58 protein-coding genes (1 of these 58 running past the window's edge) are annotated in these 55,016 nt (G+C 64.7%); 21 read left to right on the top strand and 37 right to left on the bottom strand.

Translation table 11 applies throughout. From position 1 onward, the window contains the following. From HS053_RS07405 to HS053_RS07395, 3 genes are all read left to right on the top strand, one after another. Window positions 1–296: the final stretch of an ATP-dependent Clp protease proteolytic subunit gene (locus tag HS053_RS07405; RefSeq protein WP_174210593.1), read on the top strand. The gene continues 334 nt to the left of window position 1, outside the view; the window shows 296 of its 630 coding nt (coding positions 335–630); its start codon lies off the left edge, out of view; the stop codon is at window positions 294–296. A 119-nt stretch (window positions 297–415) separates the two neighbouring features. Continuing rightward, window positions 416–1,684 carry an ATP-dependent Clp protease ATP-binding subunit ClpX gene (clpX, locus tag HS053_RS07400; RefSeq protein ID WP_174210592.1) on the top strand — a complete coding sequence of 423 codons (1,269 nt, stop codon included), beginning with the start codon at window positions 416–418 and terminating at the stop codon, window positions 1,682–1,684. A 108-nt stretch (window positions 1,685–1,792) separates the two neighbouring features. Next, window positions 1,793–3,529, top strand: coding sequence for a hypothetical protein (locus HS053_RS07395; protein ID WP_174210591.1), 1,737 nt, complete (start codon window positions 1,793–1,795; stop codon window positions 3,527–3,529). Here HS053_RS07395 and HS053_RS07390 read toward each other — a convergent pair. Next, entirely contained in the window at window positions 3,496–3,786 is a 291-nt protein-coding gene (locus HS053_RS07390) for a DUF2218 domain-containing protein (protein WP_174210590.1), read from the bottom strand. The two genes, HS053_RS07395 and HS053_RS07390, sit on opposite strands and share 34 nt — an antisense overlap. Before the next feature lie 196 nt (window positions 3,787–3,982). On the opposite strand from HS053_RS07390, the gene HS053_RS07385 reads away from it, so the two are divergent. The 3 genes from HS053_RS07385 to HS053_RS07375 are packed head-to-tail and all read left to right on the top strand — an operon-like array spanning window position 3,983 to window position 5,267. Further along, window positions 3,983–4,357 (top strand): NADH:ubiquinone oxidoreductase subunit NDUFA12, encoded by a 375-nt coding sequence (locus tag HS053_RS07385; RefSeq protein WP_174210589.1) that lies wholly within the window; start codon window positions 3,983–3,985, stop codon window positions 4,355–4,357. Then, window positions 4,357–4,827, top strand: a complete 471-nt coding sequence (gene mlaD, locus HS053_RS07380; protein ID WP_174210588.1) for an outer membrane lipid asymmetry maintenance protein MlaD — start codon at window positions 4,357–4,359, stop codon at window positions 4,825–4,827. The genes HS053_RS07385 and mlaD overlap by 1 nt, the downstream gene beginning before the upstream one ends. Continuing rightward, on the top strand, window positions 4,824–5,267 hold the full coding sequence (locus tag HS053_RS07375; RefSeq protein ID WP_174210587.1) for a DUF2155 domain-containing protein: 444 nt from the start codon (window positions 4,824–4,826) through the stop codon (window positions 5,265–5,267). The genes mlaD and HS053_RS07375 overlap by 4 nt, the downstream gene beginning before the upstream one ends. Here the strand turns inward: HS053_RS07375 and aat are convergent. Further along, on the bottom strand, window positions 5,150–5,881 hold the full coding sequence (gene aat, locus HS053_RS07370; protein ID WP_174210586.1) for a leucyl/phenylalanyl-tRNA--protein transferase: 732 nt from the start codon (window positions 5,879–5,881) through the stop codon (window positions 5,150–5,152). The genes HS053_RS07375 and aat overlap by 118 nt on opposite strands. Beyond that, entirely contained in the window at window positions 5,863–6,999 is a 1,137-nt protein-coding gene (gene mnmA, locus HS053_RS07365; protein ID WP_174210585.1) for a tRNA 2-thiouridine(34) synthase MnmA, read from the bottom strand. The genes aat and mnmA overlap by 19 nt, the downstream gene beginning before the upstream one ends. 129 nt (window positions 7,000–7,128) lie before the next feature. Here mnmA and sciP point away from each other — a divergent pair, with 129 nt between their 5' ends. The 5 genes from sciP to HS053_RS22495 all read left to right on the top strand — a co-directional run bounded on the left by sciP (window position 7,129) and on the right by HS053_RS22495 (window position 12,822). Then, window positions 7,129–7,407: a CtrA inhibitor SciP gene (sciP, locus tag HS053_RS07360; RefSeq protein ID WP_174210584.1), complete on the top strand. Its 279-nt coding sequence runs from the start codon at window positions 7,129–7,131 to the stop codon at window positions 7,405–7,407. A 95-nt stretch (window positions 7,408–7,502) separates the two neighbouring features. Then, a complete protein-coding gene (ctrA, locus tag HS053_RS07355; RefSeq protein WP_174210583.1) occupies window positions 7,503–8,213 on the top strand; it encodes a response regulator transcription factor CtrA in 711 nt (236 codons plus the stop codon). 54 nt (window positions 8,214–8,267) lie between these two features. Then, a complete protein-coding gene (ligA, locus tag HS053_RS07350) occupies window positions 8,268–10,511 on the top strand; it encodes an NAD-dependent DNA ligase LigA (RefSeq protein WP_458358884.1) in 2,244 nt (747 codons plus the stop codon). Beyond that, window positions 10,508–12,592: an ATP-dependent DNA helicase RecG gene (gene recG, locus HS053_RS07345; protein WP_174210582.1), complete on the top strand. Its 2,085-nt coding sequence runs from the start codon at window positions 10,508–10,510 to the stop codon at window positions 12,590–12,592. The genes ligA and recG overlap by 4 nt, the downstream gene beginning before the upstream one ends. Before the next feature lie 107 nt (window positions 12,593–12,699). Continuing rightward, window positions 12,700–12,822 (top strand): hypothetical protein, encoded by a 123-nt coding sequence (locus tag HS053_RS22495; protein WP_277817045.1) that lies wholly within the window; start codon window positions 12,700–12,702, stop codon window positions 12,820–12,822. 121 nt (window positions 12,823–12,943) lie between these two features. On the opposite strand, the gene HS053_RS07340 is transcribed toward HS053_RS22495, so the two are convergent. After that, the gene (locus HS053_RS07340; protein ID WP_174210581.1) at window positions 12,944–13,372 is read right to left on the bottom strand and encodes an iron-sulfur cluster assembly scaffold protein; all 429 of its coding nucleotides are present in this window, start codon (window positions 13,370–13,372) and stop codon (window positions 12,944–12,946) included. A gap of 62 nt (window positions 13,373–13,434) precedes the next feature. Here HS053_RS07340 and hisI point away from each other — a divergent pair, with 62 nt between their 5' ends. Continuing rightward, on the top strand, window positions 13,435–13,794 hold the full coding sequence (gene hisI, locus HS053_RS07335; protein WP_174210580.1) for a phosphoribosyl-AMP cyclohydrolase: 360 nt from the start codon (window positions 13,435–13,437) through the stop codon (window positions 13,792–13,794). A 69-nt stretch (window positions 13,795–13,863) separates the two neighbouring features. Here the strand turns inward: hisI and gluQRS are convergent, their stop codons facing one another. The 6 genes from gluQRS to gyrA all read right to left on the bottom strand — a co-directional run bounded on the left by gluQRS (window position 13,864) and on the right by gyrA (window position 19,789). Then, window positions 13,864–14,679 carry a tRNA glutamyl-Q(34) synthetase GluQRS gene (gene gluQRS / locus HS053_RS07330; RefSeq protein WP_174210579.1) on the bottom strand — a complete coding sequence of 272 codons (816 nt, stop codon included), beginning with the start codon at window positions 14,677–14,679 and terminating at the stop codon, window positions 13,864–13,866. Then, the gene (trmFO, locus tag HS053_RS07325; protein WP_174210578.1) at window positions 14,667–15,995 is read right to left on the bottom strand and encodes a methylenetetrahydrofolate--tRNA-(uracil(54)-C(5))-methyltransferase (FADH(2)-oxidizing) TrmFO; all 1,329 of its coding nucleotides are present in this window, start codon (window positions 15,993–15,995) and stop codon (window positions 14,667–14,669) included. The genes gluQRS and trmFO overlap by 13 nt, the downstream gene beginning before the upstream one ends. 120 nt (window positions 15,996–16,115) lie before the next feature. Further along, window positions 16,116–16,493: a DoxX family protein gene (locus HS053_RS07320; RefSeq protein ID WP_174210577.1), complete on the bottom strand. Its 378-nt coding sequence runs from the start codon at window positions 16,491–16,493 to the stop codon at window positions 16,116–16,118. Between the two features lie 106 nt (window positions 16,494–16,599). Further along, the gene (locus tag HS053_RS07315) at window positions 16,600–16,896 is read right to left on the bottom strand and encodes a hypothetical protein (RefSeq protein ID WP_174210576.1); all 297 of its coding nucleotides are present in this window, start codon (window positions 16,894–16,896) and stop codon (window positions 16,600–16,602) included. After that, complete coding sequence (locus tag HS053_RS07310; protein WP_174210575.1) at window positions 16,893–17,078, bottom strand: hypothetical protein; 186 nt, start codon at window positions 17,076–17,078, stop codon at window positions 16,893–16,895. Before HS053_RS07310 ends, HS053_RS07315 begins: the two co-directional genes overlap by 4 nt. Then, the gene (gene gyrA, locus HS053_RS07305) at window positions 17,078–19,789 is read right to left on the bottom strand and encodes a DNA gyrase subunit A (RefSeq protein WP_347233305.1); all 2,712 of its coding nucleotides are present in this window, start codon (window positions 19,787–19,789) and stop codon (window positions 17,078–17,080) included. The genes HS053_RS07310 and gyrA overlap by 1 nt, the downstream gene beginning before the upstream one ends. A gap of 194 nt (window positions 19,790–19,983) precedes the next feature. Between gyrA and HS053_RS07300 the strand changes: the two genes are divergently transcribed. Next, window positions 19,984–20,250, top strand: coding sequence for an usg protein (locus tag HS053_RS07300; protein ID WP_458358883.1), 267 nt, complete (start codon window positions 19,984–19,986; stop codon window positions 20,248–20,250). 98 nt (window positions 20,251–20,348) lie between these two features. Here the strand turns inward: HS053_RS07300 and HS053_RS07295 are convergent, their stop codons facing one another. Beyond that, window positions 20,349–21,392, bottom strand: a complete 1,044-nt coding sequence (locus HS053_RS07295; RefSeq protein ID WP_174210572.1) for an ornithine cyclodeaminase — start codon at window positions 21,390–21,392, stop codon at window positions 20,349–20,351. Between the two features lie 8 nt (window positions 21,393–21,400). Beyond that, window positions 21,401–22,324 carry an arginase gene (gene rocF / locus HS053_RS07290; protein WP_174210571.1) on the bottom strand — a complete coding sequence of 308 codons (924 nt, stop codon included), beginning with the start codon at window positions 22,322–22,324 and terminating at the stop codon, window positions 21,401–21,403. A gap of 111 nt (window positions 22,325–22,435) precedes the next feature. Between rocF and HS053_RS07285 the strand changes: the two genes are divergently transcribed. After that, window positions 22,436–22,867: an Lrp/AsnC family transcriptional regulator gene (locus tag HS053_RS07285; RefSeq protein WP_174210867.1), complete on the top strand. Its 432-nt coding sequence runs from the start codon at window positions 22,436–22,438 to the stop codon at window positions 22,865–22,867. A 49-nt stretch (window positions 22,868–22,916) separates the two neighbouring features. On the opposite strand, the gene HS053_RS07280 is transcribed toward HS053_RS07285, so the two are convergent. The 5 genes from HS053_RS07280 to HS053_RS07260 form a co-directional block, all read right to left on the bottom strand. Next, window positions 22,917–23,693: an enoyl-CoA hydratase-related protein gene (locus tag HS053_RS07280; RefSeq protein ID WP_174210570.1), complete on the bottom strand. Its 777-nt coding sequence runs from the start codon at window positions 23,691–23,693 to the stop codon at window positions 22,917–22,919. Between the two features lie 63 nt (window positions 23,694–23,756). After that, complete coding sequence (locus HS053_RS07275; protein ID WP_174210569.1) at window positions 23,757–24,218, bottom strand: cytochrome c-type biogenesis protein; 462 nt, start codon at window positions 24,216–24,218, stop codon at window positions 23,757–23,759. Window positions 24,219–24,221: 3 nt separating this feature from the next. Next, window positions 24,222–26,195 carry a heme lyase CcmF/NrfE family subunit gene (locus tag HS053_RS07270; RefSeq protein WP_174210568.1) on the bottom strand — a complete coding sequence of 658 codons (1,974 nt, stop codon included), beginning with the start codon at window positions 26,193–26,195 and terminating at the stop codon, window positions 24,222–24,224. 75 nt (window positions 26,196–26,270) lie between these two features. Then, window positions 26,271–26,831 carry an acetolactate synthase small subunit gene (gene ilvN, locus HS053_RS07265; protein WP_174210567.1) on the bottom strand — a complete coding sequence of 187 codons (561 nt, stop codon included), beginning with the start codon at window positions 26,829–26,831 and terminating at the stop codon, window positions 26,271–26,273. A gap of 66 nt (window positions 26,832–26,897) precedes the next feature. Continuing rightward, entirely contained in the window at window positions 26,898–28,652 is a 1,755-nt protein-coding gene (locus HS053_RS07260) for an acetolactate synthase 3 large subunit (protein ID WP_458358888.1), read from the bottom strand. A gap of 489 nt (window positions 28,653–29,141) precedes the next feature. On the opposite strand from HS053_RS07260, the gene HS053_RS07255 reads away from it, so the two are divergent. Then, window positions 29,142–30,248 (top strand): TRAP transporter substrate-binding protein, encoded by a 1,107-nt coding sequence (locus tag HS053_RS07255; RefSeq protein ID WP_174210565.1) that lies wholly within the window; start codon window positions 29,142–29,144, stop codon window positions 30,246–30,248. Window positions 30,249–30,444: 196 nt separating this feature from the next. Here HS053_RS07255 and HS053_RS07250 read toward each other — a convergent pair whose 3' ends face one another. From HS053_RS07250 to kynU, 9 genes are all read right to left on the bottom strand, one after another. Then, a complete protein-coding gene (locus HS053_RS07250) occupies window positions 30,445–32,160 on the bottom strand; it encodes a TRAP transporter large permease (RefSeq protein WP_174210564.1) in 1,716 nt (571 codons plus the stop codon). Next, window positions 32,157–32,762, bottom strand: a complete 606-nt coding sequence (locus HS053_RS07245; protein ID WP_174210563.1) for a TRAP transporter small permease subunit — start codon at window positions 32,760–32,762, stop codon at window positions 32,157–32,159. Before HS053_RS07245 ends, HS053_RS07250 begins: the two co-directional genes overlap by 4 nt. An 88-nt stretch (window positions 32,763–32,850) precedes the next feature. Then, window positions 32,851–33,261: a VOC family protein gene (locus tag HS053_RS07240; protein ID WP_174210562.1), complete on the bottom strand. Its 411-nt coding sequence runs from the start codon at window positions 33,259–33,261 to the stop codon at window positions 32,851–32,853. Continuing rightward, on the bottom strand, window positions 33,258–34,094 hold the full coding sequence (locus HS053_RS07235; RefSeq protein ID WP_174210561.1) for an arginyltransferase: 837 nt from the start codon (window positions 34,092–34,094) through the stop codon (window positions 33,258–33,260). The genes HS053_RS07240 and HS053_RS07235 overlap by 4 nt, the downstream gene beginning before the upstream one ends. A 140-nt stretch (window positions 34,095–34,234) precedes the next feature. Beyond that, window positions 34,235–34,702: a DUF2852 domain-containing protein gene (locus HS053_RS07230; protein WP_174210560.1), complete on the bottom strand. Its 468-nt coding sequence runs from the start codon at window positions 34,700–34,702 to the stop codon at window positions 34,235–34,237. Window positions 34,703–34,845: 143 nt separating this feature from the next. Beyond that, on the bottom strand, window positions 34,846–35,313 hold the full coding sequence (locus tag HS053_RS07225) for a YbaK/EbsC family protein (protein WP_174210559.1): 468 nt from the start codon (window positions 35,311–35,313) through the stop codon (window positions 34,846–34,848). A 4-nt stretch (window positions 35,314–35,317) separates the two neighbouring features. Next, on the bottom strand, window positions 35,318–36,256 hold the full coding sequence (locus HS053_RS07220) for a L,D-transpeptidase (RefSeq protein ID WP_174210558.1): 939 nt from the start codon (window positions 36,254–36,256) through the stop codon (window positions 35,318–35,320). 115 nt (window positions 36,257–36,371) lie between these two features. Then, window positions 36,372–37,205 (bottom strand): tryptophan 2,3-dioxygenase, encoded by an 834-nt coding sequence (gene kynA, locus HS053_RS07215; RefSeq protein ID WP_174210557.1) that lies wholly within the window; start codon window positions 37,203–37,205, stop codon window positions 36,372–36,374. A 224-nt stretch (window positions 37,206–37,429) separates the two neighbouring features. After that, window positions 37,430–38,626, bottom strand: coding sequence for a kynureninase (gene kynU, locus HS053_RS07210; RefSeq protein ID WP_174210556.1), 1,197 nt, complete (start codon window positions 38,624–38,626; stop codon window positions 37,430–37,432). A gap of 194 nt (window positions 38,627–38,820) precedes the next feature. Between kynU and HS053_RS07205 the strand changes: the two genes are divergently transcribed. The 4 genes from HS053_RS07205 to HS053_RS07190 all read left to right on the top strand — a co-directional run bounded on the left by HS053_RS07205 (window position 38,821) and on the right by HS053_RS07190 (window position 44,079). Next, window positions 38,821–39,279: a methyltransferase family protein gene (locus HS053_RS07205; protein WP_174210555.1), complete on the top strand. Its 459-nt coding sequence runs from the start codon at window positions 38,821–38,823 to the stop codon at window positions 39,277–39,279. Window positions 39,280–39,364: 85 nt separating this feature from the next. Next, complete coding sequence (locus tag HS053_RS07200; protein WP_174210554.1) at window positions 39,365–40,939, top strand: Re/Si-specific NAD(P)(+) transhydrogenase subunit alpha; 1,575 nt, start codon at window positions 39,365–39,367, stop codon at window positions 40,937–40,939. Window positions 40,940–40,954: 15 nt separating this feature from the next. Beyond that, window positions 40,955–42,388, top strand: coding sequence for an NAD(P)(+) transhydrogenase (Re/Si-specific) subunit beta (locus tag HS053_RS07195; protein ID WP_174210553.1), 1,434 nt, complete (start codon window positions 40,955–40,957; stop codon window positions 42,386–42,388). A gap of 410 nt (window positions 42,389–42,798) precedes the next feature. Then, complete coding sequence (locus HS053_RS07190) at window positions 42,799–44,079, top strand: DUF3422 family protein (RefSeq protein ID WP_174210552.1); 1,281 nt, start codon at window positions 42,799–42,801, stop codon at window positions 44,077–44,079. A 48-nt stretch (window positions 44,080–44,127) separates the two neighbouring features. Here HS053_RS07190 and HS053_RS07185 read toward each other — a convergent pair whose 3' ends face one another. From HS053_RS07185 to epmA, 9 genes are all read right to left on the bottom strand, one after another. Continuing rightward, the gene (locus HS053_RS07185) at window positions 44,128–45,465 is read right to left on the bottom strand and encodes a glutamine synthetase family protein (RefSeq protein WP_174210551.1); all 1,338 of its coding nucleotides are present in this window, start codon (window positions 45,463–45,465) and stop codon (window positions 44,128–44,130) included. 147 nt (window positions 45,466–45,612) lie between these two features. Next, window positions 45,613–46,440 carry an ABC transporter permease gene (locus tag HS053_RS07180; protein WP_174210866.1) on the bottom strand — a complete coding sequence of 276 codons (828 nt, stop codon included), beginning with the start codon at window positions 46,438–46,440 and terminating at the stop codon, window positions 45,613–45,615. Window positions 46,441–46,442: 2 nt separating this feature from the next. Then, entirely contained in the window at window positions 46,443–47,324 is an 882-nt protein-coding gene (locus tag HS053_RS07175; RefSeq protein ID WP_174210550.1) for an ABC transporter permease, read from the bottom strand. Window positions 47,325–47,401: 77 nt separating this feature from the next. Further along, the gene (locus HS053_RS07170; protein WP_174210549.1) at window positions 47,402–48,163 is read right to left on the bottom strand and encodes a transporter substrate-binding domain-containing protein; all 762 of its coding nucleotides are present in this window, start codon (window positions 48,161–48,163) and stop codon (window positions 47,402–47,404) included. Window positions 48,164–48,199: 36 nt separating this feature from the next. Then, window positions 48,200–48,976, bottom strand: coding sequence for an ATP-binding cassette domain-containing protein (locus HS053_RS07165; protein WP_174210548.1), 777 nt, complete (start codon window positions 48,974–48,976; stop codon window positions 48,200–48,202). Between the two features lie 123 nt (window positions 48,977–49,099). Beyond that, window positions 49,100–49,858 (bottom strand): phosphate/phosphite/phosphonate ABC transporter substrate-binding protein, encoded by a 759-nt coding sequence (locus HS053_RS07160; RefSeq protein ID WP_174210547.1) that lies wholly within the window; start codon window positions 49,856–49,858, stop codon window positions 49,100–49,102. Further along, window positions 49,855–50,292, bottom strand: a complete 438-nt coding sequence (locus tag HS053_RS07155; protein ID WP_174210546.1) for a tellurite resistance TerB family protein — start codon at window positions 50,290–50,292, stop codon at window positions 49,855–49,857. Before HS053_RS07155 ends, HS053_RS07160 begins: the two co-directional genes overlap by 4 nt. Before the next feature lie 144 nt (window positions 50,293–50,436). Continuing rightward, entirely contained in the window at window positions 50,437–51,213 is a 777-nt protein-coding gene (locus tag HS053_RS07150; RefSeq protein ID WP_174210545.1) for a 23S rRNA (adenine(2030)-N(6))-methyltransferase RlmJ, read from the bottom strand. A gap of 77 nt (window positions 51,214–51,290) precedes the next feature. Further along, the gene (epmA, locus tag HS053_RS07145) at window positions 51,291–52,346 is read right to left on the bottom strand and encodes an EF-P lysine aminoacylase EpmA (protein WP_458358882.1); all 1,056 of its coding nucleotides are present in this window, start codon (window positions 52,344–52,346) and stop codon (window positions 51,291–51,293) included. Window positions 52,347–52,441: 95 nt separating this feature from the next. Between epmA and efp the strand changes: the two genes are divergently transcribed. Together efp and HS053_RS07135 are read left to right on the top strand one after the other, a co-directional pair. After that, complete coding sequence (efp, locus tag HS053_RS07140; protein WP_174210544.1) at window positions 52,442–53,008, top strand: elongation factor P; 567 nt, start codon at window positions 52,442–52,444, stop codon at window positions 53,006–53,008. Between the two features lie 122 nt (window positions 53,009–53,130). After that, the gene (locus tag HS053_RS07135; RefSeq protein WP_174210543.1) at window positions 53,131–53,424 is read left to right on the top strand and encodes a putative quinol monooxygenase; all 294 of its coding nucleotides are present in this window, start codon (window positions 53,131–53,133) and stop codon (window positions 53,422–53,424) included. Between the two features lie 67 nt (window positions 53,425–53,491). On the opposite strand, the gene HS053_RS07130 is transcribed toward HS053_RS07135, so the two are convergent. Next, complete coding sequence (locus tag HS053_RS07130) at window positions 53,492–53,971, bottom strand: hypothetical protein (protein ID WP_174210542.1); 480 nt, start codon at window positions 53,969–53,971, stop codon at window positions 53,492–53,494. A gap of 41 nt (window positions 53,972–54,012) precedes the next feature. Continuing rightward, complete coding sequence (locus HS053_RS07125) at window positions 54,013–54,792, bottom strand: hypothetical protein (protein WP_174210541.1); 780 nt, start codon at window positions 54,790–54,792, stop codon at window positions 54,013–54,015. Window positions 54,793–55,016 lie beyond the last annotated feature (224 nt).

Raw genomic sequence — 55,016 nt, 5'->3', positions numbered from 1 at the left:
TGCTGACGGCGGGCGAAAAGGGGATGCGTTTCAGCCTGCCCAACAGCCGCATCATGGTTCACCAGCCTTCGGGCGGCTATCAGGGGCAGGCGACCGACATCCTGATCCACGCCCGCGAGACCGAGCGGCTGAAGCAGCGCCTGAACGAGGTCTATGTCAAGCACACCGGCAATGACTATGACAGCGTGGTCAAGGCGCTGGAGCGCGACAACTTCATGTCGGCCGAAGAGGCAAAGGACTGGGGCCTGATCGACGAAATCGTGGCGCCGCGCGACAAGGCCAGCGTTTCGGCCTGACAGCAAGACCCTCCCCCCGGGCGGTCATCCGCCGGGGGGATTTCAGGTTGTGGCGGCGCGGGCCTTGGCCTAGACTTTCAACAGGCATCCGGGTCACCGGGAATATGCAGAGGATACCAATGGCAACGAACTCGGGCAGCGACAGCAAGAATACCCTCTACTGCTCGTTCTGCGGCAAGAGCCAGCACGAGGTGCGCAAGCTGATCGCAGGGCCGACCGTCTTCATCTGCGACGAATGTGTCGAACTCTGCATGGACATCATTCGTGAAGAAACCAAGACAACCGGCCTGAAATCGACCGACGGTGTTCCGACGCCGCGCGATATCTGCAAGGTGCTGGACGATTATGTGATCGGCCAGATCCATGCCAAGCGCGTGCTGTCGGTGGCGGTGCATAACCACTACAAACGGCTGAACCACTCGGGCAAGTCGGGTGAGGTGGAACTGTCCAAGTCGAACATCCTGCTGATCGGCCCCACCGGCTGTGGCAAGACGCTTCTGGCGCAGACGCTGGCGCGGATTCTGGATGTGCCCTTCACCATGGCCGATGCCACGACCCTGACCGAAGCCGGCTATGTCGGGGAAGATGTCGAAAACATCATCCTGAAACTGTTGCAGGCATCGGAATACAACGTCGAACGGGCGCAGCGCGGCATCGTCTATATCGACGAGGTGGACAAGATCACCCGCAAGTCGGACAACCCCTCGATCACCCGCGACGTGTCGGGCGAGGGGGTGCAGCAGGCGCTGTTGAAGATCATGGAAGGCACCGTGGCCTCCGTTCCGCCGCAGGGCGGGCGCAAGCATCCGCAGCAGGAATTCCTGCAGGTGGACACCACCAACATCCTCTTCATCTGCGGCGGCGCCTTTGCGGGCCTCGAGAAGATCATCGCGCAGCGCAACAAGGGTTCGGGCATCGGCTTTGGCGCCGAGGTGAAAGACCCCGACGCGCGCGGCGTGGGCGAACTCTTCAAGGAGCTTGAGCCGGAAGACCTGCTGAAATTCGGGCTGATCCCGGAATTCGTCGGCCGCCTGCCGGTGCTGGCCACCCTGACCGACCTTGACGAAGCGGCGCTGGTCACCATCCTGACCGAGCCGAAGAATGCGCTGGTCAAACAGTATCAGAAGCTGTTCGACATCGAAGGCGTCAAGCTGACCTTCACCGCCGATGCGCTGACCGCCATTGCCAAGCGCGCCATCAAGCGCAAGACCGGCGCGCGGGGCCTGCGCTCGATCATGGAAGACATCCTTCTGGACACCATGTTCGAACTGCCGGGGCTGGATGGGGTCGAAGAGGTGGTGGTCAACGAAGAGGCGGTGAACAACGGTGCCAAGCCGCTGATCGTTCACGCGGAGACCAAGAAGAAAGAACCGGCCAGCGCCGGTTGAACCGCAGACAGCGGGCAGAAAAGGCGGGCCATCGGCCCGCCTTTTTCATTGCAGCCGGCGCAGAAGAAGATTTTTCTGCGAAAAATCTTCGGCTTGCAGGAGGTGGCGGTGAACGATCTTCCCAAGGGTGCTGATCTTCTGGCGGCGGGCCGGGCGCTGGCGCGGGATTGGCGGCTGGGGCCATCGGCCTTTCTGGCGCAATATGGCGTGGGTTGCGAAGCCGATTACAAGCGCGCGGCGATGGCCGAAGGCCGGGTGATGTGTCATGCCCAGATCGGCTGGCGCGCGCCGGCCAAGTCGATCCGCGCCTATCACGACATCTGGCTGGCCTGTGACAAGGCGGGGCATCGGGTGGACCGCTATGGGCTTTGCCTTGACTGGTCGATGGCGCTGCCCCGGGCGGTCCGCGCCAGGGCGCAGCGTGGCACCGGCATGATTTTGCCGGGGGTCGAGGATTTCGTGGCGCTGGCCAATGCCGCGCCTGTGGCGGCGCATTTCGGCGATTTCGTGCTGGGTTTTCCGGCAGCGGTAGAAAACACCCAAGCCGCACTGGCGGCGGGGGCCACGGCAATCGGCAACCTTGGGCAGTATTTCACCTTTCGCGTGCCGGGCCACGACGACGATGTGCAGGCGACCGCCGCCACGGTGACCGCGCTTGGCCTGATTGCGGCGCAAGAGGTGCCGGTGATGGTGCATTCCAACATCGACGATGGTTTTGCCGCGCAATTCACCGATCTTGCCAATGCGCTGGGGATGATTCTGGTCGAGCGGGACATCGTCACCCGGCTGATCGGCGCCGAAATCGGCCATGCCTTTGGACACCATTTCAGCGATCCTTTGGCGCGCATGGCCTTTCAGCGCGCTTTGGCCGAAGAGGGGGCATCCCCCGGCACCATGGTTTACGGCAACACCACAAGCTACCGTGGCCAGCCGGCGCAGAACGGGGCCAGCCTTGCCTCTTATCTGATGGTCGATGCGCTGGGGCAGCGGCTCTGGCCGTCGGGCCATGCCATCAACCCGGTGCCGGTGACCGAGAACGAGCGGATCCCCGAGGTGCAGGAGGTGATCGAGGCGCAGCTTTTCGCCGGGCGGCTGATCGAGCAATCGGCGGGCTGGCCGGGGCTGATCGACCCGGAGGCTGTGGGGCGGCTGACGGCGCGGCTGCGTGCGGGGGCAGGGCGGTTCCGTGCGGCGCTCTGGGCCGGGCTGGCCGAGGCGGGGGTGGATTGCACCGATGCTTTCGCGGTTCTTCTGGCGCTGCGCCGCATGGGCGGGCGGCGGATAGAGGCGGCTTATGGTGCGGGCCTGCCTGATGCGCGGGCCATGGGCGGGCGCGTGCCGGTGGTGCCCGCCACGATCCTGACCGAGATCGCGGAAATGTCACACGCCGCGCTGGCCGGGACCGATCCGGCGCTGCACCCGAACGTGCGCGGCCTGCGGGTGCTGGTCGCCACATCCGACGTGCATGAGCATGGCAAGATGCTGATCGACGAGATGTTGCGGCAGTTGGGGGCCGAGGCGCTGGACGGCGGCACCTCCACGGACCCCGGCCCGCTGGCAGCGCTGGCCGAGGCGCTGCGGCCCGATGCGATTGCGATTTCCACCTATAACGGCGTGGCGCTGGCCTATTATCAGGCGCTGAAGGCGGCGTTGGCAGCGCGGGGACTGGCGCTGCCGGTGCTGATCGGCGGGCGGTTGAACCAGATCCCCGAAGGCTCCAACTCCAGCCTGCCGATGGATGTCGGTGACATGCTGGCGGCCGAAGGCGCCGTGGTCTGCCGTGCCGCGGCAGACCTGTTGCCCGCGCTGGCCTATGTGCGCGCCGGTTGCCAGCCCAGCGTCTGAAACGCCTCACGGAAGGCGAAAGGCGCCAGATGGCGGTCGATCACCGATTGGGCGCGCGTGATCCCTTCGGCATCCGGGGCGGTGACGGTGACCGTCAGGGTCGCGTCATCGGCGGTCAGATCGACCGGACCCAAAGGCAAAGCCACGCGGCCCTGTGTGGTGTCATGGCTGACATCGACTTTGTGGGCGAAGTGTTTGCACAGTTGTTGCAGGTATTTCGAGGCATGGGCGGTGGCGAATGTGCCGGTGGATTGCATGGGCGTCGTCCTGTTCTGATCTGTTATGACTTAGTGAAACGCTCAGAAAATACAACTCCGTCGCTGAAAGTCGGGCGCTGAAAGTCGGGCGCGGAAAATTGCGGCCTTTTGCCGGGGCCGCCGCCGGGGCCTTGCGAAGGCTGGACCTTGGGGGCGCGGCTGCTATAAGGGGCGAAACAGCCTGACGAGGTGCCTGATGTATTTCCTTCTTCGCCTTCTGACCTGGTGGAACAGCCAGACCATCGGCACCCAGATTTTCACCGCCCGCAAGGGCGTCCGGGTGGGCGAGGATGAGCAGGGCAACGTCTTTTACCAGACCCGCGACGGCAAGCGCCGCTGGGTGATCTACAATGGTGAAACCGAGGCGTCGCGCGTGTCGCCCGATTGGCATGGCTGGCTGCATTTCACCTGGGACGAACCGCCGACCAAGGCGCCGCTCACGCACAAGTCTTGGGAAAAGCCGCATCAGGAGAATCTGACCGGCACGGTTGCCGCCTATGCCCCGCCCGGCTCGATCCGCCGCGCCGCGCCGGTGACGCGCGGCGATTACGAGGCGTGGCAGCCGGAATAATGGCCGAGAACCGTGCAGAAGTTCTGGCGGGTGCCGCGGTTCTGGCCGCGGCAGTTGCCTTTGTCCTTTACGCCGCAGGCGGTGACCGGCTGAAGGCGGGGGGGGGCACCTATCCGCTGACCGCCTCTTTCCGCTCGGTCGAGGGGATTTCGGTCGGCTCGGATGTGCGGCTGGCAGGGGTCAAGGTCGGCACCATCACCAGCCTGACGCTGAACCCGCAGACCTATTTCGCCGATGCCGAAATCGCGCTGGACCGTTCGGTGCAACTGCCCGACGATTCGGCGATCCTTATTTCCTCCGAGGGGCTTTTGGGCGGCAATTTCGTCGAACTGGTTCCGGGTGGTTCCCCCGATAACCTGATGCCCGGGGCCGAGATCGAGGATACCCAGGGCGCGGTCAGCCTGATCACGCTTCTGATGAAATTCGTCGGTGCGAAATCGGGCGATCCCGTGCCGGGGGCAGCACCGTGAACGTCCGGGCGGGGTTTTGGGCGGCGGCATTTGTTCTGGCGGCCGGCCCGGCGCTGGCGCAGATCACCGATGCTACGGGCGCGCGGCTGCGGTTGCTGGACAAGCTGACCGGCGAAATCAGCGACATGACGCTGGCCAATGGCCAGAGCCAGACTGTGGCCCGGCTGACGGTGCAGGTCGATGCCTGCCGCTATCCAGCCGACAATCCCACTGCCGAAGCCTATGCCCATCTGACGATTCACGACGTGGCGGCCCCCGATCCTGTCTTCAAGGGCTGGATGGTCGCCTCGTCTCCGGGCCTCTCGGCGCTGGACCATCCGCGCTATGACGTCTGGGTGCTGCGCTGTGACGTGCCCGATCTGGTGCTGCCCGATGTCGCCCCGGCCCCGGAAGAGGACGGCACGGGCGAGGGCGCCGCGACCGAAGACGGCAACGGCTGATACCCCGGCGGGGCAAAGTCGGCCTGCAACGGCAGCGCACGCTGCAACAGCCGGTGATAGGCCGCGCGGGGAATTTCCACCGCCCCAAGGCTGGCCAGATGCGGCGTCAGGAATTGCGTGTCGAACAGGGCGAAGCCACCCGCCCGCAGCCGGTGCATCAGCCAGGCCAGCGCAAGCTTTGACGCATTGGTGGCACGGGAGAACATCGATTCCCCCATGAAAGCGCCGCCAAGGCTGACGCCGTAAACCCCGCCGATCAGGGCGCTGTTCCGCCAGACCTCCAGCGAATGCGCATGGCCCTGCCGGTGCAGCGCCAGATAAAGGGCCGTGATTTCCGGGTTAATCCAGGTTTCCGCCCGCTCGGCGCAACCAGCGACCACACCCGCGAAATCGCGGTTCACCGTCACCTGATAATCCGCCCGCAGGATCGCCCGGCGCAGGCTGTGCGAGATGTGAAAGCCTTCCAGCGGGAAGATGCCGCGCCGGCGCGGGTCGATCCAGTGCAGATCGGTCGCGTCCCGGCTTTCGGCCATGGGAAACAGGCCCATGGCATAGGCCCGCAGCAAAATCTCGGGCGTGACCGCGGGCGATGCGGTCAGTTCCGGCCCCGCCATATCCAGCCCCCGCCAAAGATGCGGCTGCCTTCGGGCGCATAAAAGACGCAGGCTTGCCCGGCCGAAACCCCATCCTCCGGGTCGAGCAGTTCCACCTCTGCCTCGGTCGCCGAAAGCGGGCGGATCACCGCCGGGCGCGGCGGGCGGGTGGAGCGGACCTTGACGTTCAGATGCCATTCCGCGCGGCTGTCAAAGGCTTCGTCGCCCAGCCAGTTGATCTCGCGCAGCGCCACCTTGCGTGTGGAAAGCGCCTCTTTCGGCCCGACGATCACCCGGCGCGTTTCCGGGTCCAGCCGGACGACATAGAGCGGCTCGCCCAGCCCGCCGATGCCCAGCCCCTTGCGCTGGCCGATCGTGTAATGGATCACGCCGCGATGGGCGCCCAGCACATTGCCCGCCATATCCACAATCTCGCCCGGGTCCGCAGCACCCGGGCGCAGCTTTTCGATCACGGCCGCGTAATTGCCGTTCGGCACAAAGCAGATGTCCTGACTGTCGGGCTTGTCGGCCACCGGCAGGCCGTATTTTGCCGCCAAAGCCCGGGTTTCCGCCTTTGACGCCAGATGGCCCAGCGGAAAGCGCAGAAAATCAAGCTGTTCCGCCGTGGTCGAGAACAGGAAATAGCTTTGGTCGCGGTTCGCGTCGGTCGCCTGATGCAGTTCCGGGGCGGCACCCATCTTGCGCTGAATGTAATGGCCGGTGGCCATGCAATCGGCGTTCAGATCGCGGGCGGTGGCCAGCAGATCCTTGAACTTCACCCGTTCGTTGCAGCGGATGCAGGGCACCGGCGTTGCCCCCGCCAGATAGGCATCGGCAAATTCCTCGATCACCGCTTCGCGGAAGGTGTTTTCATAATCAAGGACATAGTGGGGAAAGCCCATGGTTTCGGCCACGCGCCGCGCGTCGTGAATGTCGCGCCCGGCACAGCAGGCGCCCTTTTTCGCCAGCGCCGCCCCGTGATCATAAAGTTGCAGCGTGACGCCCACCACGTCATAGCCCTCTTCGGCCAGCATCGCCGCCACGACCGAGGAATCGACGCCGCCCGACATCGCCACGACAACGCGCGTATCGGCAGGGGGCTTGGCAAAGCCAAGCGAGTTCATTGGATGGTCGCGCAAGGGGGTGTTCCGGGGAATGGTCCGTGGGTTCCTGCGCAATATAGGAAAATGCTGTCTACTCTCAACCCCCGCGCTTCACGCTTGCTTAAGGACGATGCCTCAGGATCGCGCAGGATGAAGGGGAGTGCCATGTATCTCAAACGTGTCGATGGCCCGCGCCAGGTGACGCTGCCCGACGGCAGCATCCTGACCCGTGCCGACCTGCCGCCGCCCGATACCCGCCGCTGGGTGGCCAGCCGCAAGGCCGTGGTGGTCAAGGCGGTGATCTATGGTCTGATCGCCGAGGGGGAGGCGCTGGAACGCTATGACCTCTCGGAGGAGGAGTTTGCCCTCTGGCGGCAGGCGGTGGAACGCCATGGCGACAAGGCGCTGCGCGTGACCACTTTGCAGAAGTATAGACAACTTTAGATTGTTTTCCACTTTCGTTCTGGCAGAGTAACCTAAGGTTAACCATTGGCCCCCACAGTCGTTAACGAAGACGGTTTCTGACGGAGCTTTGACAGATGCGAATCCTGTTGGTTGAGGACGATCCGACCACCTCCCGCAGCATCGAACTGATGCTGACCCATGCCAACCTCAACGTCTATTGCACCGACGTGGGTGAAGACGGCATCGATCTGGCCAAGCTTTACGATTACGACCTGATCCTGCTGGATCTGAACCTGCCCGACATGTCCGGGCATGAGGTGCTGCGCCAGCTGCGTCTGGCGCGGGTGGAAACGCCCATCCTCATCCTGTCGGGCTCAGACGATACCGAGAACAAGATCAAGGGTTTCGGCTTTGGCGCCGATGATTATCTGACCAAACCGTTCCACCGTGAGGAATTGGTGGCCCGCATCCATGCCATCATCCGCCGGTCAAAGGGCCACAGCCAGTCGATGATCAAGACCGGCCGGGTGAATGTGAACCTCGACGCCAAGACGGTCGAGGTAGACGGGCGCACGGTGCATCTGACGGGCAAGGAATATCAGATGCTGGAACTGCTTTCGCTGCGCAAGGGCACCACGCTGACCAAGGAGATGTTCCTTAACCACCTCTACGGCGGTATGGATGAGCCGGAACTGAAAATCATCGACGTTTTCATCTGCAAGTTGCGCAAGAAGCTGGCCGAGGCGACGGGCGGGCAGAATTACATCGAAACCGTCTGGGGCCGCGGCTATGTGCTGCGCGATCCGGGGCCGGGCACGCCCGCCCGCATTGCCGCCAGCGCCTGACTTTACCTTGCGCGCCCGGCCCCCTAGGTTCGGGGGGAACAGAGGGGATGCGCGATGGACGCCAAGCCAGTGGATCAGATGAACGAGGCCGAAGCGCGGGCCGAACTGGCCCGGCTGGCTGCGGCTCTGGCGCAGGCGAACACGGCCTACCATGCGCTCGACGCGCCCGAGATATCGGATGCGGAGTATGACGCCCTGAAACGGCGCAATGCCGCGGTCGAGGCGGCCTTTCCCGCACTGAAGCGCAGCGATTCGCCCAGCGATCAGGTCGGCGCCGGTCCGGCTGAGGGCTTTGGCAAGATCACCCATGCCGTGCCGATGCTCTCGCTGGAAAATGCCTTTGAAGACGGTGACGTGGCCGATTTCGACGACCGGGTGCGCCGTTATCTCAACCATGACGGCCCGCTTTCCTATACGGCCGAACCGAAGATCGACGGGCTTTCTCTGTCGCTGCGCTATGAGGGCGGGGCTCTGGTGCAGGCCGCAACCCGTGGCGATGGCGAGGTGGGCGAGAATGTCACCGAAAACGCCCGCACCATCGCCGATATTCCGCAGCACCTGACCGGCGCGCCCGAGGTGCTTGAGGTGCGGGGCGAGGTCTATATGTCCCACGCCGATTTCGCCGCCCTGAACGACCGGCAGGCGGCCAAGGGCGACAAGACCTTTGCCAATCCGCGCAACGCCGCCGCGGGCAGTCTGCGCCAACTGGATGCCACGATCACCGCCGCCCGGCCGCTGCGGTTTTTCGCCTATGCCTGGGGGGCGCTGTCGGACCCTCTGGCAACCACGCAAAGTGGCGCCATTGCGCGGCTCAACGCCTTGGGGTTTCAGACAAATCCCCTGACGGTCCTGTGCAGCTCCCCGGCCGAAATGCTGGCACATTACCGCAGGATCGAGGCGCAGCGCGCCACGCTTGGCTATGACATCGACGGCGTGGTCTACAAGGTGGACGATCTGGCGCTGCAGGCGCGGCTGGGGTTCCGGTCAACCACGCCCCGCTGGGCGATTGCGCATAAATTTCCCGCCGAACTGGCCTGGACCACGCTTCTGGGCATCGACATTCAGGTGGGCCGCACCGGCGCGCTGTCGCCGGTGGCGCGGCTGGCGCCGGTAACGGTGGGGGGCGTGGTGGTCTCCAACGCCACGCTGCACAACGAAGATTACATCGCGGGCCGCGATTCCTCGGGCGCGCCGATCCGCGGCGGCAAGGATATCCGCGTGGGGGATTGGGTGCAGGTGTACCGCGCCGGGGATGTCATTCCGAAGATCGCCGATGTTGATCTGACGCGCCGCAACAACGATGCGCAAGCCTTTGTCTTTCCTGATATTTGCCCCGAATGCCAAAGCCCCGCCGTGCGTGAGGAGGGGGATTCGGTCCGCCGCTGCACCGGCGGCCTGATCTGCCCGGCGCAGGCGGTGGAGCGGCTGCGGCATTTCGTGTCGCGCGGCGCCTTCGACATCGAGGGGCTGGGCATCAAACAGGTGGAAATGTTTTTCAAAGATACCGATCTGCCGGTGAAAACCCCCGCTGACATCTTTACCCTTGCCGCAAGAGACGCGGCCAATCCGCTGAAAAAACTGAAGAACCGGGATGGGTTCGGCGAAACCTCGGTGGCCAAGCTGTTTGCCGCCATCGAGGCCCGGCGCAGCATTCCGCTCGACCGGCTGATCTTTGCCCTTGGCATCCGCCATGCGGGCGAGGCGGCGGCGGCCGACCTTGCCCGCCATTACGGAAGCTGGGCGGCGCTGACCCAGGCGCTGGACCTTGCCCGCCCGGCCGCGCTGGCCCACCGCGCCGCCGATGCCGCCGTGGAGGCCGAACGCGCCGCGGCCCGCACCGAAAATCGCCGGGCGCGGCTGACCGAGCTGCGCAAACCCCTGCTCGATGCCGCGCCGGAGGCGGCCCGTGCCGCCTGGACCGATCTGGTCGGCACCGATGGCATCGGGCCGGTTCTGGCGCTGTCGTTGTCGGATGCCTTCGCCAATCCGGTGGAGCGGGCCGAAATTGACCGGCTGGCGGCACAATTGACCATCCTGCCGCCGCCGCGCCGCCAGACCGAAGGCAGCCCGATCGCCGGAAAAACCCTCGTCTTCACCGGCACGCTGGAGAAAATGTCGCGGGCCGAGGCCAAGGCGCGGGCCGAGGCTTTGGGGGCCAAGGTGGCCGGTTCGGTCAGCGCCAAAACCGATCTGCTGATCGCCGGTCCTGGCGCCGGCTCCAAGGCCAGGGATGCCGCCCGGCTGGGCATCGAGGTGATCGACGAGGACGCCTGGCTTGCGCTGGCCGCGCAGGGATGAGCCGTCCGGTCCCGCTTTTCCCGCTGTTTGCGGAGCTTGAAACGCTGGAGGGTGTCGGCGCCAAGACCGCCCGCGCCTTTGCCGCGCTGGGGGTGGCGCGGCCCAAGGACTTGCTCTTCCTGCTGCCGCATTCCGCAGTTGACCGCAGCCGCAAGGCCAGTGTCCGCGAGGTGGTACCACCCTGCACGGTGACGGTTGAGGTGGAGGTCGGCCTGCACCAGCCGCCGCGCACCAAGGGGCGGCCATACCGGATTTTCGTTCGGGATCAGATGCTTGAGTTTCAACTGGTCTTCTTCCATGCCCGCGCCGACTATCTGCAGAAGCTGTTGCCGACCGGACAGCGCCGTCTGGTGTCCGGCAAGGTCGAACTTTTCGACGGCATCGCGCAGATGGTCCACCCCGACCATGTGCTGCGCCCCGAAGAGGCTGCCGAACTGCCGGAGTTTGAGCCGGTCTATCCCCTGACCGCCGGCATCACGCAAAAGCTGGTGGCCAAGGCGGTGGCGGGGGCGCTGCGGCGGGTGCCGGAGTTGCCGGAATGGATCGACGGCCCGCTTCTGGCGCGCGAAGGCTGGCCGGGGTGGAACCGCGCGCTCTGCGAGATCCACGCGCCTGCGGGTGCGGCCGACCTTGCCCTGACCGCGCCCGCCCGGCAGCGGCTGGCCTATGATGAGATGTTTGCCCATCAGGTGACCCTTGCGCTGGCCCGCGCCACCCTGCGCCGCGCCAAGGGGCAGGTGACACGCGGCAACGGCGTCTTGCAGGCCAAGGTGTTGAAAAGCTTGCCTTACGCGCCCACCGGCGCCCAGACCCGTGCGCTGGCCGAAATCGCGCAGGATATGGAAAACCCGTTGCGGATGAACCGGCTGTTGCAGGGCGATGTGGGGGCGGGCAAGACCTTGGTCGCCTTCCTCGCGCTGCTGATCGCGGTCGAGGCGGGCGGGCAGGGCGTGATGATGGCGCCGACCGAAATTCTGGCGCGGCAACACCATGAGGGGCTGGCCCCGCTGGCCGCCGCCGCCGGGGTTCGGCTTGACCTCTTGACCGGGCGCGACAAGGGGGCGGAGCGGGCGGCCAAGCTCGCTGCGCTGGCCGATGGCCGGTTGCAGATTCTGGTCGGCACCCATGCGGTGTTTCAAAAGGATGTGGCCTTCCACGACCTGCGGCTGGCCGTGGTGGATGAGCAGCACCGTTTCGGCGTGGCACAGCGGATGGAACTGGGCGCCAAGGGGGCGGCGGCGGATGTCCTGGTGATGACGGCCACCCCCATTCCGCGCAGCCTTGCGCTGGCCAGCTATGGCGACATGGACGTTTCGGTGCTGGATGAAAAGCCTGCGGGCCGTAAACCGATCCGCACCGCGCTGATTTCCGATGCGCGGATGGAGGAGGTGGTCGGCCACCTCATCCGCGCGGTGGCCGAGGGGCGGCAGGTCTATTGGGTCTGCCCACTGGTCGAGGAATCCGAACTCGTCGATTATGCCAGCGCCGAGGAACGTTTTGCCAGCCTGCGCGCGGTGCTGGGCGAGGTGGTCGGGCTGGTCCATGGCCAGATGCCGCCTGCCGAAAAGGATGCCGCCATGGCGCGGTTCGTGGCCGGCGACACCAAGGTTCTGGTGGCGACCACGGTGATTGAGGTGGGCGTGAACGTGCCCAATGCCTCGATCATGGTGATCGAGCGGGCCGAGATTTTCGGTCTTGCCCAGTTGCACCAGTTGCGCGGCCGGGTCGGGCGGGGCACGGCAGACTCCACCTGCCTGTTGCTCTATCAGGCGCCGCTTTCGGAAACCGCCGAGCGGCGGCTGAAGGTGATCCGCGACAGCGAAGACGGCTTTCGCATTGCCGAGGAAGATCTGGCGATCCGCGGCGCGGGCGATCTGATCGGCACGGCGCAATCCGGCCTGCCGCGCTTTCGCGTGGCCGATCTGGAGCGGCAGGCCGGGCTGATGGCGGTGGCGCAGACCGATGCCCGCCGCCTTCTGGCCGATGACCCCGGTCTGACCGGTCCGCGCGGCAAGGCGGTGCGGTTCCTGCTCTGGCTTTTGGATCAGGACCGGGCGATCCGGCTGATCTCTGTCGGCTGACCGGCAGCTTTGCCCCCCATGTGACCTCTTTGTTCGCATATGTTCCGCAAAAGTTCTTGACGATTCGTGAATCACATGAGAACAATCGGGCAACATAGGAGGAAGCCATGCTGGAAGAGATCGCCGATATCCTGAACCGCTCGCGCGCCACGCTGATTGAGGATGCGCTTGGCGTCCTCTCGCTCTTTGCTTTGCTTTATGTCGGTCTGTCGCTGACCGGCGCTGTCTGAAGTCTGCCTGCGATCTTGCCCCGCCGGGCCTGCATCCTGCCCCGGATGCGCGGCTGTCCCCGCCGCTGCCTGGCTCAAGACGCCACTTGCCGCCGCCAGCCCCGCTGTGCGGCGGCTTTTTCTATCCGGCTGCCGCGGCGCAGGTCGCCTCCAGCGCCAGAAGGATCGAGGCGTGGCGGTTCTTGTAGTCGCGTGCGGGCAGCAGCACCTGATAGCCGTCAAAGGGCGCCGCGGGCACCGGGCCACCGTCCTTCAACATGGCGGCGAGCGCATCGCGCGCCGTTTCCAGTTCGGCAAGGCTGCGGCCCAGCACCACGCCTCCCAGAATGGCTGCCGAAGCCTGACCCAGCGCGCAGGCTTTCACATCCTGCGCGAATGCGGCCACCCGGCCATCCTGCATCACCAGATCGACCGTCACGGTTGACCCGCACAGCGGGCTGCGCTTTTTCGCGCTGCCGCTGGGTTCGGCCAACCGCCCCAGATGCGGGATCGAGGCCGCCAGTTGCAGGATCTGGCCGGAGTAAAGCTTGATCAGGTCGCTGTCGCTCATGGCTTCCCCTTTGCTCTGCGCCAAGATAAGCCCTCGCCCAGGAAACGCCAAGGAGCTGCCCGATGTCCTTCGACCCGGCAAGCCTAAAGTATGACGCCAACGGCCTGATCCCCTGCATCGCCCAAGAGGCGGCGACGGGGGAAATCCTGATGTTCGCCTGGATGAATGCGCAAAGCGTGGCGGAGACGCTGAAAACCGGGCGGGTGACCTATTGGAGCCGCTCGCGCCAGAGCTTCTGGATCAAGGGCGAAAGCTCGGGCCATGTGCAGCGGCTGATCGAACTGCGCCTCGACTGCGACCGTGATTGCCTTTTGGCGCTGGTGGCGCAAGAGGGGCCGGCCTGCCACACCAACCGGCGCAGTTGTTTCTACACGGCGATCCGGGGCGGTGAGGAAGTGGAGATCATGGCGCCGATGGCGTGACGGAAAATCCTTGGAAGGATCTTCCAAATTCCTTCCAAGGAATTTGCAGGTTTCTTGCAAGAAACCTGGCTACAGCCCCACCAGCCGCCGGATATCCCCCGGCGTCGCCCCCTCGGCCCGGTATTTTGCCAAGGCGCGCGCATCGTCGCGCTTTGCCAGCCGCTTGCCCTGAGCGTCGCGGATCAGGCGATGGTGGTGATAGGCGGGGGTGGGCAGGCCCAGAAGCCGTTGCAGCACCACATGAATTGCCGTCGCCTCGAACAGGTCTTCGCCGCGGGTGACCTCGGTGATGCCCTGCGCGGCATCATCCACCACCACCGCCAGATGATAGGCCACACCGATATCCTTGCGCGCCAGCACGATATCGCCCACCTCGCGGACCATCCGGCCCGCGTCAAAGCGGTGCAGCCCGGGCCGGGTGCCGGTATCGGTGAAAAAGACATCCCCCAGCCGCGCCATCGCCGCGCCCATGTCCAGCCGCAGGGCGCCCGCGCCATGCCTCTTACCCCGGCAGGTGCCCGGATAGACCGGCCCATCGGGCCCGATCTGCGCGCCCTCCTGAGGTGCCGACAGAGCCGCCCGGATATCGCCGCGGGTGCAGGTGCAATGATAGGTCAGCCCCGACTGGGACAGGTGTGCAAGGGCCGCCTCATAGACTGTCGGCCGTTCGGACTGCCGCATCACCGGGGTTTCCCACCTCAGCCCGAGCCAGCGCAGATCGTCATAAATCGCCGCCTCCCATTCGGGTTTGCAGCGGGCGCGGTCGATATCCTCGATCCGCAGCAGGAAACGCTCGCCCCGTTCCGCCGCGACCAGCGCCGCATAGGCATGGCCCAGATGCAAGGGCCCGCTGGGCGAGGGGGCAAAGCGCGTTACCCGAGCCACCCGGCAAACGCCTCCTTGGCGCGGTCGGTATAGGCTTTGTAACGGTCCTTGCGGCCCCGGCGCCCGCCCTTGGCATCAATCGGCGGGAAGAGGCCAAAGTTCACGTTCATCGGCTGGAAGGTCTTCGCTTCGGCCCCGCCAGTGATGTGGGTGATCAGCGCGCCCGTGGCGGTTTCGGGCGGCGGCGGCGGCAGATCGCGCCCGAGCAGCTCGGCCGCCGCCATCCGCCCGGCCAGAAGGCCCATGGCCGCGCTTTCGACATAGCCTTCGACCCCAGTGATCTGCCCGGCAAAGCGGATGTTGGGCCGCGATTTCAGCCGCATCCGGTCGTCCAGCAGCGTGGGAGAGTTGATGAAGGTGTTGCGGTGAATGCCGCCCAGCCGGGCAAAGCTGGCATCGTGCAACCCCGGAATCATCCTGAAAACATCGGTTTGCGCGCCATACTTCATCTTGGTCTGAAAGCCGACGATGTTATAGAGCGTACCCAGCTTGTTGTCGCGGCGCAGTTGAACCACGGCATAGGGCTTCTTTTCGGAATGCGGGTTGGTCAGGCCGACCGGCTTCATCGGGCCAAAGCGCAGCGTCTCGCGCCCGCGTTCGGCCATCACTTCGATCGGCAGACAGCCGTCGAAATATCCGGCGGTTTCGCCCTCATGAAACTCGGTCTTTTCGGCGGCAAGCACGGCGTCGATGAAGGCTTCATACTGCGCCTTGTCCATCGGGCAGTTCATATAGGCGGTCTGTTCTTCGGCCGTTTCGCCCTTGTCATAGCGGCTCTGCATCCAGGCCACCGACATATCGACGCTTTCGGCATAGACGATGGGGGCGATGGCGTCGAAAAACGCCAGCGCCTCGGCCCCGGTCGCCGCGCGGATGCTTTCCGCCAGCGCGCCCGAAGTCAGCGGGCCGGTGGCGATGATCCAATGGCCCTCCTGCGGCAGTTCGGTGATTTCGCCCTCGGCCACCGAGATCAGCGGATGTGCCCGCAACCGCGCCGTAACCGCCTCGGCAAAGGGATCGCGGTCCACGGCCAAAGCACCGCCCGCAGGCAGCCGGTGCGCCTCGGCCATTTCCATGACCAGCCCGCCCGCCGCCCGCATTTCCCAATGCAGAAGGCCCACGGCATTCCGCTCATGATCATCCGAGCGGAAGGAGTTCGAACAGACCATCTCGGCGAAAAGCCCGGTCCGGTGGGCGAAGGTGCCGACCTTGGGTCGCATTTCGTGGATCACCACGGGCAGGCCCATGTTGGCCGCGGCCCAAGCCGCTTCGGAGCCGGCCATGCCGCCGCCGACGATGTGAAGTGTCTCTGTCATGCCCCGGATTTAGGGGGTTTCAGCCCGGAAGGAAAGCCTGACCACCGGGAAAGCAGGGACCGGAACGCAAAGACCCGGAGGATGCGATCCCCCGGGTCTTCTGAAAGCCGCGCCTGAAACTTACGCCTTGTCGAGCGCCGGTTTGCCCGCGCCATGGGCAAAGACCATCAGGAAGCCACCGGCCAGCCCGAGGTTTTTCAGGAACATGATGCTTTGCACCTGATCGGCAAAGTTGAAGTGGTAAAGCAGTGCCGTCACCACACAGAACGCGGCGGCCAGCAGCGCCATGATCCGGGTCTGGAAGCCGATGATCATCGAAACGCCGACAGCGATTTCAAACAGGATCGCCGGCCATGCGAGGAAGCCGGGCAGGCCGCCCATGCCGAGGTAGCCGGCAAAGCCTTGCACATCGCCCAGCTTGCCAAGGCCGCCGACGATAAACAGCGCCGACAGCAGCAGCCGGGCGATGAAGGGGGTGTAGGTGGTGAATTTGTCCATGATCTGATCCTTGTCTCACCCGGTTCGGGCATGACGCTCAGATACATGGTGCGAAGATTCGCATATATACCGATGGCCGCAGGCGAGACGTGCAGAGATGCACCGATCAGCCTTGCGTCAGTGCCTGCCGTTCGTCGGCGACAAAGGCGGCCTGATCCACGGCCGGACGGCCCAGTTCCGCGGCCTTGTCAAAGAAACCCCGGGCGGGCAGGGCGCTGCCCCGCGCAGACACCACCACGGCGCAGAAGGGGCGGCCAAGGGCGGCATCCTCTTCCATCAGGGCCTCAAGCGCGGCGGTCAGTTCGCCCATCCGCAGGCCAAGGTCACGGGCGAGGGCGCCGTAGCTGGTGGTCTCGTGCCGCGCGGCCAGTTCGGCCAGCCGCGCGGCGATGATCAGACTCACTTGGGCCTGGCCTCCAGTGACGCGACAATCCTTTCGTTGCTCTCTGCGATCCGCAGCAGCAACGCATTGTTTTCATGGATCATCTTTCTTGACCATTCCTGCCTTTGCCGAAAGCCGCGCAGGAAGAAAATCCAGACGCCGACCAAAATGATGAACGGCAGCCAAAGCTTCAAGAGTTCCATCACTCATTCCCCTGTTCGGCCACGCGGGCGACCGAAACCACCTGTTCGTCGCCGCCGGTGTTGAACACCTTCACCCCGCCCGCCGAGCGCGAGCGGAAGCTGATCTGCGCCACCGGCACCCGGATCGACTGGCCGGTCGAGGTGGCCAGCATGATCTGGTCGGTCATCTCCACCGGGAAGCTGGCGACCAGCGGCCCGCCGCGCATCGCCCCATCCATCGCCTTCACGCCCATGCCGCCGCGTCCGCGCACCGGGTAATCATGGCTGGACGACAGCTTGCCGGAACCCGAGGTGGTGATCGTCAGGATCAGGTCTTCGGCCGCCGACATTTCGGCATAGCGTTCGGGCGAGAGGTTGCCTGCGGGCACCTCTTCCTCGTCATCCGCCTCCGTTTCGTCGGTGACCCCGGCCATCAGGCGGCGCTGCTTGAGATAGGCGGCCCGTTCATCCGGTTCAGCCTCAAAATGGCGGATGATCGCCATCGAGACCACCGCATCCCCCTCGGCCAGACGGATGCCGCGCACGCCGGTCGAGCCGCGCGATTTGAATACCCGGATTTCCGTGGTCGAAAACCGGATCGCCCGGCCCAGACGGGTGACCAGCATCACATCGTCGGTATCGTCGGCAATGGCGGCATTCACCAGCGAAACGCCCTCCGGCAGCTTCATGGCAATCTTGCCGTTGCGCAGGACATTGGTGAAATCCGACAGATCGTTCTGCCGCACATCGCCGTCGCTGGTGGCGAAGACGATTTGCAGATTGGCCCAATCCTCCTCGGGCACATCCACCGGCATTAGCGCGGCAATCGACACGCCCGGCGCAATCGGCAGGATGTTGACCATCGCCTTGCCCTTGGCGGTGCGCCCCGCCAGCGGCAGGCGCCAGGTCTTCATCTTGTAGACCATGCCATCGGTGGTGAAGAACAACAGTGCCGTATGGGTATTGGCCACGAAGAGCGTGGTCACCACATCATCTTCCTTGGTCGCCATCGAGGCGAGGCCCTTGCCGCCGCGGTTCTGGCTGCGGAATTCGGCCAAGGGCGTGCGCTTGATATAGCCGCCCGAGGTGATGGTGACGACCATATCCTCGCGCTCGATCAGGTCTTCGTCTTCCATATCGCCCGACCAATCGACAATCTCGGTCCGGCGTGGCACGGCGAAAAGCTGTTTGACCTCAAGCAGTTCGGCGGAAATGATTGCCATGATCCGCTCACGGCTTCCCAGGATTTCAAGGTAATCCTTGATCTTGCCCGCCAGTTCCTCAAGCTCGTCGGTGACTTCCTTGACGCCAAGTGCCGTCAGCCGTTGCAGCCGCAGTTCCAGAATGGCCCGCGCCTGCACTTCCGACAGGTTATAGGTGCCATCCTCGTTCATCGTGTGGGTTGGATCGTCGATCAGCCGGATATAGGCGGCGATGTCATGCGCGGGCCAGCGCCGCGTCATCAGTTTTTCGCGCGCTTCGGCAGCATCGGCAGAGGCGCGAATGGTGCGGACCACCTCATCCACGTTTGAGACCGCCACAGCCAGACCGCACAGCACATGGCTGCGCTCACGCGCCTTCTTCAGTTCAAAGGCGGTGCGGCGGGCGACAACTTCCTCGCGGAAGGTGATGAAATTGCTCAGAAAGTCGCGCAGGGTCAGTTGCTCGGGCCGCCCGCCGTTCAAGGCCAGCATGTTGCAGCCGAACGAGGTCTGCATCGGGGTAAAGCGGTAAAGCTGGTTCAGCACCACATCCGGCGTCGCATCGCGCTTCAGTTCAATCACCACGCGCACACCGATCCGGTCGCTTTCATCGGCGACGCCGGAAATGCCTTCCAACTTCTTCTCGCGCACCTGCTCGGCGATGATCTCGATCATCCGGGCCTTGTTGACCTGATAGGGCACCTCGTCGATCACGATGGCCCAGCGGTCCTTGCGGATTTCCTCGATATGGGTTTTCGCCCGGATGATGACCGAACCGCGCCCCTCAAGATAGGCTTTGCGCGCGCCCGAACGGCCCAGAATCTGCGCCCCGGTGGGAAAATCCGGCGCCGGGATATGCTCCATCAGTGCTTCCATGCTGATGTCGGGGTTTTCGATCATCGCCAGCGTGCCGTCGATCACCTCGCCCAGATTGTGCGGCGGAATGCGGGTGGCCATGCCGACCGCAATGCCCTCGGCACCGTTGACCAGCATATTCGGGAAACGAGCAGGCAGAACGGTCGGCTCGCGGTCCTTGCCGTCGTAATTGTCCTGAAAATCGACGGTATCCTTGTCGATATCGGCCAAGAGATAGGCCGCCGGCTTGTCCATCCGCACTTCGGTATAGCGCATGGCCGCCGCCGCATCGCCATCCATCGAGCCGAAATTGCCCTGACCGTCCAAGAGCTTGAGGCTCATCGAAAAGGGCTGCGCCATCCGCACCAGCGCGTCATAGATCGCGCTATCGCCGTGGGGGTGGTATTTCCCCATCGTGTCGCCCACCGGGCGCGCCGATTTGCGATAGGCCTTGTCATGGCTGTTGCCGCTTTCGGCCATCGCAAACAGAATGCGCCGATGCACGGGTTTCAGCCCGTCGCGCAGGTCGGGAATGGCGCGGGAGACGATCACGCTCATCGCATAGTCGAGATAGGCCGTCCGCATCTCTTGCGAGATATCCACCTGCGGGCCGTGATAGGTCGGCCGCTCCGGGGTTTCTCCGGTCTTTTCAAGGTCTTCGGGGCTATCGGTCACGTTGGCTTTGCCTTTCCGGCAGGGGTCCAGATATTGTTGGCCAGACCTTACACCATGCAAGCCATGGGGTGCAATGCCGCGGGCGCATTGCATTGGCAGCCAGCGGCCCATAGTGCCAACAGATTGTTTTCATTGAAACTTAATCCGATTCTGCCAAGCTGGCCCAAGGGGGAGCCGGAACAGGAGACATGCGGATGCAGAACGAGACGGAACTGATGCTGCGGGGATATGGTCTGACCACGGCGGAACTTTACTACCGGATGCCGGATTATCGCAATGTTCTCAACAGCTTCCTCTGGCAAGCCTATGATCTGGCCCCCGATTACCCCGAGCTTTTCCGTTTCATCGAATTCTGGCAGGAGCAGATCGACGGCCCGCTGCATTCGGTCCGCTTCACGCATCGCAAACTGATTGCGCCCGGCGAATGGCGCCATGTGGTCAAAGAGTTCCGCCTGCATTAGCGGCAGGCTGAGGGATTGGGCGCATCCGTAGGATGGGCAATATTGCCCATCCTACGATCCGAGGACCGGCAATTCGGGCTGGGCACAATCGCGCGGTATCAGGCCGCGCGCATCACCATGCCGAACAGGTCGCGCGGATCATCGGGGTCCGCGATCATGTCCAGTTGCTCGGCCAGTCCGGTTTCGGCCAGCTTGCGCCGGACATAGCGCAGGGCCGAAAAATCCTCGATGGCGAAACCCACCGAGTCAAACAGCGTCACCTCTGCCGCCGACTGCCGCCCCGGCGCCTGGCCCGCGATCACCTGCCACAGCTCGCGCACCGGATGCTCGGGCGGCAGTTGCTGAATCTCGCCCTCGATCCGGGTCTGGGGCGGATATTCCACGAAAATTTCGGACCGCAGCAGGATGTCGCGGTGCAGCTCGGTCTTGCCCGGGCAATCGCCGCCGACCGCATTCAGATGCACCCCGGCGCCCAGCATGTTGTCGGTCAGGATGGTGGCATATTGCTTGTCGGCGGTGACCGTGGTGACGATCTGCGCCCCCAAAATCGCCTCTTCCGCGCTGGCGCAGGACACCACCCGCAGCCCGCGCCCGGCCAGATTGCGCGCGCATTTCGCGGTGGCTGCCGGGTCGATGTCGTAAAGCCGCACTTCCGTCACGCCGCAGACGGCACCGAAGGCCAGCGCCTGAAACTCGGCCTGCGCGCCGTTGCCGATCAGGGCCATGCAGTCCGCCCCCTTAGGCGCCAGCCATTTCGCTGCCATCGCACTGGTCGCCGCCGTGCGCAGCGCGGTCAGGATGGTCATTTCCGACAGGAGCAGCGGATAGCCGGTGCCGACATCCGCCAGAAGGCCAAAGGCCGTCACCGTCTGCAACCCCCGCCGCATGTTCGACGGATGGCCGTTGACGTATTTGAAGCCATAGGTCTCACCGTCCGAGGTCGGCATCAGTTCGATCACCCCGACATCGGAATGGCTCGCCACGCGGGGCGTCTTGTCGAAGAGGGGCCAGCGGCGGAAGTCGGCCTCGATCTCCTCCACCAGATCGGTCATGAACCGTTCAATACCAATGGCATGGACCAGCCGCATCATATTGGCGACCGAAACGAAAGGCACAAAAGCCTGCGGCGAGGGGGCGTTCATAACAGACCTCAGAAACTGCGGGTGGGGCGGTCGAACACCTTGCGGCCCATGAGAGAGCCGACCAGATCGACCATCAGCTTGGCCGTCTTGCCGCGTTCGTCCAGAAAGGGGTTCAGCTCGACCAGATCGAGCGAGGTGACAAGGCTGCTTTCATGCAGCAATTCCATCACCAGATGCGCCTCGCGGAAGGTGGTGCCACCGGGAACCGTGGTGCCGACGGCCGGCGCGATGGAAGGGTCGAGGAAATCGACATCGAGGCTGACATGCAGCATCCCCCCCGCCTCGCGCACCATGGTCAGGAATTCGCGCAGGGGGGCAACGATGCCCCGTTCGTCCAGCACGCGCATGTCGTTGATGGCAATGTCATGGCGCAACAGGGCGGTATGTTCGGCGGCATCGACCGAGCGGATGCCGTAAAGGCAAATCCGCTCTGCCGGGATCGGCGCGGGGAAGGGCGGGAAGGCGTCAAACCCCTCGCGCCCGGCGATATAGGCAACCGGCGTGCCGTGCAGATTGCCGCTTTCGGTGGTCAGGGGCGTGTGGAAATCGGAATGCGCATCCAGCCAGAGCAGGAAGAGGGGCCGCGCCTGTCGCTGGGCATAGGCCGCAGCCCCGGCGACCGAGCCGAGCGCAAGGCTGTGATCGCCGCCCAGAACGATGGGCAGCGCGCCCTGCGACAGGGCATCATCCACCTTGTCGGCCAGCACCTCGGTCCAGCCGATGCATTCGGCCAGCGAATGCACCGCCGGATTGGCGCAGGTGGCCGGGCGAAGGTCGGGCAGGGTCATGTCGCCCCAATCCTCCACCCCGTGGCCCAGTTCCGAAATCGCCCGCGCCAGACCTGCCACGCGATAGGCGGCAGGCCCCATCAGACAACCGGGGCGGCGCTGGCCTTCGTCGATGGGCGCACCGATGAGGATGGTTCTGGGCATGGCTCTCTCCTGGGCTTTGGAACAGGGTGTTTTCATCTTGCGCCAGATCATAGCGGAATTTATGACGTTTCGATAAGAGATTTGACCAAAGCGGAGGATGGATTGGCCGATCTGGACGAAGTGGACCAAAGGCTGATCGCCGAATTGCGCCGCGACGGGCGTGCGGCGCTGTCCGATCTGGCCGACCGGCTGGGTCTGGCGCGGGGCACGGTGCGGACCCGGATGGAGCGGCTGGTGGCGCGGGGCGAAATCGCCGGGTTTACCGTTCTGACGCGGGGCGATGTCACGGCGGCGCCGGTGCGCGGGCTGATGATGATCGGGATCGAGGGGCGCGGCGGCGAAAAGGTGATGGCGCGGTTGCAGGGCATCCCGGCGGTGATGGCGGTGCATTCGACCAATGGCAAATGGGATCTGATCGCCGAATTGGCGACGCAGACCCTGCTGGAGCTGGACGAGGTGATCCACCGCATCCGCAGCATCGACGGCGTGATGACCAGCGAGACCAACCTTCTGTTGTCCACCCGCCGCGCGGGTCGCCGTTAGGATGGGCGGAAGGTTTCCGTAGGATGGGCAATTCTGCCCATCCCGGCACTCACCGCCCGGAAAACTTCGGCGCGCGTTTTTGCAGGAACGCCGCCACGCCTTCGCGGAAATCGGCGGAACCGCCGCATTCGCCCTGCAACCGCGCCTCAAGCGCCAGTTGCGCATCAAGGTCTTGCGCAAAGCTGACCCGCAGCGCCTGTTTGATGCCGCGGTAGGCCAGCCCCGGCCCGGCGGCCAGCGCCGCCGCCCGTGCCCGCCAATGCGCGGCAAAGACATCATCCGGCACCGCCTCATAGATCATGCCCCAGTCGGCGGCCTGACGGGCACTGATCTTGTCGGCAAAAAGCATCGCCCCCATAGCGCGGGCGAGGCCGATCTGGCGCGGCAACCAATGGGTGCCGCCGGCATCCGGCACCAGCCCGATCCGGGTGAAAGCCTGAATGAAGCTGGCGCTTTCGGTGGCGATCACCACATCGCAGCCCAGGGCCAGATTGGCCCCGGCCCCCGCCGCCGCCCCGTTCACCGCCGCGATGGTCGGCAGCGGGCAGTCGGTGATGTCTTTCAGCATCGGGACATATTCTTCGTTCAGGATCCGCTCGAAATCCACCGCCCCCGCCGCCTGTGCATCGGCCAGATCCTGACCCGAGCAGAACGCCCGCCCCGTGCCGGTCAGCACCAGCACCCGCGCCTCACCCACCGCCCGGGCGATGGCCGCGCGCAATTCGCCCCGCAGCGCGGTGGAGAGGGCATTCATCACCTCGGGCCGGTTGAGGGCGATGACGGCAACGCCGTCTTCAAGCGCATAGGTGACGTTCGGCTGGCTCATGGTGCTTCTCCCTGTTGCCGCCATGTTAGCGGCGGCTTCACCGGGGAAAAGCGGAACCCCGCGTCACTTCGGGCTGTCTTCCCGCAGCAATTCGGCCAGCCGCGCCTGATCGGCGGCGCTCAACCCCTCGGCTTCGGTCTCACGCGCCCGGCGCCGGGTGGCGGCAAAGGCAATCGCCCCCCCCGCCAGCAGCATCGCCGGCCCCGCCAGCCACAGGATCAGACCCGATCCGCTGGCGCGCGGGTTGAACAGCACGAATTCGCCAAAGCGGGTGACGACATAGTCGATCACCTGATCGTCGCTGTCGCCCGCCACCAGCCGCTCACGCACTGCAAGGCGCAGGTCGCGGCTGATCGGGGCGTTGGAATCGTCAATGCTTTCGCCCTGACAGACCGGGCAGCGCAATTGCCGCGAAATCTCGCGCGCCCGGGCTTCCAGCGCGGGATCGGCAAGCACCTCATCGGGTTGCACCGCAAAGGCGGGCAGGGCGGTCAGCAGCATCAGGGCCAGAAGGAACGCACGCATCGCCTACTCCGCCGGATGGGCCGCAGGCACCGCCCGCCGCGCGCCCGCGGCAAGGCGATAGCGCCGGTCAGTCAGGCTGAGGAACCCGCCCAAAGCCATCAACAACGCGCCGCCCCAGATCCAGTTGGCAAAGGGTTTGACATAGCCGCGCACGGCATAGCCGCCGCCCTCCTGCGCATCGCCGATCACCAGATAGATGTCGTTGAAGAACCCGTTCGAGATCGCCGCTTCGGTCGTCGGCATCGCCTGCACCGGATAGACCCGCTTTTCGGGGAAAAGCGTGGCCACCGTGCGGCCGCCGCGGCTCACCACCATTTCCGCCATGGTGGTGGTATAGTTCGGCCCCTCCTCCTCATGCACCGCCTTCAGGGTGACCTGATAGGGGCCAAGCGGAAAGGTCTCGCCCAGACGGGCGACGCGGATATCCTCGATCATCCAGGCATTGATCGCGGCCACGGCAAAGATCGTGACGCCCAGCCCGGCATGGGCTGTCACCCGGCCCCAATCGGCGCGGGGCAGGCGGCCGATCCGGCCCAGCCGCGCGGCAAGCGGCCCGCGCCCGGCCCGCGTCAGCAGGTCCACGCCCGCGCCGAAAACCACCCAAAGCCCCAGCGCCGCCCCAATCGGACCCAGCGCCGACCGCCCGGTCTGCACCGCCCAGACCAGCGCACCCAATGCCAGCGCCAGCACCGCCACCGGCATCAGCCGCCGCAGCACGCCGCCCAGATCGCCCCGCTTCCACGGCATCAGCGCCCCCACGGGCAGCAGCACGGCCAGCGCCACCATGAAGGGAGTAAAGGCCGCGTTGAAGAACGGCTCGCCCACCGACAGCACCCGGCCCCACAGCATCTCGGCCACCAAGGGCCAGATCGTGCCGATGAACACGACAAAGGCCGCCACCGCCAAGAGCAGGTTGTTCAACACCAGCGCGGATTCCCGGCTGACCATGGCAAAGACGCCCTTGGCCTCCAGCGCGCCCGCCCGCGCCGCGAACAGGGTCAGCGCGCCGCCCATGAACACACCAAGGATCAGCAGGATGAACACCCCCCGCTCGGGATCATTGGCAAAGGCGTGGACCGAGGTGATCACCCCCGACCGCACAATGAAAGTGCCGATCAGGCTGAAGCCAAAGGCGAGGATGGCCAGAAGGATGGTCCATGCCTTCAGGCTCTCGCGCTTTTCCACCACGATGGCCGAATGCAGCAGGGCGGCGGCAATCAGCCATGGCATGAAGCTGGCGTTTTCCACCGGATCCCAGAACCAGAACCCGCCCCAACCCAATTCGTAATAGGCCCACCACGAGCCAAGCGCGATGCCGATGGTCAGAAACACCCAAGCCGCCAGCGTCCACGGCCGCACCCAGCGCGCCCACGCCGCGTCGATCCGCCCCTCGATCAGGGCGGCGACAGCGAAGGAAAAGCTCATCGAAAGGCCAACATAGCCGAGGTAGAGGAAGGGCGGATGGAAGGCCAGCCCGGGGTCTTGCAGCAGGGGGTTCAGGTCGGCCCCATTCAAGGGCGGCACCGCCATCCGCAGGAACGGGTTCGAGGTGAACAAGAGGAAGGCCAGAAAGGCCATCCCGATCAGCCCCTGCACCGCCAGCACCCGCGCCCGCAGGCTTTCGGGCAGGTTGCCGCCGAACCAGGCGGCACAGGCGCCAAAGCCCGACAGGGCCAGCAGCCACAACAGGAGCGACCCCTCGTGGTTGCCCCAGACGCCCGACACCTTGTAGAGCATCGGCTTCAGCGTGTGCGAATTGCCCGCCACCAGCGCCAGCGAGAAATCCGAGGTCACAAAGGCCCAGGTCAGCGCCGCAAAGGCCGCCGCGATCAGCACGAATTGCGCCGTGGCCGCAGGCGCCGCCAGCGCCATCAGGCGCCGGTCGCCCCGCGCCGCCCCGATCAGCGGCAGGCTGCCCTGCACCAGCGCCACGGCCAGCGCCAGCGCGAGTGCGAAATGTCCAAGCTCGGTGATCATCGGCGGTCTCCTGCGTTCGGCCCCAGCATAGGGCAGGGCGCGGGCCGGGGAAATGGCCCGCGTCAGCAGGTCGCGTCACACGCCGCGCGACAGCGCCGCCACGCCGGTCCGCGCGATCTCTTTCAGGCCCAGCGGGCGCATCAGATCGGCAAAGCTGTCGATTTTCTCCGGCGTGCCGGTCATCTCGAAGACAAAGCTTTCCAGCGTGCTGTCCACCACATGCGCCCGGAAAATCTCGGCTAGCCGCAGCGCCTCGATCCGCGCTTCGCCCTTGCCGGCCACCTTGAACAGCGCCAGTTCGCGCTGCACCGACGGCCCTTCGGCGGTCAGGTCATGCACGTCATGCACCGGCACCATGCGGCGCAACTGCGCCTCGATCTGGTCGATCACCTGCGGCGTGCCAGAGGTGACAATGGTGATCCGGCTCAGATGCCGCGCATGGTCGGTCTCGGCCACGGTCAGGCTTTCGATGTTGTAACCGCGGCCCGAGAAAAGCCCGATCACCCGGGCCAGCACGCCCGGCTCGTTCTCGACCAGAATCGCCAGCGTATGGCTTTCGATCACTTCCGCATTGGGGTCGCGCAGGTCATAGGCCGAATGGCTCGTCGAGCCGCGTTTGATGTTGAGCGCCGACATGGGCTGCCCCTTTCATCTTGGTAAAAATATCCTGGGGGTCCGGGGGCAAGCCCCCGGTCCGCCCGATTACACCAGCACCGCGCCAGCCGCCTTGATCACGCCCTGCGTGTCCGCCTCGCCCAAGAGCATCTCGTTATGCGGCTTGCCGCTCGGGATCATCGGGAAGCAGTTTTCGTGCTTCTCGACAAGGCAGTCAAAGATCACCGGCCCGTCATAGCGGATCATCTCCAGAATGGCGTCGTCCAGATCGGCGGGGTCCGAGACCTTGATACCCTTGCAGCCAAAGGCTTCGGCCAGTTTCACGAAATCGGGCAGGCTTTCCGACCAGCTTTGCGAATACCGCTCACCGTGCAGCAGTTCCTGCCACTGGCGCACCATGCCAAGCCGTTCGTTGTTCAGTATGAACTGCTTGACCGGGGCGCGGAACTGCATCGCCGTGCCCATTTCCTGCATGTTCATCAGCCAGGACGCCTCACCGGCGACGTTGATCACCAGCGCCTCGGGATGGGCGATCTGCACGCCGATCGAGGCGGGCAGGCCATAGCCCATCGTCCCCAGACCACCCGAGGTCATCCAGCGGTTCGGCGCCTCAAAGCCAAGGAACTGCGCCGCCCACATCTGATGCTGGCCGACCTCGGTGGTGATGTAACGGTCCATCCCCTTGGTCAGCGCCTCAAGCCGTTGCAGGGCGTATTGCGGTTTGATGACCTTGGTCGAGCCCTTGTAGTCAAGGCAGTTGACCGCACGCCATTCGGCGATCTGCTTCCACCATTTGGCCAGACCCTCCTTGTTCACCTTGCGGCCGCGGGCCTTCCAGATGCGCAGGGCGTCTTCCAGCACATGGCCGACATCGCCCAGGATCGGCACATCCACCCGGATCACCTTGTTGATCGAGGAGGCGTCGATGTCGATATGCACCTTGCGGCTGTGCGGGCTGAAATCCTTGATCCGGCCGGTGATGCGGTCATCGAACCGCGCGCCGACGTTGATCATCAGATCGCAGCCATGCATCGCCAGATTGGCCTCATAAAGGCCATGCATCCCCAGCATCCCGAGCCAGTTCTTGCCCGAAGCCGGATAGGCGCCCAGACCCATCAGGGTGGAGGTGATGGGAAATCCGGTCGCCTCCACAAACTCGCGCAGCAACTGGCTGGCACCGGAGCCGGAGTTGATCACGCCGCCGCCGGTGTAGAACACCGGGCGTTCGGCGGTTTCCAGCATCTCCACCATGGCGGTGATGGCGTCGATATCGCCTTTCAGCCGCGGCTGGTAATGCGAGGTGCGGGCGCGCTGGACCGGGGTATATTCGGCGGTGGCGAATTGCACATCCTTGGGAATATCCACCAGAACCGGGCCGGGGCGGCCCGATTTGGCAACGTGGAAAGCCTGATGGATGGTGTCGGCCAGCTTCGCCGTGTCCTTCACCAGCCAGTTCATCTTGGTGCAGGGTCGGGTGATGCCCACGGTATCGGCCTCTTGAAAGCCATCGGTGCCGATCATGAAGGTCGGCACCTGACCCGACAACACCACGATCGGAATGCTGTCCAGAAGGGCATCGGTCAGACCCGTCACCGCATTCGTCGCGCCGGGGCCCGAGGTCACCAGTGCCACGCCCACCTTGCCGGTGGAGCGGGCATAGCCCTCGGCCATATGGATGGCGCCCTGTTCGTGGCGCACCAGAATGTGACGGATGTCATTCTGCAGGAAGATCTCGTCATAGATCGGAAGAACGGCCCCGCCCGGATAGCCGAAGACGACATCGACCCCCTGATCCTTGAGAGCCTGAACCACCATCCTTGCGCCGGTCATTGCGCCTGACATCGCCTTCGCCATCGGTCTTTCCTCATTTCGGCCGCGCCCTGCGGCCCTTCAGTCAACAAAAAGCCCCCGAGGGTCATTCGGGGGCGCATGGGATCCAGGATGGAAAACGGTTACCCGCCCATGCGCCTTGATCCTACGATTACGAGAAGTTCGGACATGCCCGACCCCAAATTGGCTTTGGCGGGACACTATGGCGGGGATGCCGGGGCGTCAACCGCAAATCGACGCCTAAAATGTCGCGCGAGGGTAAAAAATCGCAGGAATATTGCGTTCTGATCCGGGCTCGGCGCAACTTTCGCAAATCGCGTCGCCTGATTCTGGCCGACTCGGCACGGGGCAGGGTCTCAGGTTGCGGGTGGTAAGAAAAAATGACCAAATTTCGCCGATCTGCGAAAAAAGCGGTTCTCAGCCGCAGTTTCGCTGTTTAGGGTTGGTGCAGTCAACAAGGCGGGAGGGGGAATCTTCCGCCGTCCAGAGGAGGAGAAACTGATGGATCGTCGTTCCTTTCTGACCAAGGCCAGCATCGGCGGCGTTGCCGCTGCCGGGGCCTCGGTTCTGGCCGCTCCGGCCATTGCGCAGGCCAATCCCAAGGTCACCTGGCGCGTGACCTCGTCCTTCCCCAAGGCGCTGGACACCATCTTCGGCGCCGCCGACGTGATGTCGAAATACATCTCCGAAGCGTCGGACGGCAATTTCACCCTGCAGGTCTTCCCGGCCGGTGAACTCGTCCCCGGTCTGGAAGCGGCCGATGCCGTGTCCACCGGCACCGTCGAAGCCTGCCACACCGTTCCCTATTACTTCTGGGGCAAAGACCCGACCTATGCTCTGGGCGCTGCCGTGCCCTTCGGGCTGAACGCGCGTCAGATCAACGCCTGGTTCTACCATGGCGGCGGCATCGACCTGATGAACGAGTTCTATGCCACGCAGAACCTGATCGCCTTCCCGGCGGGCAATACCGGCGTGCAGATGGGCGGCTGGTTCCGCAAGGAAATCACCTCGGTCGCCGATATGAGCGGGCTGAAGATGCGGGTCGGCGGCTTTGCCGGCAAGGTCATGGAAAAGCTGGGCGTGGTGCCGCAGCAGATCGCCGGCGGCGACATCTATCCGGCGCTGGAAAAGGGCACGATCGACGCCACCGAATGGGTTGGCCCCTATGACGACGAAAAGCTCGGCTTCTACAAGGTCGCGCCCTACTACTACTATCCCGGCTGGTGGGAAGGTGGCCCGGCCATCGCCACGATGATCAACCTCGACAAGTGGAACGAACTGCCGCCCGCCTATCAGGCGCTGCTCAAGATGGGCTGCCAGGTCGCCAATGCCGACATGCTGTCGAACTATGACTGGAAGAACCCCACCGCGCTGAAATCGCTGGTGGCCAATGGCGCGCAACTGCGCCCGTTCCCGCAGGACGTGATGCAGGCTTCGTTCGATGCCGCCAACGCGACCTATGCCGAGATTTCGGCCGGCAACGAAATGTTCAAGAAGATCAAGGAAAGCCAGGACGCGTTCAAACGCGACGCCTATCTTTGGGCGCAGATCGCGGAATACAATTACGACGTGTTCATGATGGGCCAGCAACAGGCCGGCAAGCTCTGATCTGACGACAGACGGCGGAAGGCCCCGGAGAAATCCGGGGCCTTTTGCATGGCGGGGGGATGGGCAGATTGCCCATCCTACGGGGCGGCGGGTGATGTCTGATGCTCAGGCGCGCGGAAACAGAAAGGCCCCGGCGAGACCGGGGCCTTTTTGCGTTGCAGGGGGAGGATGGGCAATCTGCCCATCCTGCCTGGGGTTACGGCTGGATCACCGGCGGCGCGCCCAGTTGCGGCAGGGCGGGCAGGCCGTTGGCCGGGGCGCCGGTGCCGCCCGGTGCCGGGGCGCCGGGAACGGTCAGCGTCGGCAGGCTCGGCATCTTGATCTCGACCTTCGAGACATCGACCGGCGCACCCTTGTAATGCATGACCATCGAGGGGAAGGCGATCACCACCCCGATCATGATCACCTGGATCACCACGAAGGGCACCGCCCCCCAGTAGATCTGCCCGGTCGAAACCCCGGCGGTCTTGGTGCCCGTCACCTTGTCCACATAGCTCGACCTTGGGGCGACCGAACGCAGGTAGAACAGCGCAAAGCCGAAGGGCGGGTGCATGAACGAGGTCTGCATGTTCACCCCCAGGATCACCCCGAACCAGATCAGGTCGATCCCCAGCGCCTGTGCGGGCGCCACCAGAAGGGGAACGATGATGAAGGCCAGCTCGAAGAAGTCGAGGAAGAAGGCCAGCAGGAACACCAGGATCGAGACGAAGATCAGGAACCCGGTCTCGCCGCCCGGCAGCGCGGTCAAGAGATGTTCGACCCAGATATGCCCGTTCACCCCGTAGAAGGTCAGCGAAAAGACCCGCGCCCCCACCAGAATGAACATGACAAAGGCCGAAAGCCGCGTGGTCGAGGTCAGGGCCTGTTGCACCACCGTAAGGTTCAGCCGCCCCTTCATCGCAGCAAGGATCATCGCGCCGACGGCGCCCATCGCGCCGCCTTCGGTGGGCGTGGCGATGCCAAGGAAGATCGTGCCCAGCACAAGGAAGATCAGCGCCAGCGGCGGGATCAGCACCATGACCACCTGTTGCGCCAGACGGCTCATCAGGTTGATCTTCAGCCCCTTGTCCAGCAGGGCATAGACATAGATCACGATGACGCCCACCGTGCCGCCCAGAATGTCGGCATCGGCCCCCATGGTCGGCGACAGCCAGACATGGGCGCCATAGCCGATGGCGATGGTCGCCGCGATGGCCACCAGCAGCGAGGTCACGCCATGGCCCAGCGTGCGCGCCTCAATCGGCAGTGCGGGCACCCATTGCGGCCGGAAGATCGAGACGAGGAAAATATAGGCCATGTAGAACCCGGTCAGCACCAGACCCGGGATCATCGCGCCGGCATACATGTCACCCACGGATTTGCCCAACTGGTCGGCCAGAACGATCAGCACCAACGACGGCGGGATAATCTGCGCCAGCGTGCCGCTGGCCGCAATCACCCCAGAGGCAACCCGCCGGTCATAGCCATAGCGCAGCATGATCGGCAGCGAGATCAGCCCCATGGCAATCACCGATGCCGCCACGACGCCCGTGGTCGCCGCCAGCAAGGCGCCGACGATGATCACCGCATAGGCCAGACCGCCGCGGATCGGCCCGAACAACTGGCCGATGGTGTCGAGCAGGTCTTCGGCCATGCCCGACCGTTCCAGAACGATGCCCATGAAGGTAAAGAAGGGGATGGCGAGCATCGTGTCATTCGACATCGTCCCCCATAGTCTTTGCGGCATGGTGAACAGAAGCGGCCAATCCAGCGTGATGCTGTTTTCCGACCACGGCGCCAGCCAGACCCCGATGGCAAAGAACAACAGCCCGTTGGCCGCCAGCGAAAACGCCACCGGATAGCCCAAGAGCAGGAAGATGACGAGCGAGGCGAACATGATCGGCGCCATGTTCAGCGCGATGAACTCGATCATTTGCGATCCTCCCCGGCCAGTTTCGCCACCGTGTCGGCAAGGGCCGCGCCTTCCAGCTCGGCCGCCTCATGGGCCGAAACGAAGGGGGTGGGATCTTCCATTTCGCCGCGCATCACCGCGATTTTCTTGACGATTTCGGAAATCCCCTGCAACACCAGCAAGATGAAGCCCGCCGCCAGAATGGCCCGCGCCGGCCAGATGATCAGCCCGCCCGAATTGGTCGAAACCTGCCCGATCTCATAGGCGCGCCAGGCATAGGGCACCAGCATGAAGGACATCAGCACCACGAAGGGCATCAGGAAGAACACATGGCCGAACAGGTCGATCCAGTGTTGCGTCCGCCGCGAGCGGGTGCCGTAGAAGATGTCGATGCGAATATGTTCGTTCTGTTTCAGCGTATAGGCCGCGGCCAGCATGAAGGCCGCCCCGAACAGATACCATTGCAGCTCAAGCCAGGCGTTGGACGAGGTGTTGAACACCTTGCGCACGACCGCATTTGTTGCACTGACCAGGATGGCAATGAAGATCAGCCATGTCACGGCCTTTCCGATTGCCTCGTTGAAGCGGTCTATCGCACGCGATAGCACCAGCAATCCCTGCATGGGCTCCTCCCCGAATTTCGGCGCGTTTTGCGCTCTGGCTAAAAGTGGTAAGAAAACTTGTCCAATTATCCCGGCCTTGGGCGTGCCGTCAACCGTTCCCTTCGGCCCCTCCGCTGACAGGCTGGATCAGATCCCAGCGGTTGCCCCAAGGGTCGCGCCACACCGCCACGATACCATAGGTTTCATGGCGCGGCGCCTCTTCAAAGATGGCGCCTGCGGCGGTCAGCCGGGCGGCGTCGCGGGCGAAATCATCGGTCTGGACAAACAGCCAGACCCGCCCGCCGCCCTGCGCGCCGATGGCGGCCTGCTGCGCCGCCCCCTCGGCCCGCGCCAGCACCAGCCGGGCGCCGCCGCCGGGGCCTTCGAGCGTGACCCAGCGTTTGGCGCCCTGCGGGATGTCTTCGGTCACCTCAAAACCAAGGGCCGCGCGGAAGAAGGCAATGGCAGGGTCATAGTCAGGCACGATCAGCGACAGGGCCGCCAGTCGTGCGCCGCTCATTCGCGGACCGTGCGCGCTTCGGGCAGGGCGATGCGGGCCACCTGTTCGGCAATCGGATCGACCGACAAGGGATGCAGTTCGGCCCGGTGGCTGGCCGGATCGCCGATATCGGTCCAGACCCCGGATTTGTAGATTTCCAGCGCCGGGAAATTGGCCTTGTAACCCATCTTCCGGCTGCCCGGCACCCAATAGCCCAGATAGACATAAGGCAGCCCGGCCTCGCGTGCGATCTCGATATGGTCGAGAATGGCGAAAGTGCCCAGCGACAGGTGCTGCAAGTCGGGGTCATAAAAGCTGTAGACCATCGACAGCCCGTCATCGAACACATCCGTCAGCGAGACGCAGGCCAGTGGCCGCCCCTTTTCGCCCGGACCGGCGGGGCGGGTGTATTCGATGACCCGGCTGCGGATCGGGGTTTCCTCGATCATTGCGGCGAATTCGAACACATCCATGTCGGCCATGCCGCCATCGGCGTGGCGCACGTCCAGATAGCGGCGGAACAGAGTGAACTGATCCTCAGTCGCCCAGGGGCTGGTGGCATTGCGACGCAGGTGGCTTGCCGCCTTGAGGATCTTGCGATGGGTCCGGCTGGGCTTGAAATCGGCAACCCGGATGCGGGCCGAAAGGCAGGCCGAACATTCGGCGCAAGACGGGCGATACAGCACGTTCTGGCTGCGCCGGAACCCCTGTTTTGACAGGGCGTCGTTCAGCTTCTGCGCCTGCTCGCCCTGCAATGCGGTGAAAAGTTTCCGCTCTTGCCGCCCTTCAAGATAGGGGCAGGCTTGCGGGGCCGTCACATAGAACTGGGGCGCGATGGGCAGGGTGTGGCGCATGTCGCGGACGGCATCCGAAAGAGGGGTCAGACGCGCAGGTTATCAAGGGCGAGGCGTGCCGCCAAGGACAATTGCCGGGCGAATGAAAAAGCCCCGCGCCGGGGGCGCGGGGCTTGCAGATGCGGCCGGGGAAGGGCGGCTCAGTATTCGCCTGCCCGGGGGGCTTCGGGGGCGGAAGGCACCGGGGCCTGAGCGGCGCTGCGGGCGCGGTCATCCATGAAGGCGTCGAACTCGGACTTGTCCTTGGCCTCGCGCAGGCGCTGCAGGAAGCCTTCGAAGGCGGCCTGCTCATCCTCAAGGCGCTTCAGCATCTCGGATTTGTAGGCGTCAAAGGCGGCGTTGCCCGAGCTGTGATAGGCACGGTGGAACCCCATATGGCGGGCTTCGCGGCGGGCGGCGCAGGCGGAACGGCTGAACATGCGTTTGCTCCAGATCATATAGGCGAGAAGGGCAAGGCCGACGGGCCAGACGAAGATGAAGCCCAGCACCATGGCGGCAATCCAGGCGCCCTTGCCATAGCTGTCAAGCCAAGCCTCGGCGCGGCGCAGCCAATTGCGGGAGGTGGGTCCGCCGGTGACTGCGGCGGCGGTCGGCGTGTAGCTGTTCATCGGCGTTGCTCTTTCGGTTCGCGGTTGATGTGAATGTCTTTCACATGCGCAAGATGCCCCCGGATCGCGCCGCTTTCAAGTGGGTATGTTAAAGAAATTCACATTAGGCCAAAATTCGCCGGCAGGGCGGGGCAGGCCAAGGGTTACAGCGTAAAATCGGCGAGGTCGGCGCCGGTCGCCGCCCGCAGCGCGGCGGGCGCCACCGGAAAGATATGCCGCGGCGTGCCTGCCGCCGCCCAGACCGTCTCATACCCCATCAAGGCGGGGTCCATGCGGATCGGCAGCGGCGTGAGATGGCCCAAAGGGGCCACGCCGCCAATGGCAAAGCCGGTAACGGCGCGCACGGCCGCGGCATCTGCCCGGCCCAGCACCTCACCCGCGAGGGCCGAGGCGCGCGCCCCGTCCACCTGATTGCCGCCCGCGGTCAGGAACAGGTATAACTGCCCGCTTTCCCCCTGAAACAGGATCGACTTGACGATCTGGTTCAGCGCGCAGCCCGCCGCTTCGGCGGCCTGCGCCGCCGTCCGGGTCTCGCCCTGCATTTCAAGCGGCTGGCTGTCAAGCCCCGCCGCCCTGAGGGCGGCGGTGACCCGGGCGAGGCTTTTGCTCATCGGCTCAGGGTGCCGGGCAGACGCCGTTGACCAGCGCCACGGCACAGGCCGGGGCGGTGGCGGCAGGGGCGGCCGGAGCCGGAGCCGCAGCGGCGGGTGCCGGAGCGGCAGGCGCTGCCGCAGCCGCGGCCGCAGACGCCACCGCGGCCGGCGTCAGCACCGGCGGCGGCAGCACGGTGATCTTCGGCACCACCACCACTTCGGGCGCAGGCGCGGCCACGACGGCGGGCTTGGGCTTTTTCGGCGTGGGCGGCGGCAGGGTCAGCCCCTTGGGCATCTCACCCGAAGCGGTCAGCACGATGACCTTGGTGCCCAGCGGCACCTGATCAAACAGGTCCATCACGTCCTGATTGATCATGCGGATACAGCCCGACGAGGCATTCTTGCCGATCGAGAACCATTCCGGCGTGCCATGGATGCGATAGCCATAATCGCGCCCGTTGGTCGTCAGATATAGCGCGCGGGCGCCCAGCGGGTTGGTCGGGCCGCCCGGCTGGCCCTTTTCCCATTTGGCCAGTTCCGGCTTGCGCACGATCATCTCTTCCGGCGGGGTCCAGGTCGGCCAGGTCTTGCGTTCAGAGACCACAGCCTCACCCGACCACTGGAACCCGGCCTTGCCCACGGCGATGCCATAGCGCGTGGCGCGGTTCTTGCCGGTCACATGGTAAAGATGCTTGGTCGAGGGGTTGATGATGATGGTGCCGACCGGCTGGTCGGTTTCATAATAGACCGTCTGGCGCTGAAACTCGGCCGGCACCTTTTCGACCGGCACGGCGGCGACGTTGAACTGCGGATCGGCCTTGGCGGCATAGGCGCCCTCGACAAGCTGCGGCGCCGGCGGCTCAGCAAGCCCGGCGTCGATCATCGCCTGATTGGGAACACAGGCGGCCAGCGTCAGGCTCAGAGCCGTGGCGGCCAGAAGTTTGGTCAGAAGTGCGTGCATTCTTGGGGTCCATCGCCGCGCAGGCCCCATAGAGGGGCCCGCTGTTTCCGTTTGCACGCTAATCGACTGGTTCCGCCACGTCAAAGCCCCTTGGCATCACGCCGGCGTGAGGGCGTCAAAGTGTGGTGCGCAGGTGCCAGAGTTCGGGGAAAAGCTCGACCTCCAGCATCTTGCGCAGGTAATTCGCCCCCGAGGTGCCGCCGGTGCCGCGCTTCAGCCCGATCACCCGCTCGACCGTGGTGACATGGTTGAAGCGCCAGCGGCGGAAGTAATCCTCGAAATCCATCAGCTTCTCGGCCAGCTCATAGGCTTCCCAATACTGCTGAGGATCGCGGTAGACGGTTTCCCAGACCGCCTGCACCCCGGGATGGGCCACCCATGCCTGCCGCAGGTCACGCGCCAACACATCGGCAGGCACCGGCAGCCCGGCGCGGGCCAGATGGCGCAGCGCCTCGTCATAAAGCGAGGGGCGGGCGAGTTCGGCCTCAAGCTTTGCCGTCAGGTCGGCCCGGTGGGCATGGGGACGCAGCATGGCCAGATTGCGGTTGCCGACAGCATATTCGATCAGCCGGTATTGCCAGGACTGAAAGCCCGAGGATTGGCCCAACCCCTCGCGGAAGGTGGTGTAATCGCTGGGCGTCATGGTGCGCAGCACTTCCCAGGCATTGTTGAGCTGTTCGAAGATGCGGGCGATCCGGGCCAGCATCTTGAACGCCTCGCGCGCCCGGTCGGCGGCAATCATGGCGCGCGCCGCCTCCAGCTCATGCAGCGCCAGCCGCATCCAAAGCTCGGATGTCTGGTGCTGGATGATGAACAGCATCTCGTCATGCGCGCCGGTCAAGAGGCGCTGGCTGTCCAGAATGCGGTCGATCTGCAGGTAATCGCCATAGGACATGCGGCCGTCGAACGACATCTGCGCGCCATCCTTGGCGGGGTCATAGGTGGTCATGGGTCTCTCCGGGTGCTGATGAAAGGGCAGGGCAGGGCATCAGGCCCCGCACCGCCGGTTCAGCACCGAAAGATTGCCCATCCGCCGCCAGAGACAGACCCAGCCCGCCGGACGGCAAAGCGGCGGCAATTTCATCTTGGTCCAAATATCCCCGCCGGAGGCTCCTGCGGCAGATGCCGGACGCTCCGCGGGGGATATTTTTGCCAAGATGAAAGCGCTTGCCATCAGGTCACCTTGGCGCGGGTCCTGTAGGCGGGCGTGTCCCAGAGCGATTTGGCCATCACCTCGGCCAGAATGGCGACGGCGCGGTCCACCTCTTCGGCGCCGATGAACAGTGGCGTGAAGCCGAAGCGCAGGATGTCGGGCGCGCGGAAATCGCCGATCACACCGCGTGCGATAAGCGCCTGCATGATGGCATAACCTTCGGGGTGGCGGAACGACACCTGGCTGCCCCGGCTGGCAGGATCGCGCGGGGTGGCAAGGGTCAGGGTCGGGCAGGTGGCCTCGACCCCGGCGATGAAGCGGTCGGTCAGCGCGAGCGAGGCCGCGCGCAGCGCCACCATGTCCACCCGATCCCAGATGTCCAGCGACGCCTCAAGCGCGGCCAGTTGCAGGATCGGCGGGGTGCCGACGCGCATCCGCTCGGCCCCGCGGGCCGGGCGATAGTCGAGGTCGAAGGCAAAGGGCGCATCATGGCCCTGCCAGCCCGACAGCGCCGGGCGGGCGCGGTCCTGATGGCGGGGGGCGACATAGATGAAGGCCGGGCCGCCGGGACCGGAGTTCAGGTATTTGTAGGTGCAGCCGCAGGCGAAATCGGCGCCGCATTTGGCCAGTTCCACCGGGAAGGCCCCGGCGGAATGCGCCAGATCCCAGATGGTCAGTGCGCCTTTCTCATGCGCCCGGGCGGTGATCGCGGCCATGTCGTGTTTGCGGCCGGTGCGGTAATCGACCTCGGTGATCATGGTCACGGCGATGCTTTCGTCGATCGCCTCCAGCACCGCTTCGGGTTCCACCACCCGCAGTTCGTAACCTGCGCCCAGAGTGCGGCAGAGGCCCTGCGCCATATAGAGATCGGAAGGGAAGTTTCCACTGTCGGACAGGATCACTTTCCGCCCCGGGTTCATTTCCAGCGCCGAGGCCAGCGCCTGATAGACCTTGATCGACAGCGTGTCGCCCATCGCCACCGAATCCGGTTCGGCCCCGATCAGCCGGGCGATGCGGTTGCCGACCGCCATCGGCTTGTCCATCCAGCCCGCCTTGTTCCAGGCGGTGATCAGCAGTTGCCCCCATTCCTGCGTGACGGTGGCCGCCACCCGCGCCGCCGCCGCAGATGGCAGCGGACCAAGCGAATTGCCGTCCAGATAGATCATGCCTTGCGGCAGATCGAACAGGGCGCGGGTCTGGGTGAAATCGGTGGTCATCAGGCTCTCCTCGTTGCGGTCAGGTTGCGCTGCCCGCGTCTGCGGATCAAGGGGGGGGTGGAATAAATTTTAAGCTTGAAATATAAGGGAGGCTGATGCAGGCTCGTCGCGCCGGAAAACGACAGAAGATGCACCAAAAGCGATTGCATCACCGGGAGGCATCGGCATTATGCGCCCGCAGCAAGGGGGATCTTATGGGACAGATGTTGATCCGCTGGCTGGACTGGCCGCAGGCATGGGCCTTTGCCGGGGTTCTGGTGATTGCGATTCTGGGCTGGATCGGCTTCCCGGTCGGGTTTGGCGCCTATGGCCCGGGGCTGGGTCTGGCCTGTCTGGTGCTGGCGCTCTGGCTGATGGGCATGGCCGTCTGGACGATGGCCCGCGCGAAAACCACCGTCAATCCGCGCGGCACGCCGACCGCCCTTGTCACCGAAGGCGTCTTTGCCATCTCGCGCAACCCGATCTATCTGGGCGATGTCTTTCTCTTGCTGGCGGCCAGCTTCTGGTGGGATGCGCCTTTGGGGCTTCTCTTGGCGGCGGGTTTCGTCTGGCTGGCGAATGAGCGTTTCATCACCGGCGAAGAGGAGCGCCTGGGCGAAATCTTTGGCGACGAGGCGGCGCATTGGTTCAATCGGACACGGCGCTGGCTCTGAGAGCGGCGGGCGCGCGGAAGGGGCTTGACCGCAGGGATCAAGCCGACAAAGGAAGGCGGCAGGACCGCAAGGGGGAAGAGGGCGCATGAAGATCGGATGTCTGAGTGAGGTGTTTGCCGGGGAGGCGCGGGTTGCCTTGACGCCGGATTCGGCTTTGGCGCTTGCCAAGCTGGGTCATGCCAGCGTGATCCAGTCGGGTGCCGGGGCGAAGGCCGGCTTCTCGGATGCGGCCTATGCCGCGGCGGGGGTCGAGGTGCTGGCCGATGCGGCGGCGGTGATTGCCGCGGCGGATGTGCTGGTCAAGGTGCGCGGCCCGGAAGCTGCCGAGGCGCAGGCGCTGCGCGAAGGCCAGACGCTGATCTCGTTCTTCTGGCCGGCGCAGAATGCCGAGCTGCTGGAGATCGTCAAGGACCGCGGCGCGACCGTGGTGGCGATGGACATGGTGCCGCGGATTTCCCGCGCGCAGAAGATGGACGCGCTGTCGTCGATGGCCAATATCGCGGGGTATCGCGCGGTGATCGAGGCGGGGGCGAATTTTGGCCGCTTCTTCACGGGGCAGGTGACGGCGGCGGGCAAGGTGCCGCCGGCGCGGGTGCTGATCGTCGGGGCCGGGGTGGCGGGGCTTGCCGCCATCGGCACCTCGACCAGCCTTGGCGCGATCACGCTGGCCTTTGACGTGCGGCCCGAAGTGGCCGAGCAGATCGAATCCATGGGCGCCGAATTCGTCTATCTCGACTTCGCCGAAGCGGCGCAGGACGGGGCGGCGACGGGCGGCTATGCCGCGCCCTCGTCCCCCGAGTTCCGCGAAGCGCAGTTGAAGAAGTTCCGCGAGCTGGCGCCCGGCATCGACATCGTGATCACCACCGCGTTGATCCCGGGGCGTCCGGCGCCCAAGCTCTGGACCGCCGATATGGTGGCGCTGATGAAGCCCGGCTCGGTCATCGTTGACCTTGCGGCGGAACGCGGCGGCAACTGCGACCTGACGGTGCCCGACCAGAAGATCGTGACCGACAACGGCGTGACCGTGGTCGGCTATACCGATTTCCCCAGCCGGATGGCGGCGCAGGCCAGCACGCTTTATGCCACCAATATCCGGCACATGCTGACCGATCTTACACCGAAGAAAGATGGTGTGATCGTTCACAACATGGAAGACGACGTGATCCGCGGCGCCACCGTGACCAAGGATCACGCCATCACCTTCCCGCCGCCGCCGCCCAAGATCGCGGCCATCGCGGCGCAGAAGCCGAAGGAAAAGGTCAAGGAACTGACCGTCGAGGAAAAGCGCGCGGCGGAAGCCGCGGCGTTCAAGACCCAGACCCGCAATCAGGTGGGAATGCTGGTCGTCGGTGGCGCGCTGATCCTTTTGGCGGGCCTGTTCGCCCCGGCCAGCTTCATGTCGCACTTTATCGTCTTCGTGCTGTCGGTCTATGTCGGCGTGCAGGTGATCTGGAACGTCTCGCATTCGCTGCACACGCCGCTGATGGCGGTGACCAATGCGATTTCCTCGATCATCATTCTGGGGGCGCTGATGCAGATCGGCTCGGGCAACTTCCTTGTGGTGATCCTTGCCGCCGCCTCGGTCTTCATGGCCGGGATCAACATTTTCGGTGGCTTCATGGTCACCCGGCGGATGCTCGCCATGTTCCAGAAGTCGTAAGGGAGGCCGGGCACAATGGACTACGGATTCACCACGGCCGCCTATGTTGTTGCGGCAGTTCTCTTCATTCAATCGCTGGGCGGTCTGTCCGGGCAGGAAAGCGCCAAGCGCGCGGTCTGGTATGGCATCGCGGGCATGGCGCTTGCGGTGGCGGCCACGCTTTACGGCCCCGGCGCAGGCAACTGGCTGATTTCGCTGGTGATGATCGCCGCCGGTGGCGCCATCGGCTGGGTCGTCGCGCAGCGCGTGCAGATGACCGAGATGCCGCAGCTTGTGGCGGCGATGCACAGCCTTGTAGGTCTTGCGGCGGTGTTCATCGGCTATAACACCCATATCGAACTTGTCCGCATCGCGGCGCTGGACGAAACCGCCCGCGCCGCGCTGAACGGCTTTGCCGCCGTCGTCGCGCACAAGAGCGGGGTGGAAGTCTCGATCCTGCGGGTTGAAACCTTCCTTGGCGTCTTCATCGGCGCGGTCACCTTCACCGGCTCGGTCATTGCGTTTGGCAAGCTGGCGGGCAAGGTGGACGGCAAGGCGAAAAAGCTGCCGGGCGGCCATGTGCTGAACGCGGCGGCTGCGATCATCTCGGTCGTGCTGCTGGTGGTCTATCTGCAGACCGGCTCGACCCTTGCGCTGGCGGTGATGACGCTGGCGGCGCTGTTCATCGGCTATCACCTGATCATGGGCATCGGCGGCGCCGACATGCCGGTGGTTGTCTCGATGCTGAACAGCTATTCCGGCTGGGCGGCGGCGGCGATCGGTTTCTCGCTGTCGAATGACCTCCTGATCGTGGTCGGCGCGCTGGTGGGCTCTTCGGGGGCGATCCTGAGCTACATCATGTGCAAGGCGATGAACCGCAGCTTCGTCTCGGTGATCCTGGGCGGCTTTGGCGGCACCACGGGCCCGGCGATGGAAGTGACGGGCGAGCAGGTGGCGATTGACGCCGAAGGGGTAGCGGCGGCGCTGAACGATGCCGACAGCATCGTGATCATCCCGGGCTATGGCATGGCGGTGGCGCAGGCGCAGCAATCGGTGTCCGAACTGACGCGCAAGCTGCGCGCCAAGGGCAAGAACGTCCGCTTTGCCATCCATCCGGTCGCGGGCCGTCTGCCGGGCCATATGAACGTTCTCTTGGCCGAGGCGAAAGTGCCTTACGACATCGTTCTGGAAATGGACGAGATCAACGAGGACTTCCCTGAAACCGATGTGGCCATCGTCATCGGCTCGAACGACATCGTGAACCCGGCGGCGCAGGAAGACCCCAACAGCCCCATCGCCGGGATGCCGGTTCTGGAATGCTGGAAGGCCAAGCAGGTGTTTGTGTCGAAGCGCGGTCAGGGCACCGGCTATTCCGGCATCGAAAACCCGCTGTTCTTCAAGGACAACACCCGCATGTTCTATGGCGACGCCAAGAAGAGCATCGACCAGTTGCTGCCGATGATCGAGTAGGATAGCAAGATGTTAAGACTTATCAGTGTCTTGTCCACCTTCGCGCTGTCTGGTTGCATTACATTAAACGCAGAGACAGCGAAAACGATGTCAAGTCAGGGCCTATGCGATCTCACTGACCAGAGCATGTATGTTTCTACGTTTGAGGAGAGAGAGGCCGCTTACAAGGAACTCGAGAAGCGCGGCGAAACATGTAAGCGCACCAGTGCAGGCGTTGTGGTGGTTGTTCTTTGATTGAACGAGATGCTTGTTGTCGTTCATGATTTTGGCCCCGGAGGAAACTTCGGGGCCTTTTGCACCTTGGGGTGTTGCCATCCGGCCAGTATGCGTTGGCATGCCGACAAAGCCATGGATTTGCAGGAAAATCCCGTCTAAGGCGCGAAAATGCCCCGACGCTTGCGGAACTGACAATGCCCCCGATCGCTGACCATCCCCTGCGCTATGCCTTGGTGAACGAGCTGCACGCGCGCCCCTTTCCGGCGCTGACGGCACCCTGCATGGCGGCCTATGTCGCCATAAAGGAACCGCAAGAGGCGCAGAACCGCGACCGGGGCGCGGACCGGGCGCATCTGCTGGCCATCCTTGACCGTCACGGCTCGGCCCATCCACAGCCGGGGGCGACGCATTTCTCCGGCCCCCTTGGGCGGGCGGAACTGAAATGGGAAAGCCATACCGAATTCGTGACCTATTCGGCCTTTACCCCCGGTCTGTCGGCCCGCGCCTTTGACCCGATGGAGGCCGATGTCTTTCCCGAAGACTGGCTGGCCACGGCGCCGGGGCGGCGGCTGGTTTCGCTGCTGATCCGGGTCGAGATGCTGCCCGAGGATGAAACGCTGGTGCAGGCGCGGGTCGAGGATTGGTTCGTCGCCGAAAGCCTCGCGCTGGCGCGGGTGGTCGATGGTTCGGCCATCGTCGCGGGGGATTTCCGCATTGATGCGGCGGGGCACATGCGTTTTGCGGTCTTCGTGCGGCCCGGCACCGGCAAGCGGCGGATCGGCCGCATCGTGCAGCGCCTGTGCGAGATTGAAACCTATCGCGCCATGTCGATGCTGGGCCTTGCCCGGGCGCGCGGGCTGACCGAGCGGCTGAACGCGCTGGACCCGCGGCTGTCGGCGCTGGTCTCGGGGCTGGATCAGGACCGCCCGGCAGAGGCGGCGCTGCACGAACTCCTGACGATTTCGGCGGAACTGGAAAGCCTTGCGGTGCAGCACAGTTTCCGCTTCGGCGCGACCGGCGCCTATGAGGCGATCGTGACCGGCCGCATCGCCGCCCTGCGCGAAGAACGGGTCAGCGGCCGTCAGACCTTTGCCGAATTCATGGCCCGGCGCTATGATCCGGCCATGCGCACGGTGAAATCGGCCGAGGCGCGGCTGACCCAGATGGCGGAACGTGCCGAACGCGCCGCCGAACTCTTGCGCACCCGCGTCGATGTGGACCGTTCGGCGCAGAACCAGAAGCTCTTGGAAAGCATGGACCGCCGCGCCGACCTTGCCCTGCGGCTGCAACACACGGTCGAAGGGCTGTCGGTGGTGGCGATCAGCTATTACGCGGTCAGTCTTGCCGGTTATGTCGCCTATCCACTGACCGAGGCGGCGCATGTTTCCAAGGGGGTTGCGCTGGCGGTGCTGACGCCCGTCGTGATGCTGGCGGTCTGGCTGGGCCTGCGCCGCATCCGCAAATCGGTGCATTGAACGGTTTGCGTGGAGAGCGGGGGGCCTTATGGCCCCGCCGCCGGTTCCTTATACGGTGTCGAGGTAAAGCTCGACCCGTTCCTGTTCCGTCAGCTCGCCGATGTAATGCAGCTCTTGCCGCTTGGTCGAGATCAGGTTCTTGATCAGCTCGGGATGCAGAAAGCGCGGCACAATGGCGCTGCCTTCCAGCGCGTCGATGGCATGTTCCCAATTGTCGGGGATCTGCGGCAGATCATCCAGCGCATAGGCATTGCCGACGATGGGCGGCGGCGGGTCCATCTCGTTCTCGATCCCGTCCAGCGCCGCGCCCAGAATGGCCGCCAGCATCAGATAAGGGTTCACGTCGCCCCCCGCCACCCGATGCTCGATCCGCCGGGCCGAGGGCGAGCCTGCGGGAATGCGGATTGCCGTCGTGCGGTTCTCATAGCCCCAGGCGATCGAGGTCGGGGCGTGCTTGCCCGGGACCAGCCGTTCATAGCTGTTCTGATGCGGCGCAAAGATCAGCGCGGAATCATGCATCGCATTCAGGCACCCCGCTACCGCCTGCCGCAGCATGGCGGTGCCCTTCGGTCCGCCCGAGTCAAAGACGTTGTTGCCCTTTTCGTCGATCAGGCTGAAATGGGTGTGCAGCCCCGAGCCGGAATATTCCGGGTAAGGCTTGGCCATAAAGCTGGCGGCAAAGCCGTGGCGCCGGGCCAGACCCTTGACCAGCATCTTGAAGAGCCAGGCATCATCGGCGGCGCGCAGCGGGTCGTCGCAATGCATCAGGTTCACTTCGAACTGACCCAAGCCGGTTTCCGAGGTGGTGGTGTCGGCGGGAATGTCCATTGCCTCGCAGGCGTCGTAGAGGTCGGTGAAGAAGGTGTCGAAGGCGTCCAGTGCCCGGATCGACAGGGTTTCCGCCGCCTTGCGCCGCTTGCCCGAACGGGGGCTTGCGGGCACCTGCATGGTCTTGCCCGAGTCGTCGATCAGGAAGAACTCCAGCTCCATCGCGCAGACCGGGGTCAGGCCGCGGGCCTTGAACCGCTCGACCACCGTGCGCAGCGCCTGCCGCGGGTCGCCTTCATAGGGCGTGCCGTTCTCGCGGAACATCCAGATCGGCAACAGCGCCGTCGGCGCCTCAAGCCAGGGCATCGGCATGAAGCCGCGTTCGGTGGGTTTCAGAACGCCATCCTGATCGCCCTGTTCAAACACCAGCGGGCTGTCGTCGATATCCTCGCCCCAGATGTCGAGGTTCAGAACCGAGAAGGGGAAGCGGGTTCCGTCCTTCACCACCTTGTCGGCAAAGCGGGCCGGCACCCGTTTGCCCCGCGCCTGTCCGTTGAGATCCGCCGCCGCAACCCGGATGGTGCGGACGTCGGGATGCTTTCTAAGCCAGTCTTTCATCATGTTCACTTGAGACCGGGCACGATACCGCCCGCGCCAGATCCCGATGATCCGGCAGGCAGGTTACGGATCATGCCCTTGATCCTTTCCCTGTTTGTCGATCCGGCGGGCCGGTCAGGCCCACCTAATTTGATCAAATTAAGCCTACTACCGGATCACCTGAGGACGCAAGCGAATTCTGCTCTTCTGGTTTTGCGGCAGATAGCGGTTCAGGTGGCGGTTGATCCGGCCAAAGAGCAATGTCACCAGCAGCGTCAGCAGGATGAAGTAAAACCCGACGATCGGATAGGGGATGAACGGGTTGAAGGTCTTGTCGGCGAAGTAATTGGCATAATAAAGCGCATCGCCCTGTTGCGAGAAGGCCGGAAAGCCCGAAAAGAACACCAGCGTCGTGGCGTGGAACAGGAAGATCGCCTCATTGGTATAGGCGGGCCAGCCCAGCCGCAGCATGGTCGGCCACTGGATGCGGCGGAACTTCTGCCAGCCGGTGATGCCATAGGCTTCGGCCGCCTCCAGATCGCCCTTGGGGATCGAGCGCAGCGCGCCATAGAAGATTTCCGCCGAATAGGCCGAGGTGTTCAGGAACAGCACGAACAGCGCACCGGCCCAGGCCCGGGTGGTCCATGCGGTCTGCACCGTCAGCCCGAAAATCTCGATCCCGGCGCGCGGCAGCATCACCAGCGCCTCATAGGCCAGGAAGAACTGGATGAAAAGCGGCGAGCCGCGGAAGACGAAGATGAACCATTCCGCAGGTTTGCGCGTCCATGGGCTGCGGCTGGCCTTGGCCAGTGCCAACGCATTGGCCAGAAAGAAGCCGAAGGCCAGCGCCAGAACCCCGAAATAGATGTTCCACAAAAGGCCCGAGCCGATCAGCGTGAACTGTTGGCAAACGGTGAAATCGGTGCGCGGCAACAGCTTTTCGCCGATCCCCAGCGAGCGCAGGCCATAAGCCTGAACGGTTTCCCAGCAGGTCATGCTCATGCTGCGGCCTTTCGCATTGCTTCACCGGCCGCCGTGGCCTGCCCCTTGGACAGCCGCGCCGAAAGGCGGGTCAGAACTACCTCGGACAGGCGCGTCATCACCAGATAGAACACCATCAGGCCAAGGAAATAGATCAACCGCCAGTCGCCATGCGGGTATTCATAGGCTTGGGTTTTCGATCCGCCCAGTTCGCGGGCGTAATAGACGATATCCTCGACCCCCAGCAGGAACAGAAGCGGCGTGGCCTTGATCAGGATCATCCACAGGTTCGACAGGCCGGGCAGGGCATAGACCCACATCTGCGGCACCAGAATCCGGCGGAACACCTGTCCGTGGCTCATGCCATAGGCTTCGGCGGTTTCAAGCTGCGCCCGGGGCACCGCCTGCATTGCACCGAACAGCACATTGGCCGTGAAGGCGCCGAAGACGATGGCAAAGGTCACCACGGCCAGCATGAAGCCATAGGCATTGTGCCAGAACTCGCTGGAGGTGCCGAGCGGCACCTTGGCCTCCTGACAGACGCGGAATTCCAGCCCCTGCCAGGGCGAAGGCGTGCCGGGCGGGCAGACGGCAAGGTATTTGATATATTCGATGCCCTGATCCAGCGCGATCACGAAGAACAGGAAGAACACGATGTCGGGCACGCCGCGCACCATGGCGATATAGGTCTTGCCGAAGATCCGGGCGGGCGCGAAGGGCGAACGCGCCGCCGTGGCGCCGCCAAAGCCAAAGAGCAGCGCCGCCGGCGCCGTGATGGCCAACAGCAGCAGCACCGTCCCGAAGGACCAGTAAAAGGCAAGGTGCTTGCCGGAGGTCAGATAGCAAAAGGCCCAGGTCAGGCCCTCGATCGACTTGGGATCGGCGCAGGCAGACAGCATCGGCCCCCCGGAGGTTCAGGATGATGGAAAAAGGGGCGGCGCGGAGGGCGCCACCCCGGTTCAGTCAGGCAAGGGCCTCAGCAGCCTTCCTTGCCCGCATCGCCCCAGGTCTTGGCGTCGGGGCCGAAATATTCCGGCTTGGTGATCATCGCATCCAGCGTGCCGTCGCATTTCATCGACTTGATCGCAGCATCGAACTTGCCGCGCAGATCGTCGTCGCTGTCGCGGAAGCCAAGGCCCACGCCGCCGCCGATCGACTCTTCGCGGGCCAGCAGCACCATGGCGCCCGCCGATTCCGCCGCCATCGGCACCAGATAGTCCTTGTCGGCCAGAACAGCCACCGCTTCGCCGTTCTTCACGGCGGCGACGGTTTCTTCGGGCGTGGCATATTCCACCAGCGTCATGCCGTTTTCGGCCACGAACGACGCCTGAATGGTGCCGGTCTGCGCCGCGACCGGCCCCGACATCAGGTCGGTATCGGCCGACATCGCCAGATAGGCCGAGGTGGCGGGCGGCAGATAGCCTTGCGAGAAGTCGATGACCTGCTCACGCTCTTCGGTGATCGACATGCCGGCGATGATCACATCGTAGTTGCCCGATTGCAGGTTCGGGATGATGCTGTCCCATTCATTGGTGACCCAGGAGCAGGTCAGGCCGGCGCGCTTGCAGATCTCGTCGCCGAACTCCCGCTCAAAGCCCGCGACTTCGCCGGCGTCATTGATGAAGTTGTAGGGAGGATAGGCGCCCTCGGTGCCCAGACGCACGACATCCTGGGCGAAAGCGGCGCCCGAAAGCCCGGCCAGCCCGGTCAATGCGGTGGCAAGAAGCAGTTTTTTCATTGGTAGTCCCCTGTCAGGTGGTTGGTTTCTTGTGGTTCACGCCGTGGCGGACAGAAAGCCGCGCAGGCGGTCGGTCTTGGGATTGCCGAACAATTCGGCAGGCGGGCCTTCTTCTTCGATCCGGCCCTGATGCAGAAAGACGACATGGTCCGAGCAATCGGCGGCCAGCTTCATGTCATGGGTGACCAGAAGCATCGTGCGCCCCTCGTCGGCCAGCGCCTTGATGACGCGGACCACCTCTTGTTCCAGCTCGGGGTCAAGCGCCGAGGTCGGTTCATCGAACAGAAGGGCGCGAGGTTCCATGCAGAGCGCGCGGGCGATGGCGGCGCGCTGTTGCTGACCGCCCGAAAGCTGCGCCGGCCAGGCATCGGCTTTGTCGCCGATGCCGACCTTGGCCAGATACATCCGCGCCTTTTCCTCGACCTCTTTCGGGTCACGCTTCAGCACCGTCACCGGCGCCTCCATCACATTCTGCAGAATCGTCAGATGCGACCAGAGGTTGAATTGCTGGAACACCATCGACAGATTGGTGCGGATGCGGGTGACCTGCGCGCGGTCCGAAGGGTGACGGTGCAGGCCCTGTCCCTTCCAATGCACAGCCTCGCCCTCAAACCGGATTTCGCCTTGCTGGCTGTCTTCCAGAAGGTTGCAACAGCGCAGCAGCGTGGATTTGCCCGAGCCGGAAGATCCGATCAGCGACACGACATGGCCGCGCGGCGCGGTCAGATCGACGCCCTTCAGCACCTCAAGCTGGCCATAGCTTTTGTGCAGGTCGCGGATGGCGATGACGGGGGTCTCAGCAGGTTCGGTCACGGGCGGCCTTGGGTTTGGACTATTCGATCAAATAGGACGCAGAAATGGTGGCTTTGCAACGGGCATTGTGATGGGCGTTGCGGCAGGTGGCGCGCATTTGGTCAATGGCCGCCTGCAAACTGGTCAGTGAAGCCCCTCGGGCGCAGGCGGGGTCGGCACCGCCAGATAGGCTTCGGGCGCGATTCGGATCAGGCCGCGCAGTTGCAGTGTCTCGCGGTCCGCGGGCGACAGCGCGGCGATGGCTTCGGCCGCCGCGTCAAAGGTCGCAGCGGCATCGGCCCCCGCTGCTGCAATATAGGGCAGGCCGGGGGTGGGGTCCGTCACCGCGACCACCCGCAACGCCGCTGCGGCGGGCTCCCACCGGCGCAGCATTTCCCATGTCACGGCATCGAGCGCCGCCAGATCGGCCCGCCCCTCGGCCACCGCCAGCGCTGAAAGCCGGTGCCCGCCGGTGCAAAGCCCGGGGCGCAGGCGCAGGCCAAGCGCCGCCGCGTGATTCTGCGGCGCGGCCCAGCCCGATTGCGACAAGCCCTCATTATAGGCCAGCGGCAGCCCATCGAAATCGGCCAGCGCGCGGGGATCGTCGGTGCGCGTCACGAAGACCGAACGGTAATGGCCGGGCGGACACCCCTCGACCCCGTAATCGGGCGTGCCGATCAGCGTGACCCGGCCATGCAGCCGCGCGCGATAGGGAAAGCCGCAGGTCTGCGACAGCACGAGGTCAGGCGCCTGCCAGGCGGGCCAATAGGCGCCTTCGCCGCGGGTCAGCGCCTCGGGCGCGGCGATGCCGCGGGCGCGCAGCCCGTCGCGGATGCCAGCCCAGAGCCTGTCATTGGCCGCAGCCGTCTCGGCCCGGTCATACATGCCCAAGGAGGCGATCATTCCTGCATGGCCCGCGCCCGGGCCTGCGCCGATTCGACATCCGTCAGCCCCAGAAGATTGACCAGAAGCCGGATCTGCTGATCCTCCTCGGCATCGCGGCTGCCATCGGCCAGCGCCACCGCCCACATCGCCTGCACCAGTGCCGCGCGGTCCTCGAGCGGCACCGCCGCCTTGAGCGCGCGGGTAAAGCGCACCGTGTCGGGCGCCTCGGATTCCAGTGTCTCGGCATCGCTGCGCAGCCGGGCCGCCTCGAAGGGCGACAGGCCATGGCGGCGGGCGACGGTGGTTTCGATCCGCTCCACCTCTTCGGCGGCATAAAGCCCGTCGGATCGCGCGATGCGCACCAGAAGGGCGGCCAGCGCGAGACGGGCATCCGGCTCGGGCAGGCGGGCGGGGGCGGGGGCCAGAAGGCCGCGGAGGAGATCGGCGAACATGGGGGCAGGATAGGCGAGCGCCGCGGCGGCGCCAAGCCACGATCCGATGGTCGAAAGGGCCGGTCGCCTTGGGCCGCGGCGGGGGACTTTGCGTCCCCCGTGCCCCCTGCAGGATATTTGGGCCAAGATGAAAGCAGGGTGTGGTCAGAGCTTTGCGAAAAGGGCTTTCAGCCGGGCGGCTTCGTCGGCCAGACCCCAGGGCGGGTTGACCACGAACATGCCGCTGCCCACCATCCGGTGGCCGTCGCGGGCAGGGGGGAAGCTCAATTCCTGCCGGAAGCCTTCGGGGAAGGCCGCTTGCAGCGCGGCCAGCATCGGTTTGTGCGCGCCCGAGGTCAGGATCGGATACCAGAGCGCAAGGATGCCCACGTTCCATTTGCGGGCGATCTGGCCCATGACGCGGGGGATCTGGTCATAATCGGATTTCACCTCATAGGCCGGGTCGATCAGCATGAGGCCGCGGCGCGGTGTGGGCGGTGTGATGGCCAGCGCCATCTCAAGCCCGTCGCGTTTCTGGACATGGGCGCCCCAGCCCGCCATCGTGGCGGTCAGAGCGGCATGTTCCTGCGGGTGCAATTCGGCCAGATGCAGCGCGTCGCCTTCGCGCAGGCCGATGGCCGCGACAAGGGGGGAGCCGGGATAGGCGGTGGCGCCAAAACGCGCCCGCACCGCCTCGACCGCCTGACGATAGGGATGGGCGGGGGGGAAATGCGGCAGGGCAAGGGTGACACCCGCCGCCGCCTCGCCGGTCTTCAGTGCCGCCTCATCGGCAAGGTCATAGAGGCCGCGCCCGGCATGGGTTTCGATATAGCTGAGGGGTTTGTCCTTTTGCGTCAGATAGTCGAGCATGAAGGCCAGCAGGGCGTGCTTCTGCACATCGGCAAGGTTTCCGGCGTGATAGGCATGTTGGTAAGACAGCATGGTGAAAACCTTCGGGGGGTGCGTAGGATGGGCAATCTGCCCATCCCTGGGGCGCGAGGATGGGCAGATTGCCCATCCTACGGGACGGGGGCCCAGATCACATCATCAATCCGCGGGGCGCCGGTGGCCAGCATCACCAGCCGGTCAAACCCCAGCGCGATGCCCGAGGCTGCGGGCATCTGCGCCAGCGCGGCAAGGAAATCTTCGTCCACCGGGTAACGCTCGCCGTAAAGGCGTGCCTTTTCATCCATCTCGGCCTGAAAGCGGCGGCGCTGTTCTTCGGGGTTGGTCAGCTCGCCAAAGCCGTTGGCAAGCTCGACCCCGCAGGCATAGACCTCAAACCGCTCGGCCAAGCGCGGGTCGTCGGGGGTGCGGCGGGCAAGCGCCGCCTCGGCCGCCGGATAGCGGTCAAGGATCGTCACCCGGCCGTGGCCCAGATGCGGCTCTACCCGTTCCACCAGCACCCGTGCCAGCAGGTCCGACCATGTATCGCCCGGGCGCACGGTGATGCCGGCGGCGGTCACGTGCACCGCCAGCGCCTCGCGGTCGGTGCTGCCATCGGGCCCGATGCTGGCCAGAAGGTCGATCCCGGCATGGGTGGCAAAGGCTTCGGCCACCGAAAGCCGTTCGGCTTCGGCGAAGGGATCGCAGAGCCGGTCGCGGAAGCGCAACTGCGCCGCGCCGGTCACCTGCGCCGCCAGCCGCAGGAAGTCCATCGTATCGGACATCAGCGCGGTGTAATCGGCCCCCGTCCGATACCATTCCAGCATGGTGAATTCGGGCGAATGCAGCGCGCCCCGCTCGCGGTTGCGCCAAACATGGGCAAAGGCGGCAATCCGGGTTTCGCCCGCCGCCAGCAGTTTCTTCATCGCAAATTCGGGCGAGGTGTGCAGGTACAGCCGCCGCGCCTGCCCGTCATTGCCGATGGCATCGGTGGCGAAGGCGTGCAGATGCGTCTCGTTCCCGGGCGAGACCTGCATCGCCGCCGGGTCCACCTCGGTAAAGCCCTCTTCCGCCAGCCAGCCGCGAATCTCGGCCTGAATCCGGTTGCGGGCCAGCAGCACGGGGCGGCGGTCGGCGTGGTGGGCGGTGTCCCACCAAGGGGTCGGCAGCGGGGTCTGTGTCATGTTCATGCCTTTCGGCTGGAAATCGGGCGCAAGATGCGCTAGGCGCGCATCCAAGTCGCGTCCCTTAGGGCGCCCTCTGCCAAACCACAAGGATATCCGCCGTGAAAGTCATCGCCTCCTCGCTCCGCAAGGGCAATGTCGTCGAGATGGAGGGCCGCCTTTACGTCGTCCTCTCGGCCTCGAACTTCCACCCCGGCAAGGGCACGCCGACCACCTCGGTCGATATGCGCCGCATCTCGGACGGGGTGAAGGTCTCGGAACGCTGGCGCACCACCGAAATGGTGGAAAAGGCCACGGTGGACGAGCGGGAATACGGCTTTCTCTATGAAGACGGCGAAGGCTATCACTTTATGAACCCCGAAACCTATGAACAGATTGCCGTGTCGCCCGATGTGGTCGGCGATGACAAGGTGTTCCTGGAAGACGGGATCAAGGTTTACCTGCGCACCTTCGAAGGCGTGGCGATTGCGATGGAACTGCCGCAAAAGGTGGTGGTGGAAATCACCGAGACCGAGCCGGTGACCAAGGGGCAGACCGCCTCGTCGTCCTACAAACCCGCGATCTGCTCGAACGGCATCCGGGTTCTGGTGCCGCCGCATATCGGCGCGGGCACCCGCATCGTGATTAACACCGAGGATTATTCCTACGTCGAACGCGCCAAGGACTGATCTGCGGCTGACATGCCTCTGCCCCCGGTGTCCTCACGGATGCCGGGGGTTTTCATTTGGCGACGGCGGCGGGATTTTCGGCTATCATGGCGCGGTCCGATGTCGGACCAAGGGGGGATGCCATGACTGCCATGAATGTCGTGCATATGCGGGTCAAGCCGGGGATGGAAGCCGAGTATATCCGCATCCATGAAGAGATGCCGCCGATTGCCGGGGCGCGCAGCTTTTCGCTGGTGAAATCGGGCGAGCGCAGTTTCATCGTCGTGGCCGAATGGGACTCGATGGCGACCATGGCCGCCGCCCGCCCGGCGATGATTGCTAACCTCGACAAGCTGCGCCCGATCCTCGAAGACCTCGGCGGCGGCCGCGGCGTGACCGAGCCCTGGTCGGGCGAGATCGTGCTGCGGATGGGGTGAAGCGGTTTGCTTCCAATCTGCTCCAGAGTGGACGCAACCCAAGACAGGCAATCCGCTGCGGAACGCTTTAGCCGCGCCCGCAGGCGGCGCCATCGACTTTGACCTGGCCCTTGGGCCGATACTCGGCCAGCGCCGTTTTGGCCGCGAGGGTGATGAGGCAGCGCAATTCATCCTCGCGGTCGGGATTGGGGGTTTGCAGCACCGCGCGGGCGCCGAAGACCGGCGTGCCGTCATAGGGCAGCACGGTTTCGCCCGGCGAAATGCCCACCGTCACCGAAATGGTGTAAAGCCAGATCCGCCCCCCGGCACTCTCCACCCAGCGGCCCACGTCGCTGTCGGTCACGATGTTCACCACCAGATCGGCGCCCGGCCCGTTCTGCGGCCGCATCGGCGACCCCGCCAACGCGCGGGCCAGCGGCGGGATCAGATACTCGCCATAGCCCGAGGCCATCTGCGACGAGGACATTTCGATGATATAGGACTTGCCCGCCAGCGGATCGGCCAGGGCGGGCAGGGGGAGGAGGGCGAGAAGGGCAAAAAGGCGCATGAAGCCTCCGGGTTGCAGGGGCGTCTGACCGGCACCCTGCATCAAAGCCGCATCCGGGGCAGTTCGGTCATCATCCAGTTCCAGACCCCCTCGCTGCCGCGCCGTTCCTGCTCGGGCGTGACCTCGGTTGCCATGGCATATTCATAGACCGCCGAGGCCGCCCGGCTGGCGATCCATGCCTGCGGCGTCGGCACATTGCCAACGGCCCGCAGCACGCCGCGGATCGAATTGTCGCCTTCGCTGATCCGGCCGCCGCCAGCGGTCGCGGCACTTGCGCCCCAGGGCGTGCCGCCCATGCCGCCATGGGTGGTCAGAAACTCTTTCGGCGTCACCCAATCCACCCCGCGCGCCGCCAGCAGGCCACAATTGCCAAAGCTCTGCCGCGAGCCGGAATTCGCCTGCCGTATCGCATGGCGGCAATAGCGCACATTTGACGGAACCGTCTCGGTCCGCTCGACCGTATAGGAGCGGTCCACGGCATCGAACAATAGCAGCCCCTGCACCGGAATGCCCCTGTCGTTCAACTGTTGACAGGCTTCGATCACCGCGGCCCCACCCCGGCTGTAGCCCGCCATGAAGATGCGCGGCGTGTTCGGGCCGCGGATCTTGTTGGTGCGGTAATGATGCTCGGCCCGCCCGGCGGCCCAGCTTGCCAGCCTGCCGGTCTCCGACCCGGTCAGGGTCGGCCCCCGCTCATACTCGCTGACGCCAAAGCTCTTGTTGCGAAGCTGGTTGACATAGCTGTTGCGGAAAGCCGTGGCATATTCGGCATTCGAGTCCGGCCCGGTGCCGTCCACGCCCACATAGATATCGAAATACATGATGCGAACCTTGCAGAGAATATCCTGCAATCAGAACCAGTTCGCTGAGTCGGGTCAAGGGTGGATGGGGGAGGTGCATCGGGCGTGGCAGGGAACGCCGAAATCGACCAAAAGTAGTTCTTGCCGAATTGCCCGTCTGACGTGCAGGGCTCTGTTGCACAAATCCCGTGAGGGATTCATCTCGTGAATCCAGCGTGGTAGCCGGCGTGCATGAGCAGACCCAT

Source organism: Tabrizicola fusiformis (assembly GCF_013328815.1).
In the GTDB taxonomy this organism is placed as follows: domain Bacteria; phylum Pseudomonadota; class Alphaproteobacteria; order Rhodobacterales; family Rhodobacteraceae; genus Fuscibacter.
This window is presented reverse-complemented; position numbering and strand designations above follow the sequence as displayed.

Excerpts from the sequence above, each read along its gene's own strand:
- clpX (WP_174210592.1), top strand. The coding sequence starts at position 416 with ATGGCAACGAACTCGGGCAGCGACAGCAAGAATACCCTCTACTGCTCG.
- HS053_RS07390 (WP_174210590.1), bottom strand. The coding sequence starts at position 3,786 with ATGCAATCCACCGGCACATTCGCCACCGCCCATGCCTCGAAATACCTG.
- HS053_RS07385 (WP_174210589.1), top strand. The coding sequence starts at position 3,983 with ATGTATTTCCTTCTTCGCCTTCTGACCTGGTGGAACAGCCAGACCATC.
- mlaD (WP_174210588.1), top strand. The coding sequence starts at position 4,357 with ATGGCCGAGAACCGTGCAGAAGTTCTGGCGGGTGCCGCGGTTCTGGCC.
- aat (WP_174210586.1), bottom strand. The coding sequence starts at position 5,881 with ATGGCGGGGCCGGAACTGACCGCATCGCCCGCGGTCACGCCCGAGATT.
- sciP (WP_174210584.1), top strand. The coding sequence starts at position 7,129 with ATGTATCTCAAACGTGTCGATGGCCCGCGCCAGGTGACGCTGCCCGAC.
- ctrA (WP_174210583.1), top strand. The coding sequence starts at position 7,503 with ATGCGAATCCTGTTGGTTGAGGACGATCCGACCACCTCCCGCAGCATC.
- ligA (WP_458358884.1), top strand. The coding sequence starts at position 8,268 with ATGGACGCCAAGCCAGTGGATCAGATGAACGAGGCCGAAGCGCGGGCC.
- recG (WP_174210582.1), top strand. The coding sequence starts at position 10,508 with ATGAGCCGTCCGGTCCCGCTTTTCCCGCTGTTTGCGGAGCTTGAAACG.
- HS053_RS22495 (WP_277817045.1), top strand. The coding sequence starts at position 12,700 with ATGCTGGAAGAGATCGCCGATATCCTGAACCGCTCGCGCGCCACGCTG.
- HS053_RS07340 (WP_174210581.1), bottom strand. The coding sequence starts at position 13,372 with ATGAGCGACAGCGACCTGATCAAGCTTTACTCCGGCCAGATCCTGCAA.
- hisI (WP_174210580.1), top strand. The coding sequence starts at position 13,435 with ATGTCCTTCGACCCGGCAAGCCTAAAGTATGACGCCAACGGCCTGATC.
- trmFO (WP_174210578.1), bottom strand. The coding sequence starts at position 15,995 with ATGACAGAGACACTTCACATCGTCGGCGGCGGCATGGCCGGCTCCGAA.
- HS053_RS07320 (WP_174210577.1), bottom strand. The coding sequence starts at position 16,493 with ATGGACAAATTCACCACCTACACCCCCTTCATCGCCCGGCTGCTGCTG.
- HS053_RS07310 (WP_174210575.1), bottom strand. The coding sequence starts at position 17,078 with ATGGAACTCTTGAAGCTTTGGCTGCCGTTCATCATTTTGGTCGGCGTC.
- HS053_RS07300 (WP_458358883.1), top strand. The coding sequence starts at position 19,984 with ATGCAGAACGAGACGGAACTGATGCTGCGGGGATATGGTCTGACCACG.
- HS053_RS07295 (WP_174210572.1), bottom strand. The coding sequence starts at position 21,392 with ATGAACGCCCCCTCGCCGCAGGCTTTTGTGCCTTTCGTTTCGGTCGCC.
- rocF (WP_174210571.1), bottom strand. The coding sequence starts at position 22,324 with ATGCCCAGAACCATCCTCATCGGTGCGCCCATCGACGAAGGCCAGCGC.
- HS053_RS07280 (WP_174210570.1), bottom strand. The coding sequence starts at position 23,693 with ATGAGCCAGCCGAACGTCACCTATGCGCTTGAAGACGGCGTTGCCGTC.
- HS053_RS07275 (WP_174210569.1), bottom strand. The coding sequence starts at position 24,218 with ATGCGTGCGTTCCTTCTGGCCCTGATGCTGCTGACCGCCCTGCCCGCC.
- HS053_RS07270 (WP_174210568.1), bottom strand. The coding sequence starts at position 26,195 with ATGATCACCGAGCTTGGACATTTCGCACTCGCGCTGGCGCTGGCCGTG.
- ilvN (WP_174210567.1), bottom strand. The coding sequence starts at position 26,831 with ATGTCGGCGCTCAACATCAAACGCGGCTCGACGAGCCATTCGGCCTAT.
- HS053_RS07260 (WP_458358888.1), bottom strand. The coding sequence starts at position 28,652 with ATGTCAGGCGCAATGACCGGCGCAAGGATGGTGGTTCAGGCTCTCAAG.
- HS053_RS07255 (WP_174210565.1), top strand. The coding sequence starts at position 29,142 with ATGGATCGTCGTTCCTTTCTGACCAAGGCCAGCATCGGCGGCGTTGCC.
- HS053_RS07250 (WP_174210564.1), bottom strand. The coding sequence starts at position 32,160 with ATGATCGAGTTCATCGCGCTGAACATGGCGCCGATCATGTTCGCCTCG.
- HS053_RS07245 (WP_174210563.1), bottom strand. The coding sequence starts at position 32,762 with ATGCAGGGATTGCTGGTGCTATCGCGTGCGATAGACCGCTTCAACGAG.
- HS053_RS07240 (WP_174210562.1), bottom strand. The coding sequence starts at position 33,261 with ATGAGCGGCGCACGACTGGCGGCCCTGTCGCTGATCGTGCCTGACTAT.
- HS053_RS07235 (WP_174210561.1), bottom strand. The coding sequence starts at position 34,094 with ATGCGCCACACCCTGCCCATCGCGCCCCAGTTCTATGTGACGGCCCCG.
- HS053_RS07230 (WP_174210560.1), bottom strand. The coding sequence starts at position 34,702 with ATGAACAGCTACACGCCGACCGCCGCCGCAGTCACCGGCGGACCCACC.
- HS053_RS07225 (WP_174210559.1), bottom strand. The coding sequence starts at position 35,313 with ATGAGCAAAAGCCTCGCCCGGGTCACCGCCGCCCTCAGGGCGGCGGGG.
- HS053_RS07220 (WP_174210558.1), bottom strand. The coding sequence starts at position 36,256 with ATGCACGCACTTCTGACCAAACTTCTGGCCGCCACGGCTCTGAGCCTG.
- kynA (WP_174210557.1), bottom strand. The coding sequence starts at position 37,205 with ATGACCACCTATGACCCCGCCAAGGATGGCGCGCAGATGTCGTTCGAC.
- kynU (WP_174210556.1), bottom strand. The coding sequence starts at position 38,626 with ATGACCACCGATTTCACCCAGACCCGCGCCCTGTTCGATCTGCCGCAA.
- HS053_RS07205 (WP_174210555.1), top strand. The coding sequence starts at position 38,821 with ATGGGACAGATGTTGATCCGCTGGCTGGACTGGCCGCAGGCATGGGCC.
- HS053_RS07200 (WP_174210554.1), top strand. The coding sequence starts at position 39,365 with ATGAAGATCGGATGTCTGAGTGAGGTGTTTGCCGGGGAGGCGCGGGTT.
- HS053_RS07195 (WP_174210553.1), top strand. The coding sequence starts at position 40,955 with ATGGACTACGGATTCACCACGGCCGCCTATGTTGTTGCGGCAGTTCTC.
- HS053_RS07190 (WP_174210552.1), top strand. The coding sequence starts at position 42,799 with ATGCCCCCGATCGCTGACCATCCCCTGCGCTATGCCTTGGTGAACGAG.
- HS053_RS07185 (WP_174210551.1), bottom strand. The coding sequence starts at position 45,465 with ATGAAAGACTGGCTTAGAAAGCATCCCGACGTCCGCACCATCCGGGTT.
- HS053_RS07180 (WP_174210866.1), bottom strand. The coding sequence starts at position 46,440 with ATGACCTGCTGGGAAACCGTTCAGGCTTATGGCCTGCGCTCGCTGGGG.
- HS053_RS07175 (WP_174210550.1), bottom strand. The coding sequence starts at position 47,324 with ATGCTGTCTGCCTGCGCCGATCCCAAGTCGATCGAGGGCCTGACCTGG.
- HS053_RS07170 (WP_174210549.1), bottom strand. The coding sequence starts at position 48,163 with ATGAAAAAACTGCTTCTTGCCACCGCATTGACCGGGCTGGCCGGGCTT.
- HS053_RS07160 (WP_174210547.1), bottom strand. The coding sequence starts at position 49,858 with ATGATCGCCTCCTTGGGCATGTATGACCGGGCCGAGACGGCTGCGGCC.
- HS053_RS07155 (WP_174210546.1), bottom strand. The coding sequence starts at position 50,292 with ATGTTCGCCGATCTCCTCCGCGGCCTTCTGGCCCCCGCCCCCGCCCGC.
- HS053_RS07150 (WP_174210545.1), bottom strand. The coding sequence starts at position 51,213 with ATGCTGTCTTACCAACATGCCTATCACGCCGGAAACCTTGCCGATGTG.
- epmA (WP_458358882.1), bottom strand. The coding sequence starts at position 52,346 with ATGAACATGACACAGACCCCGCTGCCGACCCCTTGGTGGGACACCGCC.
- HS053_RS07135 (WP_174210543.1), top strand. The coding sequence starts at position 53,131 with ATGACTGCCATGAATGTCGTGCATATGCGGGTCAAGCCGGGGATGGAA.
- HS053_RS07130 (WP_174210542.1), bottom strand. The coding sequence starts at position 53,971 with ATGCGCCTTTTTGCCCTTCTCGCCCTCCTCCCCCTGCCCGCCCTGGCC.
- HS053_RS07125 (WP_174210541.1), bottom strand. The coding sequence starts at position 54,792 with ATGTATTTCGATATCTATGTGGGCGTGGACGGCACCGGGCCGGACTCG.